The sequence below is a fragment of the Aquimarina latercula DSM 2041 genome, assembly GCF_000430645.1.
Classification (GTDB): domain Bacteria; phylum Bacteroidota; class Bacteroidia; order Flavobacteriales; family Flavobacteriaceae; genus Aquimarina; species Aquimarina latercula.
The window spans coordinates 1-57,671 of sequence record NZ_AUMK01000020.1 but is presented as its reverse complement, the minus strand read 5'-3'; the positions used below and the strand labels follow the sequence as shown (position 1 = coordinate 57,671).

Below are 57,671 nucleotides of genomic sequence, written 5' to 3'. Positions count from 1 at the left end.
TTTCTTCTGAATATTTTTAAAATCGAACGTTAAAATTACATTTGGCCTGTCTTCAAAAGTTAACTTGTTTTCTCCCAGAGGAACTAATTTACTGGTAGGACCATTATTACGGACATAAAAAAGTTGATTCTGATTTCTTTTTATCGTTCTATGTTCATTAGTTTCTATAAAACGGTAATCTCCAACGAATTTATCCAATGCTACAGATGTTAATTTTATAGGTTTCAATTTTTGATTTTCTGCTGACTTCTTAGGTTTATCCTTAGGAGGAAAAAAAGAATTTGCTATCTGCATAGCATATGACCTTATATCATACCAGTTTTGATTAGCAAGAATTATTATAGATAAGTTATGATCAGGAAATCTAATTAAATCAGAACTGAAACCCGGATTTTGACCACTATGAGATATCATTTTCTGTCCATTTTGTTCTCCTTTTATCAACCCAGAAGCATAGGATATTTCCTTTCCGTTTTCTAGCATACCATTAGTTAGCATCATTGACCAAAATTTCTTGGAAAACAAATTCTGATTATGAAATTCATTTTCCCATAATACTAAATCATCAATACTAGAAACAACCCCTCCATCTCCCACAGTAGCTGCTTGAAAACGATATTCCTCTCTTGGGCAATCAGGACATTCACTCACATAACCTGCAGCTCTATTAGGAACCAATTGACCTGTTCTTTCTACATATGAAGTGTTTGTCATTTTTAAAGGCATAAAGATGTTAGCCTTAGCATAATCACCTAATGATTTTCCTGTAATTTTTCCCACTATTTCACCCAGAATCCAATAATTAGTATTAGAATAACTATGCTCTACTCCACTATCAAAAGAAAGTCCCTTCTGATTCGAAACTACATCCATAATATCACGATCCTCCCCAATAAAACTATTAAAGAAATCCATTTGTCTAGATCCTTTAAGCATTAAAAGAGACATATAATCTCTAATACCCGAAGTATGATTTAACAGTTGTCTGACTGTAACATTTCCAATATTTTCGGAAAATTCTGGAAAAAATTTTGACAATTCATCTTCTAATTTAAGCCTGTTCTGTTCTGCCAAAAGAATAATACAAGCAGCCGTAAATTGCTTGGAGGAGGAAGATAATCTAAAATTAGTTGAATTCGATATTGGTAGGTTATAGTCCAAATTTGCCATTCCTTTAGCTACTGAAAAGCTAAGTTTATCCTCTTGGACTATACCTATTGCAACTCCAGGACCTTTTGGATCAATTTCGGATATAATTGAATCTACCAACCTCGAAGAATCAAAAGATTGTGCAAATGTAAATAAGGGAAAGGCTATTAAAATTATTATAAGATGTCTCATGATAGTTATTATTAAGTATTGATTAAATAATTAAATAGTTTCTATGATTGCGCAAATAGAACTAAACAAACTAATTCTCTTAAGTATTAATTTTCTGTTTGTTAATCTGATACTTCAATATTCATAAAGGTTACAAATAATTGAATTTTATTTTTTCAACTTTTTGTAACCTTTAGCTAATTATGGGTATCCTATGGATATATATTAATATTAAAAATGAAAATAAAATGAATGATCCTGTAGCAATAGTTGTAATAGCATTGATAGCCGCCGCTGTATTTTCAATTTTCTATATCATAAAAAGTAAACACTTGGAGCGTATGGCAAAAATTGAAAGTGGAATGATTGACCAAGAGTTTAAGGATTCTGGTAATATTTTTTTAAACATTGGAATACTTTTATGTTCGCTAGCAACAGCTGTATTTACATCCTACTTATTCAGTATATACACTAAAATTCCAGAATATGTAATCATCCCGGGTTTTCTATTACTATTTGGAGGAATCGGTTTTCTGATTTCTTTTTATATCAGTAAAAAGAAAAGTAATTGAATTCTATACCAGACAAAGCGCATATAGATAAAGTACTCTCTGGAGATAAAAATGCCTTTGTGTATTTTATAAAGACATATCAGGAAATGGCATATTCAATTGCAATTTCTATGGTAAAAAACGAGTTTAACGCGAATGATGTTGTTCAAAATTCATTTATAAGAGCATTTAAAGCCTTAAGATCATATCGTTCTGACGCAAAATTTTCGACTTGGTTGTATAAAATTGTAGTAAATGAATCCTTAAAATTTATAAAGAAAAATAAACGGACACAGGAGTTCATTACGTTTATGGATGACCCTTTTGATTATTCAGTATCTTTTAATGAAGCAATTGAAAACTTTGAAAAAAAGGATCAAAAATTAGAAATTAAAAAGACTTTAAATCTTATGAAACCCAAAGAAGCTTTACTATTGAAATTGTTTTACTTACACGAAGAGTCTATTCCAGAAATAGAAAAAATTACAGGTTTCACCAAATCAAATATAAAAGTATTACTACATAGAGCACGAAAGAGTTTTCTTGCACTTTCTATTCAACATAATAATCTAAATAATGGATAAAACAGATCAAAACATACATAATACACTTACTGAATACAATCCAATTTATGCTACTCACCCTGAATTAGAAGATAATATTATGGATATAGTAAAAAAGGAAAAAAACTATCAAGAAGTATTGATAAAAACAAGACATAAAGTAAAAGCTGGACTTATTGTAAGTGTAATCCTTTTGTCAATTTATATCATTTTAACTTATACGGATTTATTAAACTCAATAGATCAGAATGAAGATAGTATAAAACTATTTTATCCTTCTATTCTTGCAACTATAGTTGTTATACTTGTCTACTTTCAGGGGATATTTGGGATTTCTATTTTAAAAAAGGAAAATTAAATCTAAACATTTTGATTTTTTAAAGCTTAGAATTGATCCCGTATCTGTAAAAATTCAATAAACATATATAACTAAGAAACTAATGTAAATAACAAAATTCACCTCTCTAAATTTTTAACACATAAGAGAGGTGAATTTTACAAAAAAATTAGGGAGAAATGCTACTGTTTAATCAGTTTCATTGTTTTTACTTCTTTACCTATTCTAAGTTTTAAGAAGTAAATTCCACTAGGAATACCATCTGTATCCCACTTCATATTTTGATTTCCAGAAGAAAGCCTTTCATTATCTTTCAATACGGCGATTTTAACCCCAATCTGATTATATATAACGGCATTGACTAATTTGTCTTTACCTAATTTGAAAGTAATAGTAACCTCTGAACTAAAAGGATTAGGATACATTTTTAAACTTTCTTTTTCAAGTAATTCTTGCTCTGGAGATCTTTGATCTAAGGCGTCTAAATAAGTTCGATGAGGATCTGAGAATCCAAAACCTGCAACAATATCCCAGTTAATAGACCAAGTCATTAGACCTCTAAAGTTAGCATATCCAGAAGGATTTCGCAACGTGTATTGTCCGCCAAAAGATTGTCCTTTGATAATATAATCTAATGCTTTATGCACTTCTGCGGCTGGTGTATATCCACTTCCCGCCGCCGATGGACTAGCTGGTAATCCTATGGCAACTTGATCAGGTCGTAATGCAGGAAACTGTTCTCCTGTACTTAATGTAAAGCCTTGCAATAATACTTCGGCCATCGCCACATGAAAATCTGCATTTCCAGCAGAATAAGCTCTGCCATCTAATCCTAACATGCTACCCGTATTATAATGCTGAACGTGAATGTAATCCATTTCAGTACGTAGTGCATAGATTAATGGAAGATATGCTCCCCAAATACCACCATACTGGCCAATCGCACCTTGTACATAGGCAGTTTCAGGAGCCATTGACAGAATAAATTTCGACATATCATATTGAGAAAGAATTGATCTAAAAGCAGTTATAAGATTTACAACTTTTGGAGAAGTCGGGTTTGATAAACTAGTATCTCCCGGTGCCAGAGAAATTGAAGTACCTTCAAAATCAATATCCATACCATCAAAACCATACTCATTAATAATACTGGTCATAGAGCTACTAAAAGCTTGCGCATCTGCTGGGCTATCTACATCTACCGCACCGGTAGCCCCACCCATAGAGATCAATACTTTTTTACCTCTACTTTGTAATAAAGCCACATCATTTTTAAATTCTTGAGCGTTTGAATAGATCTCTGGATCTGGAGTAAAAGTCATGGTAGCTCCATTTTGCACAGTTGGAATTGCAAAAGAGATATTAATCACATCCCATTTATCAGATATATCTCTTAGCTTTGGAATTGAAGATCCATTATTAAAATTATGCCAATATCCTACCAAGATTCTTTTTGGCAAATCTCCACCTGGTGGAGGTGGTGGTACAGATCCTACAGAAATATTTACTGTAGCCTCTCCCGTGGCATTATCATCATCAGTTGCTCTTGTAGTAAGTATATAATTTCCTGTAGAAGCATTGTTCCAAGTAAAACTATAAGGGCTTGTTGTATCTTCTCCTATTATAGTCCCATTTCTTAAAAACTCCACTTTTGTTACATTCCCATCACTATCTGAAGCTGAGGCATTAATTGTAATTGTGCTTCCTGCAGTAAATGACTGTCCGTTTGCAGGTTGCGTAATGGATACAGTTGGAGCTTCATTTCCTCCAGTATCTCCATCACCACACTCACCAATGAGAGTCCATGCATCTTGCCAATAGGTTCCTTCTCCAGGTGCATATGCCCACGCGGCTCCATTACACCATCCCGAGAATGGATAAGGTTTACACTCATATAAATTTCCAGCATTCTCAACTTGACTACCTGCAACATATCCACCATTTTCTACATATTGTGGTTCTGTACAATCTCCTCCTACTGCATTTCTTGTAACTGAAATAGAATTTGAAAAGTCAAAAGATCCTTGTAATCCTGAAACATTATTATCTGCGGATAATCCTATCAGACCATTTTCATAACTCAAATGCCATATTAAACAAATACCTACTCCTGCTCCGTCAAAATTCACTTGCTCTGGTGATGCCGGTAATCCCAGTATTTTTCCTTGTTCATCGGTAATAACCCATTGCGAATTCATACCACTATTACCACTCAGCATAATACCAGAAACATTATCTGCAATACCATCTCCTACTGTAAATACAAAGGGTCCTCCAGCTATAACTCCTCCTTCTGGATTATTATCTCCTACTGAATTTCTTGTAACTGTAATAGAATTTGAAAAATCAAAAGCCCCCTGTAATCCTGAAGTATTATTATCTGCGGATAACCCAGTTAAACCGTCCTCATAACTTAGATGCCATATTAAACAAATACCAGGTCCTGATCCGTCAAAATTTACTTGCTCTGGTGATACTGGTAATCCAAGTATTTTTCCTTGTTCATCAGTAATAACCCATTGCGAATTCATACCACTATTACCACTCAGTGTAATCCCAGAAACATTGTCCGCGATACCATCTCCTACCGTAAATACAAAAGGTCCTCCAGCTATAACTCCTCCATCCGGGTTATTCTCATCAGTACATGGTCCTAATAATTCCCAAACATTCTCTCGGTTCGTAACGGGATCATTATTTTGTGTCCACCACTTAGCACGATATTCATTTCCTTGATATGAGACTGTATCTCCTCCAACATATACTTGTCCATTTACGTATGGAGGAGCAGTACAACCTCCAGTATCACCAGAAGTAACTGTTACACTAACTTGGTTAGTCGTTGATGCATTATCATTATCCGTAGCGGTGACTACAATAGTATATGGCCCTTCAGAATCTGGAATCCAACTAGCTGAATATATATTATCAGAAGCAGTTGCTGAGATATCTTTACCTGCAATAGTAAATACGACACTACTTATTGTTCCGTCTTGATCAGAAGCCGTAGCGGTAAGGTTTATAGTTCCTAATTCGATATTTGCATTATTAGTCGGTGATGTAATGCTAACTACCGGCTTTATATTACCTGGGTCGCAAGGATCTCCTACAACCTGGTTAATCGCTGCTAAAAGAGATGTTTGTTGATCCGTTGTATCATGAGACAACTCCCATATCATAATACCTCCAGCTCGATTCAGCGCCATTTCGGTTTTAGCTTTTATAGTAGGAATACCATTATAATTATTTCCTTGGAAAGAATCGCTATTAGGGCTTGCTCCTTGAGCTAACAATGAAGCATAACTTTGTGCTTGCGGTCTGCTATAAAAAGGTACTCCTAATACTGCTTTTTCTTTTGGTAATCCACGACCAAGCCAATAATCTAATCCACCTTGAGCTTGAGTCATAGCTCCGTGATCAGGACCATCATATGCCATAATATTTAAGAAATCTACATCATCAAAAACTCCACTAAGAATCCCATCTGCATTCCAACCTGAAACGACTACGGCCGAGGTTAATAATTTCCCTCTACTATGCATTGCTTGACCAAGTTCTTGCATTAAAAGTTCAAAATTTTGAGGTTCATTACCTTCACGGGGATATTCCCAATCCATATCTACACCATCTAAATTATATTGATTTACATAATTCACCAGGTTGTCTATAAAAGTAGTTCTCGTCGTTGGATTTGCGGCTAATGTGCTAAACGGGGAATCATTACCATCCATCCATCCTCCTACAGCAATCAACACTTTAACTCCTTGTGCATGTCCAAGACTAACGATTTGTTGCATTTTTGCAACATTATCAAGAGGTTGTAGACTACCATCACTATTAGGGAGTAAGAACGAATAATTAATATGTGTTAATTTGTCGTACTGTATTGTATTTGCACTTCCTTGCCAGCTTGGCATATATCCAACTACTTTAAAATTATTTTGGCTATCGGAGCAATCTCCACCGGACACAAAAATAGAAATCGAAGAAGAAGTTGTATTCGCATTATCATTATCGTAAGCTTTAGCTGTCAAAGAGTAACTACCTTCATTAGCTCCATTCCAAACTACTTGATAAGGACTTGATATATCTTCACCTATTTTCTGAGTTCCAACATAAAATTCTACTTTAGTTACTGTTCCATCAATATCATTAGCATTGGCTTCAATTGTAATAGCATTCCCTTCTTCAAAATTCGCATTATCTAAGGGAGAACTAATAGCTACCGATGGTGCTGTATTTGGATCTGGATCTCCTCCATTAGCAAATACTTCATTCACTTTATTTATTAATGGTGACTTCACGTTAGACCATCTCTTCAACTTAGTTCCAAATGATTGAAAAGAGCCACTTATCTCCAAGTCTCCGAACACCGTCCATACAATTGTTCCAGCAAGATTATTGTCATTAATGTACTGTGCTTTAATCCCAATAGACTCTTCATCATCGTAACTAAGAAAAAAATTACCTTTAGTCAAATAAGGGACTTTTGCTTGGTCATCCCATTTTTTTGTCCAGCCATTTCCGCCTTCTGTTTTTTGTTTGATAAAAAAATGATTTGGCGTACCATCATATACATCCTGTGGCCAATTGGTATAATCTGCAGCTGTACTAACAGGACCATCTGGTTGTATTGTCACATTTCTCTTAACTGTTGGCGCATTTAACGTAGCATTACCATCAGTTACAACTCCTCTTCCATAAAATGGTATCCCGAAGTTGATTTTATTTGAAGGCACCCCCATGGATTGCATTGCAGTTAACGTAGACTGCCAATTAAAATCTGGTACTTCTGCACCATCATATGGATATACTGGAGCATTATGACCTGCTATATTAGACCACCCTCCATTAAAATCATAGGTCATCATATTAAAGTAATCCATAGAGTTATCTAGTCGGTTCCAATCAAATCCTTCTAGCTTTTTTGGATCTGCAGACATCGCAGCGGTAATCAATTTATCAGGACCTATTGCTGCCCTAATCTCTTCTACCAAGGATGCAAAATTTGGGTAATCTGCATTTGTTCCCGTAAAATTCATTCCAGGATAAGGACCTGGATATTCCCAATCCAAATCTATTCCATCAAACCCCATATTAATTAGTCTTTTACAATCTTCAATAAATCGAGCTTTTTTAACAGGGTCCGCCGCCATTTCAGGAAAATGCTTACACATACTCCATCCCCCTATAGAAGCCATTACTTTTACTCCATTTTCTTTTGCCAATTCTAACAATCCTTTTGCTCCACCTTCTTTAGGAAGCGGTAATGGTAATTGGCCACTCAATCCCCATCCAGGATGATTCCACGTAGCTCCACCCACCTCAACTTCAAATCCATAAGCCTCTGCTCTTTCTTTTACATCTGGGCTTATGTATTGTATTACTTCTAATTCTCCAAACAACAAATACATATCCCAGCTACTATATATATCCGTAAATAGAATGTCTCCGGGTTCCTGAATTGCTCCAGGTTGATATATGTTTTTGTTTCTTAAATCTCCACTGTGTAAAGATCCATCAACTGCTACACCAAAAAAGGAATAGTTAAGGATCGTATATTTCGAATAATCGATATTAAGCTGTGTTAATGCACCTGCAGAGGGAACTCCTGCACTAGCGGCTTTCCAGGCATCCCAATTTGTGATATATCCAATCACCTGCTTTTGATGATTTGATGTTGTTGCGGTTCCTCCTGTATTTACTTGTCCCCAGGTTAAGCCTACGAAAAAGGAACATAAGATTAGTAATGGCACTTTCCAAGAGCCAAAATGAAAAGGGTTTTTCTTTAGTAAAGGTTTTAATAGTTTCATGATGATTTGTGTTTTAAGTTTTCAACAGTTTATGTTAAACTGATCTTAAAGTATAAAGAACTATATAGGCCAAAAAACTAATTGGATCAATGACATCATTTTGTAGATATTATGAAGCAAAAATCCTATAACCGTAATTTTGATATATTTAGAAAAAATCAATAGGGTTTGTATAAAAAAGAGGAATAGCATTTAGATATCTAAATGCTATTCCTCTCTTAAAATTAAGTTCAATGTTTATTAGAATTAGACAATAAGGTCTTTACCTATTTTCCTCCAAACTCTTACCAATAAAACACCTGCAATTATGGTTCCTGATCCAAGAATTAATGATTCTTGTAAATTCCCATAAATTATGTGTCCTGTCGTAAACAATACTCCATAAACTAAGAAGCATCCTAATAATAATGCCAGAATTCCAGACGGCACACTCCATCCTTCTAAACTATTTACGATATCTATATTATTTTCTTTTGCCTTTGTAATAACATTCTTCCAACCAGGTCCTCCTGGTTGTATTTTTTTATAAAAATTTTGTAAAACACTATCGCTTTCTGGTTTTGTTAAAAATGTTACACTTATCCAAACAACTGTAGTTATAAACACTATACTCGGAAGTTTTGCCCAGCTTGACATAATTGCATCATCACCAAAAAAATAATCTCCAACAGGAGAAGCGAATATTAAAGATACCACTCCCGAAATAATCATCGCTGAAATCTCACTCCAAGAATTGATGCGCCACCAGAACCATCTAAGAATAAAAATAAGTCCAGTACCAGCTCCAAACATTATTATAATATCAAATAATTGTTTTGCATTTTTAAGATACAATGCAAATAATGCGCTTAATATCATAAGCACAACAGTCGAAATTCTTCCTACCATTACCAATTCTTTTTCTGATGCATCTTTCTTTATTTGTTGCTTATAAAAATCATTTACAATATAAGACGACCCCCAATTAAGATGTGTAGATATAGTACTCATATATGCTGCAATCAAAGAAGCAAATACCAATCCCAAAAGACCACTTGGCAATTTTGCTAGCATTGCTGAATACGCTAAATCATGTCCTAATTTATCCTCAGTTACATTTGGAAAAGCCTCTTGAATACTTGCTATGTCAGGAAAAACTATAAGCGAAGCTAATGCTACTAATATCCACGGCCAAGGGCGTAAAGCATAATGCATAATATTAAAGAAAAATGTTGCTCCTATTGCATGGTTCTCATTTTTAGCAGCTAGCATACGTTGTGCAATATAACCTCCTCCTCCAGGCTCTGCTCCTGGAAACCAAGAACTCCACCACTGAACTGCTAAGGGAATAATTAATAGTGTAATAAGTGCTTCCTTATCATTAAAATCTGGTAATAACGATAGTTTATCCGCCACATTGGGATGTGTTATTAAATTTTGAAGTCCACCAACTTCAGGAATATTTACTAAATAATATGCTGCTCCTATTGCACCTCCAATTGCTATGAAAAATAATAAAAAATCAGTATAAACTACTCCTTTAAAACCTCCTAACGCGCTAAATACTACAGTAATTATTCCTGCATAAACTATAGTTTCCCATGGTTCTAAACCAAGCATAATACTACCAATCTTAATCGCAGCAAGAGTGACACCAGCCATTGCGAAAACATTAAATACAAGACCTAAATATAAAGCTCTAAAAGACCTTAGGAAAATGGCAGGAGCTCCTCCATACCTTAATTCATAAAACTCAATATCCGTACTTACGTTAGACCTTCTCCATAATTTAGCATATATGAAAACAGTTAAAAGACCTGTAATTAAAAACGCCCACCACATCCAATTTGAAGAAACTCCATCTTTTCTAACAATATCTGTTACAAAATTAGGAGTATCGGTAGAAAAGGTAGTTGCTACCATAGAGAACCCTAGTAACCACCAAGGCATATTTCTTCCTGATAAAAAATATTCTGAGGTACTCTTTCCTGCTTTTTTCGATACTATTACTCCTATAAAAAGTGTAGTCAGTAGAATAACTATTATAATTGAGTAATCAAGTGTGCTTAGTTTCATGTGAATATATTTGCTGTATTATTGGTTATGTCAGTTGTATTAAAATTACAGATGTATTTTTATTATTAAAAGGTCTCTTTTTGTGCAATATAGATACTTATCCATTGAGTAGGTTCCCTTTGTTTTTTAATATTTGTTTTTTAGCGTGAATTGAGTAGTTACGACCGATTGGAATTCTCTTATCGCCAATCTCCACAAGATTACCTTCTACAGATTTTACTTTATCAATTGCTATGGCATATGATTTATGTATTCTAATAAAATTTTCGGAGGGTAGTTCCTCACTTATACTTGCTAAAGATTTATGAGAAATATAGGTTCCTTCTACACTACGCAACTTTATATAATCTTTTAAACTCTCTATATAAAGAATATCGCGAAGAAAAATCTTAATTAGTTTTTTATCTACTTTCAAAAAAACATGAGGGGCTTGTTCAAATTCAGCAAAAGGCTTGCCTTTGTCCAGTGTTATTAATCTAGCCATTAACTTATTTATTGATTTTAAAAACCTGCTAAAAGGTATAGGTTTCACTAAATAGTCAAGAACCTCTAATTCATAACTTTCGATTGCATACTCTTTATATGCAGTTGTAATGATGATTTGTGGATATTCTTTAAGTGTTTTTAAGAATTCTAAACCATTCATTCTTGGCATGTTTATATCTAAAAAGACTACATCAACACCACCATTCTCAAGCAAGGGCAGCGCTTCCAAAGGGTTTTTAAACACACCTATAACTTCGATGTTTTTGAACTCTTTAAGGTATGATTCAATAATACTTATTGCCAAATGTTCATCATCAATTATGATACTTTTTATGGTCATGTGGTTGGGATTTTAAGGGTAATCTTATAAAGGTTATTATCATTAGATACTATTAGCTCATAATTTTCATTATATAAAAGTTGTAATCTTCTTTCGACATTTTTTATTCCGATTCCATTCTTAGAATTTGAAGAAGCCTCTTTACCATAGCTATTCTCAGACACAAAAATCAATGTATCGTTATTTACTTCAAATGAAACTAATAGGCTCATCTCTCCTGTATCCTTAAAACCATGCTTAAAAGCATTCTCTACAAATGGCAGGAATAATAGCGGAGTTACTAATACATCATCTATACACCCAACGATGTTAATTTCCGTCTTAATCTCGTTTCCATATCTTATATTTTCTAACTCAATATAATTATCAATATACTGTATCTCTTGTATTAAAGAAACTTTCTTTTTACTAGCATCATATATAATATACTGCATAAATTCTGATAGTTTAACAACTACGTCTGATGCTTTCGAAGACTTTTGTATTGTTAACGCATATAAGTTGTTTAACGTATTAAAAAAGAAATGTGGTTGAATTTGTGCCTTAAGATATTGTAACTCGGTTTTATATTGTAATGCTATTAATTGCTGAGTCTTGTTTCTTTCCAGAATAAAGTCAACACTGATTTTTATAGAAAAAGTTAATGCAAGAACATATAATTCTCCTAATACTACCGCTATGATGTGATTAAGACCGAAGGGTGCATTCTCTCCTTGGGCTTCAGGCCAAATATTTTCTGTAATTAGCCAATAATTCAACCCTGACCTTACCACATAATGAACCCCTAAACTTAAAAGCAAAAAAGTAACATACATCGTATATTTTTTCTTCAATAAATAATTTGGGATAAGGTAATTTATATTGAAATAAACAATTACAAGGTGTAATGGAAATTCTACTAAATTGGATTTAAAAGAATACCAGTAATCATTAAAATAACTACCCCATCTTATCACATTAAAAAGAAAGTATGTCATCCAAAAATAGATATGATACTTCGTTTTAATTGTTTTTTCTTCCACATCTTCGTGGATTACATTTTTATCAGTTTTTAGCACAGAACAGTGTTAATTTTATTAAAAAACTGTGAAAAAGTATCATTAAATATCATAAAAAACAAAAAAATGTTTGGTTCCAAAAACCTGTAGCAACGGTTATCTATGGTTATATGTCGTTCATTATCAAAATGCTGTTGTTGGGATAAAAAAAAAAAAAGAAAACCTTCAAACTATTAATTTAGAACAACGCAAATAATCAATAAAAGGAAAACATGAGGCAAAAAAAATTAACTTTAATTTCATTTTTATTTTTAGTAATCGGAGTTCTCGCTCAGGAAAAAAAAATATCTGGAATAATAACTGATGCGGTAAATAACACACCCTTACCTGGAGTAAATGTTATTGTGAAAGGAACTTCTACCGGAGCACAAACCGATTTTGATGGTGCATATACAATTAATGCTTCTACAGGTGATATTCTGGTATTTTCTTATATCGGATTTAAAACCGTAGAAAAATCTATTGGCTCATCAAACACCATAAATATTGGTCTAGAAGAAGATGCAGAACAACTAGAGGATGTAGTAATAACAGCTTTTGGTATACGACAAGAATCAAAAAAACTAGGGTATTCAGTACAACAACTTAAATCTGAAACAATTACACAAACAGCAGATCCTAATATTGGATCAGCGATTCGTGGGAAATTAGCGGGTGTAAATATCAATTCTAACTCAGGTGGAATTGGTTCATCTGTATCAATTAATATTAGAGGAATCAGTTCTTTAGGAGCTAACAATCAACCTCTAATTGTATTGGATGGTGTTATTATAGATGATAATCAAGGTGGTCAGGGAGATTTTGCTTCTGGACTTGATTATGGTAACACACTATCTAATCTAAACCCTAATGATATCGAAAACATATCCTTACTAAAAGGTGGAAATGCTACAGCACTCTATGGATTTAGAGGAATAAATGGTGTTTTAGTAATTACCACTAAAAAAGGACGTTCTGACAAGCCCACTGTAGAAATAAACTCTTCGATTACTGCAAGTTCTATATTGGTTTCCCCTAAATTTCAAAATGAATATGGTCAAGGTTTGTTTGACACCTCAACAAATCAACTAGTATACGATATCACCAATGGTAGTAGTTTTGGACCGAGGTTAGATGGAACACAACGAGAGCGTTTTGATGGAGTTGGAACTGCCAGTTATTCTGCGAATGACAATGATTTTAAAGATTTTTTCAGGAGTGGGTTTTCTTTTTTAAATTCAGTTGCAGTTTCACAAGGAACAGAAAAATTTGATTATAGGTTTAGTTATTCCAGATTAGATGATGAGTCCATAGTCTCTGGAAGTAATTTAAAACGTCAAAACTTTAGTATCAAAGCTGGTGCTTCTATCACAAGTTGGTTAAAGATCCTCGGAAAGGTTGATTATATCCATCAAGATGCACGAAATCGACCTGAACTAACAGGAGGTCAAACCAATATTACTCGCGCTCTTTCTCTAAGGCCCAGAAATATTTCTAATACATTGTTAAGAGATAACTTTTTAGAATCGGATGGCACTCCCAATAACTGGGCAGGAGCTTTCATTACAAATCCATATTACACTTCTAATACACTGCTCAATGAAGATGAAGTTGATCGATATATCAGTCTATTAGAACTAAATATTGATATCGCACCAGGCCTAAAGGGATTAATGAGACTTTCTCAAGACCACATCACAAGTAGTCAGCAGATATTCAATCCTTTCGGTGCTTTTGACATTGCTGGTAACGGAAGATTTTCTGATACCAACTCTACTGCTAGAACCAATAATTATGATTTAATTTTTACCTACAATACAGACATAGGTAATAATTTTAACTTGGGAGCTACACTTGGGTTTAGTCACTCTGATGTCTCTTTTAGATCATTACAAGCTATTGGAGAAACTTTTTTACTTCCTAACTTTTTCTCTCTTAACAATTTTGAGAGTATTAGCGTAGTTCCTGGTAATGCCAAAAATTCTTCTAATTCTATATTCGGATCTATGACTATAGGATTTAACAATTATTTATTTGCAGAATTTACCGCGAGAAATGACTGGAGTTCTACATTACCAATAAACGATGCTTCATTTTTCTATCCATCTGTTGGATTAAGTTTTGTAGCAACAGATGCTTTCCCATCATTACAGGACAACGAAATACTTTCTAATCTAAAATTGAGAGGTAGTTTTGCGCAGACTGGTAATGCCACAGGTGCTTTTTCTCTTGTAAATACTTATAATGTATCATCTAATCTTTTTAACGGCCAGCGTTTTTTCTTTTTCGGAAATGCAGAAGAAGGGGCAGGAACTGGGCCAGAACTTAACAACCCCGACTTAGTTCCTGAAATATCAAATGCTCTTGAATTTGGTTTAGATGCCCGTTTTATAAACAACAGAATAGGGCTTTCTGCGACATATTACACTATAAGAACCGAAGATCAAATATTACGATTAACGCTTCCTCCATCAAGTGGAGCAGCAAATCAAATAATCAACGCTGGTTTAGTAACAAATAAAGGGCTTGAACTTTCTTTAGACGCTGATATTATAAAGACCGATAACTTTAAATGGTCTACAACCGTAAATTTCACAACTAACGAAAATAAAGTTGAAGAATTAGCTCAAGGAGTGGATAGAAACATATTAATACGTCAATTTAATGATGTGGTTCAAGTAGCGGCCGAAGTAGGCTCTAGCGCTCAAGGTTTATTTGGTACTACATTCTCGAAAGATGATAATGGAAATGTAATCTACGATACTAACGGATTACCAGTAATTAATACTGAAATATCTCAAATCGGTGATGTTGCTCCAGATGCTTTTTTAAACTGGGGAAACTCTTTTTCTTATAAACAATTCTCTTTAAGTTTCTTATTCGACGCAAGGTTTGGTGGGGATGTATTTTCCTTATCAGAAATACAAAGACATACACAAGGTACGGCGATCGAAACATTAGAAGGAAGAGAATTCTTTTCTGGCGGACAAGGTATCTCCTTACCTCAAAATGCAGTGATTGATGGAACATTAGATCCTAATGTACAGCAAAGAGGTGTAAACCCTCAAACATATTGGGGTAGAGTCGGTCAAATTTCAGAAAACTGGGTCTACGATGGAAGCTTCATTAAATTTAGAGAACTAACGTTTGGGTATACTTTTCCTGAGAGAACAATTAAAGGACTACATCTATCTAATCTATCTATAAGCTATGTAGGAAGAAACTTAGCCATACTTCATAGTAATACTGACAATTTTGATCCTGAAACAGGTTTCAATACAAGTTTTGGTGGAGTTGAATTTTTTGGAATTCCTTCTGCCAGTAGCCACGGACTTAGAGTAAATCTTACTTTTTAAAATAAATAATGTTATTAATAAACAAAGAATTATGAAAACTCAAAAACACATCATAAAACTATTTGTTGGTTTTCTTATACTAATTATTACAACTATTTCTTGTACTGAAGATTTTGAAGAAATAAATACCAACCCTATTGACCCGCAAACTGCAACTGTGGAAGGTATTATGGCTGGAGTACAATATTTTGAATTTGCTGAACCTCGTTTCTTAACCTGGAGAGGAAATTTAATCTATACTAGCCAATTTGCAAATCAATTTAGTTACAATGCAGAAGGATCTTGGTTTGCTGGAGATGCTTATCAAAACAATCAAGGTTGGACTAATGCGATATTTGATGCATCATATCAAAAAGTCTCCCTCAATATTAGAAATTTACTAGGTACTTATAATGATCTTGAAGATACTAATGGTGCAGCAGTTACCAAAATTATGATGTCGTGGTTTTATCAAAAAATGACAGATATTTATGGAGATATCCCTTATAGTGATGTAATTGGTGACGAATTAATTTTGACTAATCCTCAACCTACATATGACGCTCAAAAAGAAATTTATACCAGTATCCTAAATGACCTAAAAGCACAAATGGATGAGATTGGCACTTCATCAGAAATAATTGCTGGAGCAGATGGCGATTTCATTTATAATGGAGACCCTCAAAAATGGAAGGCGTTTGCTAATACCTTGCGATTACGTATCGCAATACGATCCAGAGATGCTTTTATACAAGCAGGTGAGCAATCCTTTATAGATACAGTTATTAATGATTGTCTAAGTAATACCCTCATAGATAGCTCTAATGAAGCACTATTAAAAAAATCCGAATCTGCGTTGATACTATCATTTCTTGATGGAAGTTTCGAAGATGTTTACTGGGGATTTGGAGGACTAGGTTCTAAATGGGTATTCTCAGATCGTTACTTGAATTTATTAAATGATAATAATGATCCTAGACTCCCACAGATAGCAGATCCTTCTCCAAATGACACTTTTGAAGGTACCGCAATTTCAATGAGAGGAATTATCCCAAGAGATAATCTTGCAATTCCATCTCAAAAAATCATCGGGACTTCGACAACTGATGTAGCTAACGTTGTACCAACTCAAATTTTAACTGCTGCAGAATCTTACTTTCTACAAGCAGAAGCAGCACTTTTAGGGTATTCTGGAAATCCACAAGGACTTTACGAAGAAGGAATTAGAGCGAGTATGAAGTTTTGGGATGTAGATGCTGGTGATATCGAAACTTTTATAATTAACGAACCTATCGCCACTTTATCTGGATCAACAGAACAACAATTAGAAGCTGTCTGGAATCAACGATGGTTAGCACTATTAATGAATGGATATGAAGCTTGGTCTCTAGTAAGAAGAACAGAACTTATCCCAACATTAACAGACAACGCTATTTTCTTTGTCTCAGAACCTAATAATGGAACAGTCCCAAAAAGATTACAATATTCAACCACAGAACTAGTCGCAAATGAAACAAAAGTAAAAGAAGCTATAGATAGACAAGGACCAGATACAATGACAACTTCTATCTGGTGGGATATTGAATAAGTATGTAATAAAAACTCTTATTAACCTTCCATAAATCAATATGGTACTATTAAAAAAGAAAAATGATTAAAGAAATTAAATTCAGACAAGTTGGCAAATTTGAAGATACCAAATTCGAAAAAATCCATAATGAAATATTTCAGGATTCTTCTTATGCTTCTAAATTGGCAGCTTTAGAAATTTCAGATTTAATAAAACAAAAACAAAAAGAAGGTAAGTCTTGTGTACTAGGATTGGCTACTGGATCTTCTCCAATAAAAGTATATGAAGAACTAGTTACATTATATAGATTAGGAGAACTCAGTTTCAATAACGTGATCACCTTTAATCTGGATGAATATTATCCTATGGATACAGATAATCAACAAAGTTATTATCACTTTATGCATCAACATCTCTTTGATCACGTTGACATAAATCCAGAAAATATCAATATTCCTTCTGGAAATATTAATCTAGAAGAAATTGATCAATACTGTATCGATTATGAAATGAAAATAAAAAAACTTGGTGGACTAGATTTTCAATTACTTGGTATTGGTAGAACAGGGCATATTGGATTTAACGAACCTGGATCTCATCGTAATTCTGGAACAAGGATTATAACATTGGATCATATAACTAGAAGAGATGCAGCATCAGATTTTAATGGTTTAGAAAATGTTCCCAAAAGAGCCATAACTATGGGAATAAGCACTATTATAAAAGCTAAACGTATTCTTTTACTTGCTTGGGGTCATAAAAAAGCATCTGTCGTAAAAAAAACTATTGAAGGCGAAATGACCCCTCAAATTCCAGCTTCTTTCTTACAGGATCATAAAAACATTACCGTTATTCTGGATAGTGAAGCAGCAGCCGATCTTACTAGAATTAAAACTCCCTGGTTAGTAGATCAGTGTATTTGGACACCGAAACTTAAACTAAAAGCAGTTACATGGTTAAGTGAGGAAGTGCAAAAACCTTTGTTAAAACTAACTGATAAAGATTATAATGATCACGGTATGTCCAGTCTTCTAACTTTAGAAGGATCTGCATATGAACTTAACATTAAAATGTTTAATCATTTACAAAACACCATCACAGGATGGCCTGGTGGAAAACCAAATGCTGATGACGCTAAACGTCCGGAAAGAGCCAATCCTGCTCAAAAAAGAGTACTAATCTTCAGTCCTCATCCTGATGATGATGTAATTTCTATGGGAGGAACATTCTCTAGGCTTATTGATCAGGGTCATGATGTACATGTTGCATATCAAACCTCTGGGAATATTGCTGTAACTGATCAAGAAGCCTTAAAATTTGGAGAAGTAGCACAACGTTTAGCTGATGGTAATAGTATATTTAAAAATATAATAGACGCTATAAAATCAAAAAATACTGGAGATATTGATTCTCCAGAAGTAAGATTAACTAAAGGTCTTATTCGAACAATGGAATCCTACGGTGCTACTAGATATTTGGGGCTTCCTGATCATAAAGTTCACTTTTTAAACCTTCCTTTTTATGAAACCGGCAGAGCGAAAAAAAACCCTATTGACACTCCCGATATTAATATTGTAAAGGATATTATAACTCATATAAAACCACATCAGATCTATGCAGCTGGTGATCTGGCAGATCCACACGGAACACATAAACTTTGTCTTGATGCAATTCTCGAAACAATATCAATAATAAAGCATGAAAAATTCATGAATGATTGTTGGCTTTGGCTATACAGAGGAGCCTGGCATGAGTGGGATATCCATGATATTGAAATGGCAGTACCATTAAGCCCAGATGAAGTAAATCGAAAAACAAATGCAATTCTTTTTCACCAATCTCAAAAAGATAAAGTAATGTTTCAAGGTGAAGACTCGAGAGAATTTTGGCTGAGAGCAGAGGAACGAAATAAAGATACTGCGGAACGATACGATAATTTAGGGCTAGCTGATTATGAAGCTATTGAGGCTTTTAAAAGACATTATTTTTAACACGTAGCATTGACTTTATTAACTCTTAAACTTTAAAAATGTGTGTTAAAAATCATGAACAAGAAGCTCTTAATTATAAAACAAACCATAAAGATTAGAGTCTATGATATTAATAGCAGATAGTGGTTCTACAAAATGTGATTGGATTCTAATGGACTCACAAGGAAAACAAGTATTCTCACAGACAACAATAGGAATCAACCCATTAAACACATCACAAAACAAAATTGAAAGCATATTATTAGAGATTTCCGAAGTTTCGAAAAAAAGAAATTTGATTAATGAAGTACACTTTTACGGAGCTGGATGTAACACAGAAGCATCAAATCAAAAAGTCAAATCATCTTTTCAATCTATCTTTAAAAATCTCACGGTAATAAATATTGAAGAGGATATTATTGCTGCTGTACACGCTACCACAAAGACACCAGCCGTAATTGTTATTTTAGGAACCGGCTCTAATTGCTGCTACTTTGACGGTAAAAAAATAATACAATATGCCCCTTCATTAGGATATTTACTAGCGGATGAAGGTAGTGGTAATTACTTCGGAAAAGAATTGCTTAAAAGTTTTTATTTACAAAAAATGCCTTCAAGCCTTGCGAAAGAATTTGAAACCAAGTTTGGCTCCAATTTAGAGCAACTCTTTTATAATTTATATGATCTTCGGCAACCTAATGCATACCTAGCCTCATATGCATTTTTCATGTTTCAACATCGAAATCATCCCTTTATAGAAAGAATGTTATACTATGGAATCAAAGTTTTTATAGACAACTATTTGACACTTTATTCCAAAGAATTAGAAAACAACCCTATACATTTTGTTGGTTCTATTGCATACTATTCCCAGGACATCATTAATAAAATACTGCTTGACAAAGGTTTTACGGCAAAAAGTTTTATCAAAAAACCTATAAACAATCTTATTAATCACATTATCTCTACTAGGAATACACTACAAAAAACAATATAACAAATGAAGAAATCCATTTTCTATATACTATCAATCATTATCTTTTTTATTTCTTGTCATGAAAAAAACACACCAACAACTGCTGTAAATACAAATCCCAGAATTACTCCAATGCCTTTATCATTGCTGGAAAAGCAAGGGACTTTTACAATTGACAAAAAAACTTCTTTCATTGTAAAGACCAATGAAACCCAGAAAATTGCTTTGTTTTTTATCGATGTTATTTATGAAAAAACAGGATTACATCTTAGTACATCAGATCAAAAAAAAGACAATTCCATTTATCTAGTTATAGATCCTTCTGTCGAATTAACCGAAGAAGGTTACTTATTAAAAACCTATGAAAATCATATTGAAATTATTTCAAAAACAGCGAAAGGTCTATTTTACGGAGCCCAATCTTTAATGCAATTACTACCATTTGTCTCTGATGACGACTCCCACGAAAATTTACAAGTCATAATTCCTTCAATAGATATTAAAGATGAACCGGCTTTTAAATGGAGAGGTGTATTACTTGATGTTTCTAGGCATTTTTTTACAGTAGAGTTTATAAAAAAACAGTTGGATTTTTTGGCAACATTAAAGATCAATAAATTCCATTGGCATTTGACCGATGATCAAGGTTGGCGTATAGAAATAAAGCAATATCCCAAATTAACAGAAATAGGTGCCAAAAGGGGTAATAAAAATAGCACCATTTATCATGGATTTTACACACAAGAGGATATAAAAGAAGTTGTTGCATATGCTAAGGAACGATTTATTGATGTGATTCCCGAATTTGATATGCCAGGACATGCTAAAGCAATTCTTGCATCCTACCCGGAATTAGCTTGTAAAGAAAAGTCTTTTGAAATAAGAGAAATATGGGGTGTGGATTATAACATCCTATGTGCAGGAAAAGAAGAGGTATATGTTTTTATAGAAAATGTAATTACAGAAATGGTAGCTCTATTTCCTTATAAATACTTCCATGTTGGGGGAGATGAAGTTCCTAAACGTAGTTGGATAGAATCTGAATTATGTCAAAAACTGATCAAAAAAGAAGGACTTAAAGATGAAAAAGAATTACAAAGTTACTTTATGGCTCGTGTAGAAAAAATTCTACACAAGTATAATAAAACAATGGTTGGATGGGATGAAATTCTAGAAGGAGGAATTACAAAAACTACCAACATTATGTCTTGGCAAGGAGAAAAAGGAGGTATAAAAGCTGCAAATGAAGGTCATGATGTAATTATGACTCCATTGGACTATGTATATCTTAATTTTTATCAGGGTAATAAACAAGTAGAGCCAATGGCATTTGGGGGACATACTCCATTAAAAAAAACATATTCGTACAATCCAATACCCCAAGCAATAAAAGAACACAGAAGACATCATATTCTTGGATTACAAGGAAATCTATGGGCTGAACAAACCGATAATGATAAAATCGCAGAATATCAATTATACCCCAGATTAATTGCTATTGCAGAAACAGGATGGACTATAGAGAAAAACAAGAATTTTAATAATTTCTTAAATCGCTTAAACAGCTTATATCCAATTCTTGATCATCATGAAATAAATTACCACATTCCATTACCAGAAGGTCCTTCCTCTGATCGGATAGTATTCATTGATAGTATATCCATCCCATTTAACACCACACATCCTGTTAAAATGGTCTATACAACAGATGGGTCTAATCCTACCAACAAAAGTGAAGAATACTCTAAAACACTCATATTTAATGAGACATCTATTCTAAAAATTGCATCCATATTACCACACGGAAAAATTAGTAAAACAAGAACTATTGACATTGTTAAGCAATCCTATCTATCGCCTATATCAGAATCAATGGATTTATCTCCTGGTTTAAAAACAAAAACGATAAAAGGTCACTTTTCAAGTGTAGATGATATCAGGAAAGAAACTCCATCAAAAATATCAATCGTACAAAGTATTAAAGAGGCAAATACGACCTTCGATTGGGGACATGAAGTTAAAAAAGAAAATTTTAAAGCAGTATTTCTAGAAGGATATATCGACATCCCAGAAGATGGAATATATTATTTTTCTAGTACACAAGATCAAATATGGATTGGTAATCAATTAGTGATCGATTACAAAAAAACAATAAAAAAACATCCTGAAGAGAGCTCTATTGCTCTTAAAAAAGGAAAACACAAACTTAAAATTGTATATCTAAATAATATCAAGAAAGGATGGGCATCTGATTGGAATACTGTAGAACTAAAATATCGAAAGGAATTAGATAAAGAATATAAAACTGTTAATGAAAAAATGATTTTTTATGAGAATTCTAATAGAAGTCTCTCCCTTAAATAGTTAAAACACTTTCAAATTAAAACCAATATAAACACAAACTCTTATGACACCATTTAAAAAAATCATTGGATGTATCTTCTTAATTCAGATACTATTCTTGTCTTGCACTAATGAAAGTTTTCTTGATGAGGAAAATCTTAAAGAAATCACTCCGGTAATCGATCGGTCTGCAATCACTGAACCTATTATTTTAGGGTACTTCCCATCCTGGTCAGAAAGTTGGACTACAACTGGACAAGGATCCAAACTTAGAGATATTCCCGAGCATGTCACTCATGTCTTTCTGGCTTTTGCAAGACCAAACTTACGATATCAAAAAGGATCTTTAGATATTACAGGAACCGGAATTCAAACTCCTTATGATGGCCAAACTCTAAAAGAATCTGTATCTATTCTTAAAACTAAAGGAATTAAAGTAATTCTTTCTATAGGTGGAGAAACTTACTGGGGCACAAATGCTGCTTACGACATCAATTATCAACAAATAAAAGATTTAGTAGATGATATTGGTTTTGAAGGTATCGACTGGGATTTCGAGCCTAACGGCGGATTTCAGACTATTGGGGAATCAATTAATGTGCAGCGATTTATTAGTTTTTTTAATGAATCTAGAGCACTGATGCCTAAAGGTCAATATGTAATTGCCTGCGCACCTGCAGGTGCAGGAGCTTTAGGAGGCCTTAACAATGATGATCCCTCTTCTCCTTTTGCTCATAGTAAAAGAAATACAGTAACTAGAGAATCCGATACTAACCTATTTAATGCCACATCACCAAATCAAGCAATAAGTTTATTTGGCTTTGCTTCTACAGGTCACATGATCCCCGTAATAAAAGCAGTAGGTGATAAAATTGATTTAATTGCTTATCAAGGTTATAATACAGGAGCAGCTAGCAACAGAACAATTATGTACGACTCTTATAAACATTATGCAGATCAATATGGATTCTCAATTGCGGCAGGTACTCATTATCCCAATGAACCCTGGGGCCCCTATTATACCTACAATTATCAAAATATGGCTGACTTATCTGATCATATTTCTTCAAAAAGTACGACAGATGGTATTATGATTTGGCAAATGTTACTTGAAGAAAATTCATCATCTGCCTATGGGTATTTATATGTGTCAAGTCAAGTTCTAAATGGAACTTCTCAAGCACAAGCAATTGCTAATGCTGAAAATTATCCCGAATCGCCATATACCGGAGATGGTGATGGTGGAGATGGAAATGGTTCTGGTTGTTCATCTAGTCAGTGGAATTCATCTGTTGCTTATACAAATGGTAATGAAGTAGTTTATGAAACTTCAGTATATAAAGCAAAATGGTGGACTCAAGGAGATAACCCAATAACTAATAGTGGAAATGGAAAGCCATGGGAATTTATAGAAAACTGCGATGGCGATACTGATGGCGGAGATGGAAATGACAATTGTAATGTAAACCAATGGAACTCATCCACTGCATATGTAACAGATAATGAAGTTTTCTATGACAATGTTATTTATAAAGCAAAATGGTGGACTCAAGGAGATATTCCAGTATCCAACACCGGAAACGGAAAACCATGGGAATTTGTTCAAAACTGTAATTAGCCACAATAAGAATAAAACACTTTTCTCAACTAATTGATTATCATTTTGATAATATTCGAACCGCCTGAAAACAGGCGGTTTTTTTATAACTTACAATATAAAAAAAGTAGTTACTGAATTCAGTAACTACTTTTAAAACAACTAATACTGAAAGTATCACAAATGGATAACCGCAGTGGGCATTTTACGGCTTTCTAACTAATTCAAACTTTTGCATAATTTCATTTTTTCTTTTTCAGATTATGTAATAGATAAGCGTCCTTTTAGTCTTTTATCAATTTTGCGCTTTTTCTCTGTAATCAATTTCATGATATCCATTAAATATGGATCTTTACTTTTCTTATAAATTTCGTTAATACTTAATACTAATAATTTCGCTTCTCTGGATGCAGAAACTCGATCACTTGTACTCATATTACTCATACTTCTTTTCTGAAAATCTCGTGCTTTTTTTAATAAATCCATAGAAATACATTTTAAATTAAACTTTCAAAATCAGCTAAAAATGAAAATTAATTAATCACTAAAAAATGATATTGAATTACTAAAAATCAATACCATTATAGTTTTTATTCATTTATTATAACTCCAATTTACTATAGATTTTTCATATATTTTTATTTATATTTGTTATCTTAGTCATTAATATTTTTTATGAATTATACATTGCATCAGCTTCAGATTTTTCTAAAAATTTCAGAAAAAGAAAGCATCACGAAGGCTTCAGAAGAACTTCATTTAACACAGCCTGCAGTATCTATTCAACTCAAAAATTTTCAAGATCAATTTCCTATTCCTCTTACTGAAGTTATCGGAAGAAAACTTTATATCACCGATTTTGGAAAAGAAATTGCAATTGCAGCTCAAAAAATAGTAGATGAAGTCAATCAAATTAGCTACAAAACAAAAGCGTATCAAGGCCATCTATCCGGTGTTTTGAAAATTTCTGTTGTATCGACCGGAAAATATATTATACCCTATTTTTTATCAGATTTCATGAAACAACACGAAGGTGTAGACCTCATCCTTGATGTAACCAATAAGCAACAGGTTGTTAATAGTTTAGAAAAAAATAATGTTGATTTTTCTCTTGTTTCTGTATTACCGAAACATCTACAAATTGAAAAAACAAAACTTATGGAAAATCAATTGTATCTAGTAGGTAACACCTCAGAAAAATTTACAAAGAAAAAATATCAAAAATCCATATTTTCCGAACTTCCTTTAATTTATAGAGAGTCTGGTTCCGGAACCAGACATACTATGGAAACCTATATAGAAAAAAATGATCTTCCTGTTAGAAAAAAAATGGAATTAACTTCTAACGAAGCAGTTAAACAAGCAGTAATTGCAGGATTAGGATATTCAATAATGCCTCTTATTGGCATCAGAAACGATCTAGAAGCGGGACGTTTACAAATCATTCCTGTACAAGGTTTCCCTATAAAATCAATCTGGAATCTAATTTGGTTAAAAAACAAAAAGTTTTCTTTAGTCGCAGAAGCTTTCCTAAAATATGTTGAGGAACAAAAAGATGAAATAATTAAAGATAAGTTTCATTTTTTTAATCAATAAGGTATTTATAGAAGATTATTACACATACCTTATAACATAATAAATAGTTATGTTTTTTATCATAAATATAAATAAAAATATATGCTAAATAATACTGATTTTTGTATATCAAAGGGTTAACTAAAATCCTTTATAAAATCACAAAAATGACCAAAGTATTTATTTCTAGAATATCCGAATATTTTCAAATCTCTATTGGTGTAATATTTGCTAGTATTGGATTAAAAGCATTTTTATTACCTAATGGTTTTTTAGACGGAGGAGTTACGGGTATCGCTATCTTACTTAATTCTACATTACATATCAATACTTCTGTTATCCTAGTTTTATTGAGTATCCCATTTTTGATTATAGCATATTTTTCAATTTCAAGAGCCATGGTAATCAAATCTATATTAGCCATCATTGGCCTCGCTATTTCTATACAGTTAGAAACTTTTGATGTTGTAACAAATGATAAGCTTCTTACCTCCATATTTGGTGGATTATTTCTTGGGTTAGGAATAGGAATTACTATAAAAAATGGAGCCGTTTTAGACGGTTCTGAAATACTTGGTATTTATGTCAATAATACTTTTGGTGTAAGTATTGGAAAGGTAATTTTATTATTCAATTTTATATTATTTTCAATAACTGCGATTATAGTCTCAAAGGAAACTGCTATGTATTCTATTTTAACTTTTTTAATAACTGCAAAAATAACAGACCTTACTATTGAAGGTTTTGAAGATTTTATTGGTGTAATGATTGTATCCAAAAAATCAAAAGAAATGAAAAACGCAATCAAAGAAAAATTAGGAGCCGGAATGACTGTTTTTCAAGGAGTAAATGGTTATGGAAATAATGGCCCAACAGAAAACTTCGAAGTAATCCAGACTGTCATAAATAGGTTTGAAATTAGAAAAATAAATAGAATTATAGACAATATAGATCCCGATGCCTTCATTATTGAATACGATGTAAATAAAATTAAAGGAGGTATTTTAAGAAGGTATCTTCATAAAAACAACTAATATCCTTAAGAATAAAAAAGGTTCAAGCTATTTAATCTTGAACCTTTTTAAAATGTATCCATTATTACTAGTTAAATATTTGTACCAAATACAGATATAATGGTAAGCCTATTGTAATATTAAATGGAAAAGTTACTGCTAATGCCATTGGAACATAAAGACCTGGATTTGCTTTTGGCGCAACTAATCTCATAGCCGCTGGCACTGCTATGTAAGAAGCACTAGCTGCTAAGATTGCCAATAGGAACCTATTTCCAATACTTTCGATAAAAGTAGTACTAATTAAGGCCACTAGAATACCATTAAACAATGGGATCACTATAGAAAACAATACTGCGAACCAACCTTTCTTTAAGAAAGAAGAAATCTTTTTTCCACTGGTAATTCCCATATCTAATAGAAATACAGCCAAAAACCCTTTAAAAATATCTGTTGTAAATGGTTTTATACCTGCAGCTTGCTCTTGACTTGCCAAAAACCCTACGACCAAACTTCCCATAATGAGTAAAACACTTCCATTAGTTAATGCGTGCTTTAAAACTTTTCCTAACGGAATAGCATCCTTAGTATTTTTATTCATTATCGACATTAAAAGAACACCTATCATAATAGAAGGCGCTTCCATAATAGCCATAACGGCTACCATATGTCCTCCAAAAGAGATTTGCTCCATTTCTAAAAAAGAAAGTGCGGTTACAAAAGTTACCGCACTTACTGAACCGTAGGACGCAGCTATTGCACCCGAATTTTCTATACTATACTTTCGCCTTAGAATAAAAAATGTGTATATCGGCACAACGAGTGCCAATACTACTCCAAAAATAAGAGACCATATTATCTCTAATGTTAATTCACTATGAGAAAGTTCTTGACCACCTTTAAATCCTATCGATAATAATAGGTATAGAGAAATAAATTTTGATGAGTTTTCTGGAATTTCTAAATCACTCTTCAGTCGTACTGCTATAATTCCTAAGAAAAAAAATAATAAGGCAGGATTAGTTAAATTATCAATTAATAAATGTAAATCCATAATAAAGACAATACTATCTATTTTTTAAGTTTGAATATGTTTAAAAATTATTGAATTATTTTTTTATTAAAGTAATTTGGATATCGCTCTCAATCTGCAACTCCAAACCTTCTCTTCGAGCTTCCATTATAGTCTCTCGTATTGATTCTTTTGCTTTCATTAATTCATCTATCCTACTATATAATTGAGGCGTATCATCATTACAATCTTGCTCAGTAATACATAATCTCTGTAGCTTATGAAAATTAATTTTCTTATCTATAAAAATGTTAAGAATATCTGATGCTTCTGATGGGCTAAAGACTCCATCCATTAGTTTAACTTTTTGATCTGTAAGTACCATAATTTCAATTTTTATTAATTACTATTAGTTTTAATTTCTAAATACTTTTTAGGTTTTGATTCTTCTTATGATTTATATTTTGAAAAATAAAAGCAAAGACTAGATATGCCTAGTTATTTCATAAATAATCCTGTAAACCTGTAAAGAGGATAAAAGGAGAATTATAAAGAATAAACCTGCAAGAAAAATTTTATTAATTATTTTTATATCAAATGATGTTTAGTTTACAATTACATTTCTGTTTTCAACCGAATAAAAATTCACTTTCATCAATATTTTAAGCAACGCTACTGGTAAAATTTTGCTTAACTAAAAACAAAAGTGAGAACATTTTTTCATATATTTTTATTTATATTTTCAATACAAAACATAAGATAAATTTATGTTTTAAAATATTTATTAATTCATAAAAATATACTCTCTCCTAACGCCTCTAGGAAAATAAGTGTAAAAAAAAGCCACATAGATATGTGGCTTTTTTTAAGTTATGAGGATTTAATTTCTAAAATCATAAATAATAAACTGTCTAGTATTTATAAATAAAAGTTTTTTTAGAAAAAAAATAAATATGTAGCTTTAAATAAAAATTTAACAAACATTAATACATAAAGACGTTATTTCAAAAAATTATTGTGAAATCAAAAATATATAAGAAACAAACACCTTGGAATACGGAAAATAGAATAATAACAGGTAAAGTAAATTTTTAAATAATATAAATCAATTATCTATGTCTAAAAAGAGAAGATATAACTAAAATACCTATTCTTGAATGTATTTATTAATTGTAAATACTTAAAATGAAGCATACCACAGATTAATTTATAATTTGGAAGGGTTTTTTATTTACTAATCGAACCATTTTACTTTCTCTTCGACTGGATTTCTTTTAGAAGATAACTCATCTTCTTTATCGTAATTACCTATATAAAGAAAACCTAGGCACCTTTCTCCTTCTTCAAGTTCAAAAAACTGGTCTGCATATTTTATTGATACGGGACTACTCCAATAGCATCCAACGTTATTAGCTGCGCATGTAAGCCACATATTCTGGACAGCCATAGCAGTTGCAGCTATTTCTTCCCATTCTGGAACTCGTTCTTTAGCATCTCTTTGCATACATATAGCTATAATAGTATCAGACGCATCACATTTATCTTTAATCTTTTTGACTTTAAATGGCGAAAACTTATCATCTGGTGTGATATCCGTATAGGTATCCGATAAAAAACTTCCTAATCTATCTTTTGTTCCTCCACGTACGACCTTAAAACGCCATGGTTCCGTTAAACGATGTGTAGGAGCCCAATTTGCATTCTCCAATAAGTTTTTAATAAATTCTTTAGAAACTGGCTTATTATTATATTGAGAAGGAAAAATTGCCCTTCGTTCTCGAATAACCTGATTTAAATATTCATTATTCATGAATTTTATGTTTTTAATGTAAAGTTATTATTAATATTGAGACCAATAAAAAATAAATCCTAATTTAGATCTTGAATTTGCGAATTCGTCTTCATACAAAAGAACAACTTGATAATTTATCGCTATCTGGAAAGAAATTATCAAAAGTATTAATAAGCTTAAAATTAATCAATAAACTGTTCGGAAATCACAAGCAGCTAGCTAAAAGCACTCTTGACTATTGTATTAAAAATCCTCAGAAAAAACCAATTCGTATTGTTGATATAGGTTGCGGAGGTGGTGATAGTATTTATAACGTTTTTAGCAAGCTTAATAATAATGGTATTCAAGTTAATTTTCTTGGAATTGATGGAAACCCACAAAGTATTAACCACGCTAATTCTTTATATGCTAAAGAGGATCAAATACAATTCGAGATTGGTGATATTCTAGATCCTGCATTTATAATTCCTGATTGTGATATTATCATAAGTAGTCATTTTATATATCACTTTGAAGATGAAGAATTAATTCAATTTATAAAAAGAATACAAGAAAAAGGAATTAAGCATATTATATTTAGCGAATTAAAAAGAAGTAAAACTGCTTATTTTTTATTTAAGTATTCAAGTATTTTTTTACCCATTTCTAAATTAGCCAAACAAGATGGATTAATTGCAATACAAAGGGCTTTTACCATTAATGAATTAGAAAATATTATTAATAAAAGTGACGTAAAAAAATATACTGTACACAAAAAAACATGGTTTAGAACCTTAACCAAAATAGATCTTTAATTATGAAAGAAATCCTTATTCAAAATCTAAAAGAAATAAAGGAAACTCCTAAAACAATGATCTTCACATATATTATAATATATTTTTTATGGGGATTAGGAATGAATCAGTTTGGTGCAGAAATGGAAATTGCAAGATTTAGTTATTGGTGGCAGGTAATCACTTGTTATATCTTGTATATGGTTCCGATTTCAATTTTATTAAAAAAATACAACTTCTTTAATCAATATGCATACGGATTAGTGGCTATGGGTATTCTCGAGTTTCTGGGGTATTGGTTACAAACTTCTTATGTATATCCAAATAACATACTAGACCTATTATTTAATCCTCAGAATTTTAGTTTGGGAATGGCTTTATTTTTTGCTTTATACTTTCCTGCTGGAAACTGGCTAGTTAACAAAGTTCATAGCCTAATTTTCAAAAATTGATATAAACTTTGTTTTTTACTTTTTAACCAGGATAAATTGCTGCTTGCCTTGTTTTTTAACTCGATATTTATCTTGAATATCTTCTGCACCTTTTAGATCCAAAGAATCCTTAACAAAAGTTATCCAATCTTGTCGATGCACAATCACATTATCTAAAACCACATCTGATAAATCAGCATCATCTAACTTAGTTCCCCATAAAGTAGCTTCTGTTAAATCTGCTTCTGTCAAATCTGCTCCATATAATTTCGCATTTGTTAAATCACAACTTAATAATTCTGAATTGGTTAGATCGGCATTAGTAAGATTAGCTCTTTTTAATATCGCATCGGATAGATTTATTCTTTTTAAATTAGCGTACACCAATTCCGCTCGCTCCAAATTAGCCGCAGGAAGATTAACTTCTGATAAATTAGAATGGTTTAAATTGATATACTTTAAATTAACTCCTCTACCCAAGAATATATCTTTAAAATATGTGTAACTAAAATCAGAAGCATCCAAAATCTCTCTATAAGATTGATCTGCTAGGTCACTTCTTATCAAACTAAATAACAATTGACCTTTTTCTGGACTGATTTTTTTATCAATAAGCTCCCCATCTTCTTCATATCTATAGGGTTTCATCGCTCTAGACAAGCTCGCTATTCTTGCTTCTAAAACGGGACTAATATTACGCTCACTAGAACCCTTATATTTTAGTTCCTCACTTAGATCAGAAAGCAAATTATCCATAATAAAAACTAAAGAGGATCTTCTCTCGGCTTCTATTAATTCATTTTGATTATCTACTAACTTATTCTGGTTAATTACCAGTTTTGTTTGGTATAACAATATAACAGAAGGTATAAGTGTCACAAACAACCCAAAAAGACCAATTCTAGTAATACGCCAGATAATATTAGAAGAAACATCAGAAACGGTATCGACAGAAACAGTTTTCGTTTCCTTGTACTCACTGATAGCATTAGTAATACTTTTCTTAAGTTTTATTCCTAAGAGCGGAACACTAGATTTTTTAAGTAACCAAAAACCAACACTTTTTTTCTTTTCTTTTCTTTTTTTAATCTGATCTAATCGATCCTGAAGTTGTTGTTTTTCCTTCTCTAGCTGCTTTATTTGTTCTTGCTCGGTCACTTTACTCTAGGGTTTGGGATTTTGAATCTCCAATATATTAAAGTTAAATGATTAATACCAATTAAAAAAAAGAAAGCCTTTTTATAAAAAAAAGGCTTTCCAAATCTAACATAATAAAATATAGTCCAAAAAAACCATACCCTTACTTTATATAATTAGAAATATCTTCTGTAATACTTTCTACCAACGAAGTTCGTTCTCCATCATCTACTTGATTAATAATCTTTGCTAAAAGCAGTAAGTAACTCGCAACATAATCACTTTTCTTATTCTCATTCACATACTCTTTACCCTCAACCGCTATGAAGGTAATTAGATTACGTATAACCTCTCTTAAATCCGAAATACTTAACTCCTCTTTCATTTTTCAAGTAGATTTGTTTCTAAATTTTATAATGAAAGTAAGGTTCTAACTTTCTAAAAATGAATATAAAACTTTAGAAAAATAGTAATTCTCGATAAAAGGCAACTTTTATCGATTTAGAGAATTTTGTAGAAATTTAAAGGAAAAATGTACAGTTAACGAAGGCTCATAAAAGCGCTATCATTAAAATAGTATAATTGATTAAAAGTTTAATCAAGTTGTTCTAACAACTCTTTAGCTTCTAGTTTTTTAAAATTCAAACCGTTATAAATCAATAATTTAAACTCATTCTTCGCTTTCTCCAACTCATTAATCTTTAAAAAACATAACCCTAAATACCAATGAGCTTTAGAAGAATCAAGACTATCATTGTTCAGTAATTTTGTAAAAGATTCAATTGCATCTTCATTCATATTTAGTTCTAATTGATTGGCTCCTAAATACAAAAGAATTTGTGAATTCAACTCTTGATTATTTTTTAACGTAAGTTTTTCTATCAAGATTAATGATTCATCGTATTTTTTACTTTTGAACAGTTTTTCTATATTGACTAACTCAGTAGCGCTATCTCTTTGAGTTAAAGAAGGCAGTACATTCCAATCTTTATACTCCGCATATAATTGACTATTATCAACATCTTTATTAAACTGCCCTAAAAGAAACAGTCCTGCGATAAAAATAGCTGCTATTCCACCAGCATAAACAAAAATGCGTTTCATTTTAGATGTTTGTGGCTCTTCGAAATATGATTGTTCTGCTTTACCAATTGCGTCTTTAACAGACCCTCCTTTATCTCCCTTAAAAAATTCTTCATACTCTCTTACTTTTTTATAAGAAGGCTTTTTATCCGTTAAGTTCCAATTTTCACTATCGTAAATGGTATTCATTTCTTGATAAAGAGTTAGAGCTTCTTTTGCATCTGGATTTCTATCTATTTTTTTTAGAAAAACGATCGTTTCCTCCTTGGTCATTTCACCATTGAGGTATTTCTCTATTTCCTGCTCCATAGTATTCAAAACTCTTTTAATTCGTTATAACGCATATCGGCATGTATAGCTTCTTTTAATTTCGATTTACACTTAAAAATCCGTTGTCTTACCGTATTTTCTGATCCATACCCTAGCTTTTCTGCTATTTGTACATAAGGTACTTTATTAAAAAAAAATGCTAGTACTTCTCTACAATTCTGCGATATTTCTAATAATTTTTCTTGAAATAACTCCCACTTCTCCTGTTCATATGTCGCCAAAGCTATTTCTCTTTCTTCATGAACAAGATCCATAACTCCTTCATTTGTTACCCTCATTTTTGATAATTTTGAAGCTCGTCTCCATAAATTCTTGCAAATAGTTATAAAGTACCCTTCAAAACTATAAGTAATCTTGAAATTTTCATCTTGTGCTCTGGCAGATAATTGTAACAATGCTTTTTGCATTACATCCTTTGCATCATCTTCTGATCCATCGTGACTAACTATGTAAGACTTTACTTTAGGATACAACCTATTATATATTTCCTTAATACCCTTATCATTACCTGATTTAAGGCTCTGTAATAGGTAATCATCAAGCTTTTTATTTGCCATGGAATCTCTAAGTAATTATAGAATAATTTCTATACGAAGAACACAAACATAACTATAATTCGTGAAACTTTGTTAGGGGAATAAGACTGTTTTTTTATGGGTTAACTGCTCTTATTAATTGACTTTTTAAGAAAGAAAAAGGGAAATATAATTATCTATAAAACGCACAAAAAATACTACTTAAACACGCTTAAAATCAAATAATTAACGTCAAAAAATAATTTCAAAGCCAAATCAAATTATACTATTTAAACAAATTATCTTAAATATTTGGGTAACATTTCTACTATTTTCGAATCCGGTCTATGAATATCAACTAAAAATGTGGTTTAGGAATATATCATATGACTTTACACATTTTAAAAAACAAACTAATTATCATGAAAAAAAGTATCATAATAGTAACATGGATATACATTGCATTAATCGGAGTATGGGGATGCTCCGTTGATGAAGATATTATAACTCAAAACACTGGTTTCGGAGAAGTTTTAGAAAAAAATATTCCTAACAATCCTATAGTACCGGAAATTATTAGAAATCAAGTTGTGGTAAAATTTACGGATTCCACTTTAAACGAGACCCAAAAAAAGAACCTGCGATCTGATCTTGAGCAAACTTATGATTTTAAAATATTACAGAAGGAAGTTTGTGACTGCGATCCCCAAGGGCCAGAATTATGGACAATAGATACCCTATATACAGATTTTATGGGAGTACAACACTTAGTAGAAAATCTAGTAACTAATTACGAAGATAACTCTGGTGAAGAAGAAGTTGAAGAAGGCAGAGCTATATTTGATTATCAATTCTACATAACTATTGCCAATAAGACTTTATCTGGTCACTACAGTAGTCGTTTAGGGGATAAAATAATATCATCAACCAATCCTGATTATGTAAATATTGCAATAGTGGACACAGGAATTGACTATGATTATTTTAATAACCCTATCTTATACAGTACAAGGGGTGAATCGAATGGAAGCTTTGGAGATTCTGGATGGGATTATGTGAATCACGATAAAGATATGAGAGATGATAATGGACATGGTTCTAAAGTAGCAAAAATCATTAATTCCGAATTAACAGCTAATCAAATTCCGCATCAACTATTATCTATAAAAGCCTTTGATGAGAATGGACGTGGTAGTTATTATGATATCGTTTGTAGTTTAAACTATATTTCGAAATTGAACAATATCGATATTGTAAATATGAGTTTTGGATGGTATGGTTTAAAAAAACAAAAAATTCTAAAAAACAGCATTGAATCTATGGAAAATAATGTACTATTTATTGCTTCTGCTGGTAATCGAGGATTAAATGTTGATGAAGAAATCGCTCATTTTCCATCTGGATATGCAATAAAGAATCTTTTGGGAGTTGGCGGTTATGAAATTGAGGTCAGTGAGCAAATGGAGATGCCAGATTTACTAGATTTCATATCTATAGTAGAATCAAATTATGGCCCATCGACTATAGACATAGCTGCACCAATAAACGGATATTTCTATACTATGGATACCGAATCAAACCTTACAATTAATCCTACAGGAACCTCTTTTTCCGCAGCCTATATAGCAGCTATAGCCGGAAAACTATATGACAAAGAACTCACTTCATTACAGCTCAATAACGCGATATTAAATAGCGCATATAGGGTACAAGGATTACAAAATTTTATTCAACAAGGTAGAGTGATCGTTAGAAGATAATATAAATGCATATGTCCCTACATTCAAAAATTTAAAAGCAATAAATCGTAGGTATAATTTCATTGCTTTTGTAAAGTGTAATTTTCATATTTTTAATGTATGAAAATTACACTTTTTTTCTTGCTACTAAGTATTATTCCTTTCACCATATATTCGCAACAAGACAAAGATGAGTTTAACAAACTATTGAGTTTATCTATAGATCTGGAACTGAAAGAGCGCAAAATAGATTCTTTCTTTGAACACACAAACGAGCAATATGATATAGTCCTTGCCGACAATTATCATGACTATGGAGTCTTTCTATTTAAAAAACGGAAAAAAACTAATGAAAGAAAAAACCTTCGTAAAGCAATTTTGTTTACAAAAAAATCCTTGTCAATTAAAGATAGCCTACAAATTAAATCATCCAAATCATTAGATAAAACATTATATAATTTAGGGTTTTTCAATTCTAGAATTCAAGAATATTTTAAAGCTATTACTTACCTCATACGGTTATCTGAAACAGGGCAACTTGATAAAAAAATAGTTGCTAACTCAGAACTTTCTATAGCATATAAAAATATAGGGGACTACCACAAAGCATTAAGCACTATAGAAAAAGCTATTGGGTTGTGTCCAAATAATTCTAAATATGATAAAAAAAGAGTTAATTTCTATTTGCTCAAGGCCGACATATACTCTTCTATGGGGTATAAAAGACATTCAAATAAAATTAAGTCAAGTCTTCAAAAAGCGGATTCTATACTACAATCCGTTTCTTACAACCCTGCAAAACAAAAAAACAGTATATTCCAAATAGAAGGAAACCTACTTCTTAAAACAGAAAACTATCGTGAAGCCATTACCAATTTCTCTAACGCCATTAGTAGATTACACCCTCTGGATTCAAACTATAGAGCCATAACGCACAATAGTTTAGGGCTTGCATTTTTAAAAATAAAACAATTAGATAGTAGCAAACTGCATTTGGAAGAAGCAATTAAATATAATCCCAGTTATACGCCTGCCTACGAAAATCTTGGTGATTTTTATATCACCAAAAAAGAATTCAAAAAAGGATTACTGTTCTATCAAAAAGCTATACAATATACTTTTGATCCAACTAAGACCTATGATTACAACAACATTATTAAAGAAGAAAATTTAGAACTAATACCTAATAAATACTATACTCTAAATCACTTAATCCAAAAAGCCAATGGTTGGATGCAGTATTATAACCACGACAAAAACCAAGATCATCTCATACAGGCTTTAAAAACTTTTAAAATTGCAGATAAATTAGTTGATATTATTCGTTTCGAGAGCTCTGAATATAAATCTAAGTTATATTGGAGAGAACAAGCTTCATCTTTGTACATGAAAGCTGTAGAAGTATCTTTTCTATTAAAAAAATATGAAGACGCCTATTATTTTATGGAAAAAAATAAGGCGATACTCTTATTAGAAGATATTACTAATGAACAAGCAAAAGAGAATGCTCAACTACCTTCGGAACTAGCTAGCAGAGAATATCAGCTAAAACAAAGTATCTATCTATCAGAAAACAAATTAAATATACTAGACAACACATCAAAAGATAGTATTCTCGCAGTGAAAAAAGAAATCTATCAACATAAGCGCAGCTATCTGATCTTTGTAGATTCTCTTAATATCAAATATCCCGAGTACGCAATTAACAAGCAAAAAGTTAAGGTTCTACCCTACTCGAATTTTACAAAGAAGTTTATTTCAGACAAAGAAGTTGTATTACAATACATTCTAAATGATGATCAAGGATATGGAATTCTTCATGCGAAAGGCAAATCCATAATTTTCGAGATTCCTAATCCAAAAGAATTAATTCGGGATATCAGTATCGCAAACCATCAAGTTACTAACTGGTTTAAAGATCAAGACCAATTAAGAACCTACCACAAAATAGCACATCATATTTTTAACCAACTTATTCCAGAGAATGTTTATTCCCTAATTAAAGGAAAAAATGTAATAATCATTCCTGATTATGCATTGCAACAACTTTCTTTTGAAACATTGATTACATCAAAACAAGAACATAGTTATTTAATTAAAGATACCGAAATTAGGTATGCCTATTCTATGAGTTATTTAGATCAAAATAAAAACAAAAACAGAAACCCTGAACTCAATTTTTTAGGTGTTGCGCCAATAGATTTTAATATAGATAATTTAGGTTCTTTAATTCATAGTAAAAAGGAAGTGACCAGCATATCTGACATTTTATCTGGAGATATTTTATTAAAAGAAAAAAGTCTTAAAGATAGTGTTATTAGCAATTTTGATAAATACAATATCTTACATCTATCTACACATGCTGATGTTGGAGCTATAACAAATCCTTGGATTGCTTTTAGAGATCAAAAAATGACATTACAAGAAATATACGCCACCAAAAATCAATCAGAAATGGTAGTGCTTAGTGCTTGTAAAACCTCTTTAGGAAAAATCAACAAAGGCGAGGGTGTAATGAGCCTAGCCAGAGGGTTTTTCTATGCAGGTACCAATAGCGTAGTCTCTTCTTTATGGTCTGTAAATGACAAAGCAAATCAGGAATTGATGATTGACTTTTATAAAAATATTAATCAAGGATCTACAAAATCCTCTGCTCTTCGAAATGCTAAACTACACTACCTAAACACTCATGATGGTAGCGAATTATCTCCTTTTTATTGGGGTTCGTTAATACTTATTGGTAATAACACTCCTATTTCCCTGGATCAAAATTCGTTTAAGCCTTATATCGTTTTCATTCTTTTGATGCTAGTAATTGGCGCTATAAGTCTTTATTTTTTTAAAAAGAAAAATAGAAAGGCTAAATAAATAGTATCATTTTAGCCTTTCTATTAAAAAATATAATTTCTTACTTACTACGACCCGAATATACTTTCGCCAACGGGAACCTTTTCAATCGTAATAGAATTATTTAAAACCTCATCATAATTATCAATATCATCACCTTCAAAGTAATCTTCAAATACCGTTAAAAAGTTAGTTGACAAATCCGGACAAGCACTACATAAAGTATTAAAGTTCCTTAACGTAATAGTGCAGCTGCAATAACTTCCTGCACCATCTAACCCTATTGAGGCCCAAAGATACGGTGGCAAATAAACAGCCTGAAAATCATCAATCAACACTCCATGTTGAAACACATAATCTTTTGGCACATTTACTTCTGTTGGATAAGGAATATATAATACATTCACTTTTGCTTGATTCTTTCTATCATCTACCTCTTGAATTAAAATAGCTCGACTATCTTCTTTATACAGAATCTCTTTAATAAAAGATATTTCCTCTCTTTCAATCGGTAATTCATTTAGATCAATAAATGATACTACATCTTTTCCTGTTATAAATTTAGGCGTTTTCGAAGTGCCAGGTACAAATCTAAAATCTGGATCAATAGCTTTAGCATATTGTAAAGCATATAAACTTGCAATTCGTGCATCCATACTAAACATAGATGTTACCTCTTCTGCTTCTTTACTAGTATTAAATTGTAAAGCGCTAGATTCTATTTCTTCTTTGTTACAAGAAAGAATGAAGCTTGCAAAAAGCACGCATAGAATTCCTTTTAAAATATTATGATTCATTTCCATTGGTTTTATTTTTAATGTTTATTTCTTGTTATCAATAAGCTAATACTAGTAGTAAATCCAAGTACCTACCGTATTAGGAGTAGCAGGATACCAATGCGACCAATGTTTTGTAACCCCTGATCTGGGAGTAAATTCTGCAGGTATAAAACCAGCACTCCAATCATATACATCTATGGCTTCATAACAGTTACAATAATTATGACTAGACTTTGATTTTATTCGAGGAGATACTTCAAAAAAATCTTGCGCGTACCAAGACGCTTCAAACTCTAATCTATTATCAGTTTTTACATCTTTCCAATCATTCCACCATAACACTTTTGACCATTCTTGCGTTTTTGTAACGGACCCTATCGAGCTATAAAAAGCCCAATGTCCATTCCATTGCTTAGCAATCATTCTCGCCTTTCTTCCATTAAATTCACGAATCACTTTTGTTGTAGAAGCTGATTTTTCAGTGATTTCTTCTATTTTATTTTCATGTTTAAATACTGTAAGATTTTCTCCAAAAGAGATCGTCTCACCGTCTTGGATTTGCACATCACCTTTGGCATTTGCAGCAATAAACTCATTAATTACTTTTCCAAATCCTCGTGTATATGTGTAGACAAAATCTCCATCTATTCTAAAGATTTTATCTTCTATTCCTATTTCTCCATTCTCATTTAGTAAAAAAAGCAACATACTATCCGGAGAATCCACCTTTGCTATATTTTCCCTTTTTAGACCAAGTTGTTCAGCCTCCTCTTTTTCTAAACTATTATACACTAACAATAATGATAGTCTTCCTCGTTCTTCGAAAGCAATTCTTGCTTCATCTAAAAGATTTTCTTTCGACTCCATTTTTTGAGCAATAAACTCTTTAAATTCATCTTGCGAATCAAAACTAAGCATAGAAGACTCTTTAGTTTCTTCTTTAGTATTAATACTAGTTTCTTCTTGCTGTAGAACAGTATCATCCTGCGTACAAGCAATCAACAACGTACTTAAAACTATTATTCTTAAAATATTTTTCATTTTTATTCTTTTATAAATATTAGTTACTTTTTAAAGTTTTTAAAACAATCCGGATATAATAAAAAACATATATCCCATCATTCAATTAAACCATTTGACAAACCATATACTTAATTCATCAAATGGTTGTTTTTAGTTTCTTATATTTCTATTGTATTGCTAACTGTTGGGTTATTACTTCACCAGAATTTCTTATAATTCTAACAAAATACATTCCTTTAGAAATCCTAGAATCAATCTCCAAAATGATATTCTCTTTCTGAACTGAAAAAGATAACGAGGTACTTTTTCCAGAAAGCTCCACCAGTTCTATACTTTTAATTGGATCATTAAAAGATCCCGAAATGGTAAGTGTATTTCCTGACTGTACCGGATTAGGATACATCTCTAACTTAGATAGATTAGTATCTTTATCATCTGAAGAATTCTCTCTTTCATATTCTTCATATAATTCATAAATAGTACCCGAATTAACTAACTCATTAATTTCTTTGGTATAAGCACTATCTGGCTCAAAAGGATACTCTTTAGTTTCTAAAATAAAACCTCCAATATTATTTTCACTTTCTTGTATCTGAACTCTAAAATATTTTCTGGTTTCTTGCCATTCTTTGCAATCATTCCAGATTCCGTGTTTCACATAATACCAAGTATTTATTAAAAGCCCTTGAAAAGAAGCTATATCAGAATTACAACAAAATCCACTGATTACATTATGGTTTACATCATACACTTGCCATCCATGATATACAGAAACTGGATTACTATCTGCCTGTACATTTACACTTACCTGACCATTAAAATTAGAACTTACACTTAATGCAAAATCAGTAGTGTATCCAGCCCAACTAACTGAACTAGGAATAATTTTTCTAGTTTCTTGCCACGGATAACAATTTTCATCAGCATCTTTCCAAACTCCATGTTTGATATAATAATTTTTAGTCCTACTTAGTCCACTAAATGTTACCGTTGTTCCACCTTGGATAGGTCCTATTTGTGTACCTCCATTAGCAACAGAAGTTGGTGTTTCGAATAATCCCCACCATTGATACGCATTTGGATTTGTTGCTGTTACCTGTACTGTAATAGTTCCATTACCAGCACAGCTAGTATTCATGATAAAATTAGAATCTAATCCTACATTAGGCAATACTGTAAATCGCTTGGTTAAAGGCAACCATCCGATACAATCATTACCCAATGCTACTTTGATTTCATATTCATATCCAACTTCAAAATTCACATTATTGCCTGCAAATAGTGTCGTTAAATTAACTGTTTGCAATTGTCCTGTAGTCCAACCTAATCCAGATACATACTGAAAACTACCTGTACTTCCTGTAGGTCTTCTCCACGCATCTATAAAATAACGAACCTCTCCCTGAGAAGCGCTTCCGTTTAAGAGAATTGTCTCTCCATCACAAAAAGCATCTTTAGTATTGGAATCTGAATCTTCAAAATGAAAATCAACAGATAAAGATTGACTTTCTTCTATAACGATATCATCAATTGCCATTTCTGCCTGCTTTACTCCTCCTGTATATAGCGGATTTATTAAAAGTCTAGCATAGTTTGCATTAGGTGTAAATGTAGTTGTAACCAAATGCCAGTTATTTCCTAAATATGTGCCTATGGTATTAGAAAAAATAGTTTGTTCATTAAGAATATTTCCATTCTGGAAATTAACTGCTCTTACATTTATAGTGCCGTGATCACTTATGTCCTGATTACCTCTATCATTAGTCCTTACTTTAAAAGAAACTGCATAACATTTTCCGGTCTCAAATGCGATAGGAGTTTGTATACTTTCATAATGATTAGTGGACCCTCCTGACCACATCCAAGCATGCGGATTAGACGATACGCCGTGCAATGAAGGACTCCCAGAAAAGGAGTTCCAATTAGGAACGCAATTATTACTGGTGGTAGTAAACGCAAAACTATAATCATTACAATTTGTATTGTAATTAGAAAAATCTCCGTTAGTAACTAAATTTTGTGCTACCCCCAAGTTAACTGATACTATTGTAAAAAATAGCATTAAAATAATTTTAAAATTCATTGTATTAGTTTTAAAAGAAATGCCTACTCATACGCTTTTCGGCTGCCGCGTTTTGCTTCACAAAAAATTATACAGGTTGATCAGACCTAGAAACAATTGCTTATTTGGTAGGAGGAGTATGTTTATCTCTAAATGTTACCCTGGGTTTTTATTTTTTTTTGAAATAGATGGTTTCCACTAATGAATCATCAGTGAGATACATCAAAAAATAAGTGAATCAATAAGGAGAAAAGAAGAGCAGAAATGAGATGAGTACGAAACCAGAATGTGGAATCATTATATTCGAGCTAAGTAATTATTTTGAATAAAATTTTATTTAGCTTACTAAATGTGTTCTTTTAAAATGGCAAAATACTTTACTGAAACGAAAAATACTTCAACCGAAAATTCGAAATGGAACAATATTGGTAACTATAAATAATACTGTTGTTATTAAGTATATTTATTACGAGAGGTTAAATTAGGTTATTAATGCCTAATAATATTTTATAAGTTTAACAAATATCTAAAGGAAATTGCTCTGCGGGCAGAAATTGACAAAAAGGTAACTACACATATTGCCAAACACTTATTTGATAATATTGCGGGTGATAAAATATCTCCGGAGATGTTACAAAAGCTTTAACGACATTCACACCTGACTACCACGATTGGATATCAAGGGAATTTTATTTATAAAGATACTGATGAAGCCTTAGATAGTGTTATTAATTTTTAGCTTTATAAATTTCCTCTGCCATAATCAAGGCATTATAGGCATTTACTATTTTACCGGATTTTGAAAGTTCCGAGAAAGGAATTAGTTTTTTAGTTCCGTCTTCTTGATCAATTTCCACATCAATATTATACTTTACACCTGAGTTCATAATGATTTCTTTGATCTTTAACATTTTAAGTGATGGATAATATCCTTTAATTAAAGCGGCAACTCCACTAACAACAGGTGCGGCAACCGAAGTACCTGATTGAAAATCGTATTTATTATTAGGTTCCAATGTATATATATCTTCTCCCGGAGCAAATATATCAACATTATTTTTACCATAATTAGAAAAAGAAGATTTAAGATTTTCTTTCAAAATATAAGAAGTTGAACCCACAACTATAAAATTATCCACTATTTCCTGAGCTTCATCATCAAAATCGTTAGGATGGATAACGCTTTTATCAATGTCAATATTTTCATTACTAGCTACACCAACAATTAAGACATCTTTTTTATTTGCATAGATAATAGCTTCTTTCACCCAATCCTCCCTAATAGAAAATTCTTTTGCAAAACTCATATTAATAATATTCGCACCATTATCAACAGCATATCTTATAGCAAGGGAAATATCTTTATCATATTCGTCTCCACTACAGGAAATACTTAATGGCATTATCTTAACATGGTCATAAAAACCATCAATTCCGATATTATTATTTCTTTTTGCTGCAATAATGCCCGCTACAAGTGTTCCATGACTATAACCATTCTTATTAATAGTCAAATCTCCCGTTCCATAATTAATATCATTAATATTATTGTAGTCATCTCCAATTTTTTGACGAGGATTATAGCCTATATTTAAAGACTTATTGATTTTATCATCAGCATTATTTTTATAATCTTCAATCCATTTTACTGAAAGATCATATTTTAAAAAATCAGACATAAAATAAACAAGTTGTGCTTTTTTATCATCAATATCTTTATATACATTATAAAGGCTATCAAGTTCTTTAATAGTATAATCTTCTTTAGGGAATAATTTTTTTAACAAATCCTTGGATTTTGGATAGTTATAGTAAAGAAAATCACCATATTCTTGATCCTTTTTCGCAGCAACTAGAGCTTCTTCATACTTTTTTGTTGCAATTTTGTATAATTCATAATTTTTCGGTTGACTTTTTTTAGAAATTTCCCCATCAACTTCGTCAAAAACAGGTTTAAATTTTCTTACTATTCGTACGAATTCAAAATCGGATCTAGCTAAACTTTCTCCTTTACTATTTACCAAATAATCCCAGCCATTAATATCATCTATATAACCATTCTTGTCATCATCGATTCTGTTTTTGTTTACTTCTCTTTTATTTCTCCATATTTTTCCATTAAGATCCTCATGATTTATGTCAATTTGTGTATCAATAATAGCAACTACAACTTCTTGTTCTGTTTTCACCGATAAAAAGTCTAAATTATATGCCTTGATTAAGCTGACTCCAGGTATTGAATCTTCAGAAAGATCTAAATGGCTCCAATTCTTAAGTTTATTTTTACTAACATTCTGTTGGTTAGGAATTACCGCAATAGATTGTGACGTATATAAAAATAATTTATCAGAACAACTAGTTATGAAAATCAATAATAATACTAATACTGTGTTTTTAGTAATCATATAAATTTAATTGACAATAAAGTCGAAGTGTAAAAACACTTCGACTTTAAGATATAATTCTATTATTGTTCAGGTTTTGTAGGACTAGTTGGTATAGTTGGACATTTTTCAGTCAACTTTGTTTTGGTAATAGTTTTAGTCACATCATCAGTATCATTTCCACCTAAAATAGTTCTAGGGTTATTTAATTTAGCAATTTGAAATTTACTCAAACTTAATTTGCCTTTCATTTTTTTTTTCATCTTAAAATATTTAAATAATTAATTTCCAACGCAAATTTAGATATTAGAATCGGGTTTTAAATCATTTTCAATTACACAATGGTCTGTTTTCATGAAACTAGACGTAATTATAAGTAAAAAAGACATATCCTAAAGACTTTCTTTTATTTCTATTTCTTTAATAAAATATGAAGGATAGATTCCCGTTTTTTTAAAGAAAGCTTTTGAAAACGATTCTCTGTTGTTAAATCCAATTTCTTTGGCTAAAGCATCAATTGTGTAGTTTCTTAGCTTAACATTATTTTTAAGTTCATTGACTACATAATTTATTCGAAGTTCATTTATATAGTTGCTAAAACTCATTTTTTTATTAGTATTAATCACTTTTGAAAGATATCTAGAATTTGTATTGAATCTTTTTGCTAAAAGAGCAGTTTGAATTTTTGAATTTAAAAACTCTTTATTTGCTTCAAACTGATCTAACTGTATTAAAATATCGTCAATTACCGTTTGAGAAATCCCTATTGAAACAGAATTTGCATTTTTAGTTTTAGTTTTAGTTTTAGTTTTTGAAGAAACATATAAGCTTTCGAACCTTCGCTTATACACCTTCTTTTTATGATGATCTAACACCCATAATAATAATAAAATTATACTTATAATTATAAGTACTATTATCACAGATGAAAAATGGTTCTTATCTTTTTCTAAAGCACTAATAATCTTCTGTTTCTCTTGAATTAATTGAGGAGTATCATATTTCTTAACTACATTTTTAATTAAATATCTATAATTACTATATAGAAGACTATCTACTTCAATTAATCTTTCTATATATTTCAACTGATTATCTTTATCATTTATGTGTTTAAAATGATTTATTAATATTTCATAACTTTCTCGAGTTTCAGGTAGGATTTCCTTAATGTCCTGAAAAATATCATCTACTTTTTTAAATTCATTTATTGATTCTAGATTCTTATTTAATAAGATATTTGTTTTGCCTAGATAAAAATGAGCGATTGCCTCATTAGCTCTATCGTTATCACTAAGAAAATTAATAGATTTGATTAGGCTGTCTTTTGCCGCAATAAAATTTCCTTTCTCATAATTATTAATACCTTCTAAAAACGTAAAATACGTTTTAAACTCATCATTTTTCAAGTCAATCGATTCATTGTACCCAACCTTGTTTATATTATAAGAAGAATCTAACTTTTTATTTCTTCTATATGAATCAGAAAGCGCAAATAATGTAGTCAAATAATCATAAGGAAACTCATTCTTATTTTGAGAATAATAACTCAAACACTCATTAAAGATTAAAAGAGCAGATTCATTTTCTCCTATTCTACTTTTTAAAATTCCTATACTTTTCTTACTATCATATATTAAATAGGTGTTTTGTGATTGTACTGCCTCTTTATTTGCTTGCAAAAAATTATCGAAAGATTCCTTGAATAATCCCTTTTCATAATAAATATTAGCTTTATTTAAATAAGCATAAGTTGGATAATTTTTTGTTTTGTTATTTTTTGTAATTATAATTATACTATCATTATACTCTATATTTGTAGGATCCGTACTTACTAATGACAAAAAAAAGTAACCATCAGCGATTTTAATAGGGTCACCGATTTTCTTTCCTTTATTTAAATATGCAAAAGCATATTTAGAAGAAACTACTGAATCAGATTTATTTTTATAGTATTCCCTTGACAGAAAATCAAAACTTTTATCTTCTAAATTTTCGTTAGCATTTTGAAAAGAAAACATAGTTAAAGAAAATAAAAACGGTATAAAAACAAGAATGTTTTTTTCTTTCATATTATAAAAAAGTATGAATAAAATAATTTTTAATATTATTATTTTATAATGGAGACAATTCATGAAATTCTACTTCATTATTCATGAATATAGACCACCTCTCCTTGCACTAACGTAATTCTCCAACATATATTTGCCTCAATCAAAATTTGATCTTGATATCAAATCAGTTACAAAACTAAAATAAAAAACTAAAGGGATAGTACAGATTTCTATAATTGATTACAACAACAAAACTAATAGCATACTAAAAATAGCTAACCTAAGGGTCTCACCAATTCAGCAGATCTAAATAATTCAAAAAAACATTCTACTGCAACTACAAGTTTGCAGACTATATAAACGGTGTTTACAAACACCGACAAGGTATCTTATGTCTAATTTAAAAGGGAAACACAACAATATGAACACAACAAAAAATCAACAAATCATAGAAGGAATCATTGCTGGAGATAGCACAGTTCTAAAATCATTTTATAAAAAAAACCTACCTCCTGTCAGAAAGCTAATTAGACAATATCAAGGCACTGCAGAAGATGTAGAAGATATATTTCAGGAAGCCTTGGTATTACTTTATCATAAGCTACGTTCTGGAAACATAGAACTACCTATATCTTCTATAGAAACCTACTTTATTGGGATTTGTAAAAATCTGTGGAGAAACAAATTACGCAAACAACGTTGGATAGAACATCAAGAAATTAACGAAAAGAATCTGGTAGATACATCAGATTCAATTTTAACCGGAATTACAAAAGAACATCAACTAGATCTCTTTCATAAACACCTTAATAACCTAAGCAATAGCAGTAAAAATGTATTAAACCTATTTTTTGAAGGGAAAAGCATGAAAGATATTGCTAGTAGTACTGGATATACTGAGGGATACACGCGTAAAAAGAAATGCATAATTAAAGAACGTCTATACAAAATGGTTCAAAACGATCCTGTGTACAAGGAATTGGTGGCTTAATAAAGAATTCAGCATATAAGAGTTGACATTATCCATGTCCTAAAACGTAACAAAATGCAATCACAATAAAAAAAACAACAATTCGAGGTAACATTTCGATTTGTAATGACACTATCCATATAGAAACCTCAAAGTACGAGGATTCGAAAAACACATTTTAAGGAAACAAAAACTAAATAGAATTATAACCATCAAATATCATTGTATGAGAAAAATTGTTTTGATACTACTATGCAGTATCAGTTTGGGGATCTACAGTCAGCAAATCCCTGGGGGAGGGAATCTCAGTGTAGATTATAGTGCAGAAATCACTAGGATTGCCGATGCAGCAAAAGCTCCAGAAGCAGCCACTTTAACCAAGTTCGGGAATACTCCAGTAAGTTTATATACAGGCACTCCTGAAATTAGTATACCATTGTATCAATATCCGGGACAAGAAGTAGGGTTGCCAATACAGTTAAGTTATGACGCACAAGGAGTTAAAGTAGAACAGCAAGCTTCTTGGGTAGGACTCAGTTGGAACCTAACTATTGGAGGTCGTGTATCTAGAATTGTAAATGGGATGCCTGATGATTTTATCAGTTCGGATTATCAATCCATTTTTGACAACTCGGTTAGATCCAAAGTATTAGAATATACTGCGAACAACTTCTCCTTTGATACCAGACAAAAAGCAGAAGATTACTTTTATTTCCTAGAGAGTGTAAATAAAGGATTTAAGGATATCGAGCAAGACTTTTTTAGTGTTAATGCGCCAGGTCTAAATGAAATGGTAGTTATCGATATGCAAACTTTAGAAGCCAGAGGACTAAAAAATCCAAGAACTAAAGTGGAGTATTATAGATCTGGATATATCCGTCATTGGACGATTACTAGTGAAAATGGAACAAAATATTATTTTGAAGAGCAAGAAGAAACGCATACTCAAGGAAACGATGCTTCTGCTACTGGTGGAGTTATTAAAGAATATGTTTCTTCTTGGTTATTGACTAAAATAGAATCACCTACCTTAAAAGATACATATGAGTTTAGTTATACCAGTACTGGATATTGGAATCAGCCATTTTCATCGTCACCTGTAAGTCACGCCTCTAATCCAATGCCTAATAACCCTGGTGGAAATACCTTTAGTAATCCTGGCGGATCTACTTTTCAACCAATTACCAAACTAAATCAATCTTTTTTAAGTCAAATACAACATAATGGGAAATTAATTGTATCCACGGTACTTAAAAACAGATACGATATGAATCTTAATGTTCCTAGTGGCTTAGATGAATTACATATCTATTCCCCACAAAGCACTTCGCCTTTAGCAAGTGTATTAAAAAAGATCAAATTCGGACATTCGTACTTTGGGATTTCTTCTACAGCAAATCCAGCTAATAGTAATTCGGATGATATTCGCTTAAAATTGGATACAGTAGAGATTACCGATGCAAACAACAATACTTATCAACAATATGCTTTAGCTTATGACAATGCGCCTGGAGTACCTTCTAGAAAATCACTTTCTCAGGATTATATGGGATATTATAATGGTAAGAATAATTCAGTACTATATCCTCAATATGTACGAAATGGAGACACCTATACTGGAGCAAATCGATTACCTGATTTCACAAAAGCCAAAAGAGGAATGTTAACTAAGATCACCTATCCAACAGGTGGTTATACTACTTTTACTTATGAACAGCATAGAGCTTCTGATGGATCATCCACAGGGATTGTAACCAGAGAAGTTGTATATGGTGGTGCTAGTTTAACAGGAGGGCTTGACCCTTCTAATAATAATGTTTGTGGTAATTATTGTGAGGATAAATTTGGAAGTGCTCCTAAAATTAATAGTACTTTGTTTACAATTACAGAACCTTATTATTATGAATTAGATTATACAACAAGTGGTTTAGGAAATAGGGAGGTTTTTATTTTTAGAGCACAAGGAAATCTTGACTTAGGAGATGATCGAGATGACAATCCTATTATTGATCCAGATTATGAATTTACTCCAATTCCGTACAATCAAATTATTAATCAAACTACAGGAAACTCGAGTGTTAATCTTTTATGGAGTAATTATGGTACCGCAGATAGAAGACAGATTCTTTTAGAGGCAGGTACATATCAAATTACACTTGTGAATTCTAGACCGGGAACGTCTAATGTGCGTGTTTTTAGAGAAGAACAAATTGATGAATCACAATCAGGGAGTGAATTTTTAAAAGCAGGATTACGTATCCAAAAGATAACTGATTATGATAGTAATGGTACAAAAGCATCTGCTAAAAAATATGTGTATGCTCCCGGTAAAGTAATTTTTAATCCAACCCTAGTATATACAACTGCCAAAGTAATCACTACAGAACCTGATAAACCAACGGCTTATACACTGCACCGATTGGCTGGAGCGTCTAGTAATCAACCACACGTAGTATATCCCAAAATTACGGTGTATGATGAAAGCAAGCAAAACACTAGTGCCGATAATGGATATACTATTTATGAATTCAATACAGGATCCGATGGTATAGTAACAGATGCTATTCGACCTTTTACTAATAGTTTTATTCCAAGATATAAAGTAGGAAAAGAACAACGTAATTTAGTGTTTACCGCTGCAAATGACACCATAGCATCTACACAAAATAGTTATGATAACCCTCTATATTTTTCTACAGCAGGAATTTCTCTTACACATAACGAGAATAATAGTATCAAATACATTCAAATCTATTATGATGCTTCGATTAATAAATATCGATATCGTCATTTAGAACCTGAATGGTTTGCAGGATTCATAGGTAGTGCTGGTGTTGGAGGCGTTGTTCAGGCAGGCAATAGAGCGTATACTCCACAACGTCCCGCAGGATGTGATGCTCCAGGAGCTACTTGTATTACACGTTTTGATCTGTCTACACTAGCATTAAAACGAAATCTAATGCAAGCGACTGCAGGAAATACTATCGAGGTAAAATCCACTCAGTATTTTGGTGATACACAAACTACTGTGGTAAATACGATGAGTTACGATTCTTCGGTGGATTATTTAATGCGTAATAGTATTACAACAGGAATTGATGGAGCTCAAGAAAAAAGTACGTTTTACTACCCAAAGGATTTTACAGATTCAGGAAGTCAGTTATTAGTAACAAATAATCGCCTTACAGAGGTGATACAGTCAGAAAGTAGTACGATTAAGGAAAATGGTACTACTAGTAAACTGGCAACCCGAAAAACCTTCTACAAAGATTGGGGAGATGGTATTGCATTACCAGAAAAAGTTCAGTTCGCTAAAGGAGATACAACCTTAGAAGATCGTTTGTATTATAAAAAATATGATACCAATGGAAATCCTTTAGAAGTAGAACAGCCAGACGGTAGTTCGATGATTTATGTTTGGGGGTATCATGATAAATATCCAATAGCAAAAATAGCAAATGCAACCTATACAGGAATGCCAGCAGATGTTATTAGTAGTATCAATCAAATACGAACGACATCTAATTCAGAGAATAGTACAGCTGCAGAATCTACTATGCGATCACAGCTAAATACGTTGCAATCACATTCATTTTTTGTGAATTCTCAAATGAGTTATTATACCTATGATCCATTGATAGGAGTTACAAGTATGACAGATCAAAAAGGGTATACAATGTATTACGAGTATGATCAATTTAACAGGTTAGAAAAAGTAAAAGATCAAGATGGAAATATTCTATCGGAAAACGAGTACAATTATAAAAATAACTAATACAGTCATAGAGATGAAAAAAATATTTTTAGCGATTGCTGTATTGGTAAGTACAGTAATTAGTGCACAGACACAAACAGAAAATTATATAAAATCTACCACCTACCAAACCGAAGTACAAGATGGGCAACAATCTCAGGTGCTAGAAAGTGATAAAATTGTATCGGTCAATTATTTCGATGGATTAGGAAGACCTAAACAATCCGTAGCGGTAAGAGCCGGCGGACAGCAACAAAATACTAATATCCTGGACTGGACAGATGATTGGACTGCGGGAGGAGGACACACATCGTTATTTAATATGAACGGTCAATCTTCTGATAACGAAAGAATTTTCGATACCAATCCCTTTGGAGAACAATCCTTATTATGGAAATGTGGTAATGATGCTGCCAGTGACGCAGATGGTGGTTGGAACACAGACTATATATCAGTGGATAAAAATGTAGGATATCGTTATGCTGTTTGGGTAAAACGAACAGGTTCACAGAATGGAAGTACCTATCATGGTACACAGAACGTAAATAATCTTAGCGGCACAGCTAACGGCAATCCTTATTTTGTTGTTGGAGACACACCAAATCTTAACCAATGGTATTTATTGGTAGGAATAGTGCATCCACATACTTATACAGGAAGCAATAGTGGAATTAGTGGGATGTATGATATAAACGGTAATAAAGTTAAAAACGGTACTGATTATAAATGGAGGAACAACACGACAACTGCTCGATTTAGAAACTATCTTTATTACAGTACAGATACTAATACCAAACAGTATTTCTGGAATCCAGTATTGACAAAAATAGATGGAAACGGAACGCCTATTAATCAGTTGATTCAGCAATCTAAACCAAAAGATATCATTACACATTTTGAGTATGATAACTATGGTAGACAAGCGAAGGAATATTTACCTTATGCTTCTGAAGAGACTCAAAATGGAACAATCTATACCAATCCATTGGCAGAACTCAATGCGTTTTACAATACTTCAAAATATCAGAATACACCCAATCCGTATTCGGAAACTATTTTTGAGTCATCTCCATTAAGCAGGCCTTTAAAACAAGCTGCTCCAGGATTAGACTGGCAGGCAACAGAAGAAGGAGATGATCATACTATTAAACTCGATAGAGCCTTAAACAGCGATGCCGATGATGTTGTGTATTTTAGAGTAAAATTTACAAATGGGAATACAGCAGTACCTACCTTAGAAAAAGTAGGTGATTATCCAGCACAAGAACTCTTGGTAAACATCACCAAAGATGAAAACTGGAAGAGCAGTGATGGTAATGATCATACTACAAAAGAATTTACAGATAAGCTAGGGCGTATGATTCTTAAAAGAACATACAATAATAACACTGCCCACGACACCTATTATGTCTATGATGATTTTGGAAATCTTACCTACGTATTATCCCCAAAAGTTACAGTTACCAATGGAGTATCATCAACCGAACTTTCTGAACTCTGTTATCAATACAAATACGATTACAGAAATCGATTGGTAGAAAAGAAAATACCAGGAAAAGGTTGGGAATACATAGTGTACAACAAACTGGATCAACCAGTAATGACCCAGGATGCTAATCAACGTTCTAAAAATCCAAAAGAATGGTTGTTTACCAAATACGATGCTCTTGGGAGAGTAGCGTATACAGGATCATTAAAAAATAATGAATCCAGAGCTTCTTTGCAAACATCTGCGGATACTAATGCTGTTTATTCACAGTTTGAGACTAAAGAAACTAGTAGTCGAACCTTAGCAGGAACAGCAATCTATTATACTAATAATGCGATCCCAAGATATTTTGATACGATTCTAACCATCAATTACTATGATGATTATACTTTCGATAGAGATGGAATGAATAAACCATCTACTTCGTATGGAATAACTACTACCAACGATACCAAAGGATTACCAACGGGATCAAAAGTTCGTGTATTAGGAACCAATAACTGGATCACCACAGTAAACGCCTATGATAGTAAAGGACAGAATATATGGACAGGTAGTAGAAATAGATATTTAAATACTATTGATAAGGTAGAAAGCAAATTAGATTTTACAGGAAAACCATTAGCGACACGAACTACACATAACAAAGATAGTAATGCCGCTATCGTAACTACTGATACCTATACGTATGATCATATGGGTAGACTGCTAACTCAAAAACAACAAATAGGTAGTTACCCACAAGAACTGATTGTACAGAATAATTACGATGATTTAGGACAGTTAGAAAGTAAAAAGGTCGGAAACGCAGAACAAGCTCCGCTACAAACTGTGGATTACACATACAATGTACGTGGATGGTTAACTGGTATCAATGATGTAGATACTATAGGTGATGATCTTTTTAGTTTTAAGATTAATTACAATACCGTTCAAGGATTTTATGATGTACCAGAACTTTATAATGGTAATATCTCTCAAACGATCTGGAAAACAGCCAATGATAACACTAAAAGATCGTATTCTTATCAGTATGATGATTTAAATAGAATCACTCGAGCAAATAGCTTACGAGGCTCAACCTTGATGACTGGAGATTCTTTTAGTATGTGGGGTATTGCATATGATAAAAATGGAAATATAGGACGAATCTCAAGAAACGGCAGACCGAATGGATCCACAACAAGAATAGATGAACTCTACTATACTTATAGTAACAATAAGTTAGAAAAGGTTAGAGAAGCCGTAACCTCGGTTCATAAAAACGAAGGATTCATAGATGGTACCAATACCAATAATGATTACGTATATGATGTAAACGGTAATATGACCATCGATCGTAATAAGGGAATTACTGGTATCACCTACAATCATTTAAACCTACCAACTACGGTAGCAATAAATGATCAAACACGATCTAATACAGGAAATATTAGTTATATTTACACCGCAACTGGAACAAAACTAAAAAAGATTGTTTCTGGTGGAAGTTCTTTAACAACAGAGTACGCTGGCAACTACATCTATGAAAATGGCAAATTACAATTCTTTAATACTTCTGAAGGATATGTAGAACCATGGTATAAAGGTATTGGTGAATACCAAACGATTATAGGTTATAATTATGTATACCAACTTAAAGATCATTTAGGAAATATTAGAATCTCGTATTCTGATAAAGATAAGGATGGTAAAATAGACGTTCTTAGAAATAATGCAGATGTAGATGGTGATGGAGATTATGCTCAGGAGATTATGCAGGAGAAAAACTATTATCCCTTTGGACTACAACATAAAGGGTATAACAACACCATTACTGGAAGGAAACACAACTATGGGTTTGGTGGGAAAGAAGAACAAGACGAACTAGGTCTTGGTTGGGTAGATATTACTGCACGTAACTATGATCCTGCAATTGGTAGGTGGATGAATCTTGATCCGCTAGCAGAAAAAATGCGCAGGCATTCTCCTTACAATTATGCGTTTAACAATCCTATATTTTTTATGGATCCTGATGGGATGATGCCTTGTCCTACAGGAGATTGTCCTGATTCGGGAAGTGGTAACCCTAATGACCATAGACCCATACCTATCGGTGATGGCACAGGAAACCACGGTAGTGCACCACCAGAATATGCATTGTATAATCCTAGCTCTGGTAGAGAGCCTATGCGAGGGTTTATTAATCCTGCCCCCGAAGGTGCATATTCAGACAACCCAGGTGCTGCATTAGTTACTGATATTACATTTATAGGTTTATCTTTAATTGGTTTAGATGCTCTTGATGAAGCTATAGTTTCTCAAGTGGATCCCGAAGCTTCTACAGGAGATAAAGTACAAGCAGCATTAAATGTTATACCTGCATTAGTTAGAGGTGGTAAAGGAAAAGGGACAACAAGAAGAGTTCAAAATGCAGGAGATAAAACATTTAAAACAGAAAGGGCAGCGAGAAGAGAAGCTTTTAGAAAAAATAATGTCCCTACTTCTCAAGCAAATAATTTTAAAAGAGAAAATGTACACGGAAAAAATAAAAATCTTTTAGGTCCGAATGGAGAACCATCTCAAGTTATAAAAACGAAAGATGTGAATGGAAATCCAGTTAATATAGATCACCACAGTAATGGTCATCGATTTAAAGATAATAATACTTTTGAACAACCTCATTATCATGGTAAAAATGGAGAAGGTCATTTTTCTTATCCCCAAAAAAAGAAGCAATAATATTAAAGCATGTTAGATAAAATAAGTTATATAATTAATCAGAAAAAATGTCCAATTAGGTTTAATTGGTTTTATGATCCAAGTTTTGAAGTATCCGAATGGGGCAGTTATTTGAATTTCCCTGTAGATGGTTATTTTGAGCCTGAACATATTGGTCCTATAAAAATAAATCAATGGAAATGGTTAGAAATTGATCCTGTTGAATTAATAATTATTGGAAGGCTAGTTTCTCCTAAGAATATTGATCATTCCTTGGAAATAATTAATTATTTAAATGAAAATGATATAGTCTTCTCAGAAAACGAAAGATACATAAGAATAGAAAACACCTCGTTTATTGCTGAGATTTAATACTGTTATGCGATAGTTTTTAACTTCGTAGGGGTAAGAGTAAGAATATAAATATTGATAAATCCACAGCAGCAATGTTGTGGATTTTTTTATGTACAAATATTAAGAAGAAATAAGGTTCGTAAGATTATCTTTTAGTTTTTTCTTAGAGATCGCCATATCAATCATTTTAAGCAATGCATTACGCTCTTCATCTTCAAGGGTATCAATTACTTTAATCTTTTCTAATAAAGGTAAATTAACCGCTTCTTCCGCATCATCACTTTTAAAAAACCCCCGCTCCCGCTAGTCTGCGACTAGTGGTGTCAAAGATTGGCAGGCAAGAATACTAAATAAATACTAAGAACCAGTTACATTGATGTAGCTGGTTCAACAAACAATTATATTAAAAGTTAGCCAAAACTTTCTAACCAACCCAAAACATCCTACTAATTTTGCGATATAAGTTATAAAATCATTTTAATAAGTAAAACTTCTTTTCTCCTTTTGATTAATATCAAAGGAGAAGATATTGGCCTATGCTTTAATTAAAACAAAATGAAACAAGAACAACAATTATTATATAAAATCATGCGTAATTTTGAAGGCATGCAAAGAATAGAAGTCTTTGATTTATTGCATAGGATAGAAATTTTATTGTACTATGCCAAAAGTCCTTTAAAATTAGACCATTTAAAAAGAATCATTACTTCTGATATGGATCAGGAAAGTGCGGTGGATCCTTTTGGGTTTACCATCCTGCCTAATGGGAACTTTTGTGAGTTGGAAGGTTCTAATGATTGGATTCATATTTATAAAGAAGTAAAACAAGGCTTCAGTAAGTGTAATCCTTTTACAACCTACTATTTCAAAACAAAATATGCCCCTTTAGAGCTTTTAAAATTAACAAAGAAAAACCTATTAGAAAACGTTCATAATACACCTCACGAAATAGAGATAGCGACTTTTTTATCAGTTCATACTATTTCAAAAAAGGATTCACAAGGAGATTTGCTGCTATTGGGATTATAAGAAGCAAATTAATACTAAACAAAACAACTTAAAAAAAGCACTATGAATACATAAATACAATTAAAAAAGGGAAAATAACCAATATCAGTTCTGATATAAAATGATCACCCAATTAAATTAAGTTATTTTGGTTTCCCCTGTCTTGTCCTGAAATAGGTTTACACAAAAAGTGTGAAAATATGGAAAGATATTCAAAAACATCAACAACAAAATGGCAAAATAGGTATAGTGAAGAGTTTAAAGATTTCGTTTGCAACGAATTTTTAACAGGAACTTTAAAGCGAAAAACAATTAAAGATAAATATAATCTGGGTCACGGAACATTAACAAGCTGGTTAAAAGACAAAGGATATGATTATACAAACCCAAGTATAGTATCTTTACCAGTAATGGCAAATCAATCAAATAAAACTTCAGACAACAAAAACGAATCTGTATCTCAATTAAAGAGGGAACTACAAGAAGCTCGATTATTGGCCGAAACTTACAGAAAAATGATTGAGGTTGCAGAACAAGAATTTAAAATAAGAATTGTA

At 32.0% G+C, this 57,671-nt stretch carries 40 protein-coding genes and 1 pseudogene (1 of these 41 running past the window's edge); 22 read left to right on the top strand and 19 right to left on the bottom strand.

Translation table 11 applies throughout. The annotated features are described in order from the left end of the window. Positions 1 to 1,341, bottom strand: the 5' portion of a protein-coding gene (locus H526_RS0117095; RefSeq protein ID WP_027394128.1) for a serine hydrolase domain-containing protein. 324 nt of this gene lie to the left of the window's left edge; the window shows 1,341 of its 1,665 coding nt (coding positions 1-1,341); the start codon lies at positions 1,339 to 1,341; its stop codon lies beyond the left edge, outside the window. A gap of 227 nt (positions 1,342 to 1,568) precedes the next feature. Here H526_RS0117095 and H526_RS0117090 point away from each other — a divergent pair, with 227 nt between their 5' ends. The 3 genes from H526_RS0117090 to H526_RS0117080 are packed head-to-tail and all read left to right on the top strand — an operon-like array spanning position 1,569 to position 2,792. Then, positions 1,569 to 1,892, top strand: coding sequence for a DUF6249 domain-containing protein (locus tag H526_RS0117090; protein WP_139195609.1), 324 nt, complete (start codon positions 1,569 to 1,571; stop codon positions 1,890 to 1,892). Beyond that, positions 1,889 to 2,455 (top strand): RNA polymerase sigma factor, encoded by a 567-nt coding sequence (locus H526_RS0117085; protein ID WP_051336207.1) that lies wholly within the window; start codon positions 1,889 to 1,891, stop codon positions 2,453 to 2,455. Before H526_RS0117090 ends, H526_RS0117085 begins: the two co-directional genes overlap by 4 nt. Beyond that, the gene (locus tag H526_RS0117080) at positions 2,448 to 2,792 is read left to right on the top strand and encodes a DUF2208 domain-containing protein (RefSeq protein WP_027394125.1); all 345 of its coding nucleotides are present in this window, start codon (positions 2,448 to 2,450) and stop codon (positions 2,790 to 2,792) included. The genes H526_RS0117085 and H526_RS0117080 overlap by 8 nt, the downstream gene beginning before the upstream one ends. Before the next feature lie 161 nt (positions 2,793 to 2,953). Here the strand turns inward: H526_RS0117080 and H526_RS32240 are convergent, their stop codons facing one another. The 4 genes from H526_RS32240 to H526_RS0117060 all read right to left on the bottom strand — a co-directional run bounded on the left by H526_RS32240 (position 2,954) and on the right by H526_RS0117060 (position 12,523). Beyond that, on the bottom strand, positions 2,954 to 8,584 hold the full coding sequence (locus H526_RS32240) for a glycosyl hydrolase family 18 protein (protein WP_051336206.1): 5,631 nt from the start codon (positions 8,582 to 8,584) through the stop codon (positions 2,954 to 2,956). Positions 8,585 to 8,830: 246 nt separating this feature from the next. Next, positions 8,831 to 10,639 carry a sodium:solute symporter family protein gene (locus tag H526_RS0117070; protein ID WP_027394124.1) on the bottom strand — a complete coding sequence of 603 codons (1,809 nt, stop codon included), beginning with the start codon at positions 10,637 to 10,639 and terminating at the stop codon, positions 8,831 to 8,833. A 97-nt stretch (positions 10,640 to 10,736) separates the two neighbouring features. Beyond that, a complete protein-coding gene (locus tag H526_RS0117065) occupies positions 10,737 to 11,465 on the bottom strand; it encodes a LytR/AlgR family response regulator transcription factor (RefSeq protein ID WP_027394123.1) in 729 nt (242 codons plus the stop codon). Then, positions 11,462 to 12,523 carry a sensor histidine kinase gene (locus H526_RS0117060; protein ID WP_233557513.1) on the bottom strand — a complete coding sequence of 354 codons (1,062 nt, stop codon included), beginning with the start codon at positions 12,521 to 12,523 and terminating at the stop codon, positions 11,462 to 11,464. Before H526_RS0117060 ends, H526_RS0117065 begins: the two co-directional genes overlap by 4 nt. A gap of 212 nt (positions 12,524 to 12,735) precedes the next feature. On the opposite strand from H526_RS0117060, the gene H526_RS0117055 reads away from it, so the two are divergent. From H526_RS0117055 to H526_RS31020, 6 genes are all read left to right on the top strand, one after another. Beyond that, positions 12,736 to 15,858, top strand: a complete 3,123-nt coding sequence (locus H526_RS0117055; RefSeq protein WP_027394121.1) for a SusC/RagA family TonB-linked outer membrane protein — start codon at positions 12,736 to 12,738, stop codon at positions 15,856 to 15,858. Between the two features lie 31 nt (positions 15,859 to 15,889). Further along, positions 15,890 to 17,425, top strand: a complete 1,536-nt coding sequence (locus H526_RS0117050; protein ID WP_027394120.1) for a SusD/RagB family nutrient-binding outer membrane lipoprotein — start codon at positions 15,890 to 15,892, stop codon at positions 17,423 to 17,425. A 62-nt stretch (positions 17,426 to 17,487) separates the two neighbouring features. Further along, the gene (gene nagB, locus H526_RS0117045) at positions 17,488 to 19,398 is read left to right on the top strand and encodes a glucosamine-6-phosphate deaminase (RefSeq protein ID WP_027394119.1); all 1,911 of its coding nucleotides are present in this window, start codon (positions 17,488 to 17,490) and stop codon (positions 19,396 to 19,398) included. 103 nt (positions 19,399 to 19,501) lie between these two features. Continuing rightward, complete coding sequence (locus tag H526_RS0117040; protein ID WP_027394118.1) at positions 19,502 to 20,374, top strand: N-acetylglucosamine kinase; 873 nt, start codon at positions 19,502 to 19,504, stop codon at positions 20,372 to 20,374. Positions 20,375 to 20,377: 3 nt separating this feature from the next. Beyond that, positions 20,378 to 22,717, top strand: coding sequence for a family 20 glycosylhydrolase (locus tag H526_RS0117035; RefSeq protein WP_027394117.1), 2,340 nt, complete (start codon positions 20,378 to 20,380; stop codon positions 22,715 to 22,717). A gap of 43 nt (positions 22,718 to 22,760) precedes the next feature. After that, entirely contained in the window at positions 22,761 to 24,314 is a 1,554-nt protein-coding gene (locus tag H526_RS31020; protein ID WP_027394116.1) for a carbohydrate-binding protein, read from the top strand. 240 nt (positions 24,315 to 24,554) lie between these two features. On the opposite strand, the gene H526_RS0117025 is transcribed toward H526_RS31020, so the two are convergent. Next, the gene (locus tag H526_RS0117025; RefSeq protein WP_035085883.1) at positions 24,555 to 24,779 is read right to left on the bottom strand and encodes a hypothetical protein; all 225 of its coding nucleotides are present in this window, start codon (positions 24,777 to 24,779) and stop codon (positions 24,555 to 24,557) included. Positions 24,780 to 24,968: 189 nt separating this feature from the next. On the opposite strand from H526_RS0117025, the gene H526_RS0117020 reads away from it, so the two are divergent. Both H526_RS0117020 and H526_RS0117015 read left to right on the top strand, forming a co-directional pair. After that, complete coding sequence (locus tag H526_RS0117020; RefSeq protein WP_027394114.1) at positions 24,969 to 25,889, top strand: LysR family transcriptional regulator; 921 nt, start codon at positions 24,969 to 24,971, stop codon at positions 25,887 to 25,889. Positions 25,890 to 26,035: 146 nt separating this feature from the next. Further along, positions 26,036 to 26,902, top strand: a complete 867-nt coding sequence (locus tag H526_RS0117015) for a YitT family protein (RefSeq protein ID WP_027394113.1) — start codon at positions 26,036 to 26,038, stop codon at positions 26,900 to 26,902. A 67-nt stretch (positions 26,903 to 26,969) separates the two neighbouring features. On the opposite strand, the gene H526_RS0117010 is transcribed toward H526_RS0117015, so the two are convergent. From H526_RS0117010 to H526_RS0117000, 3 genes are all read right to left on the bottom strand, one after another. Next, entirely contained in the window at positions 26,970 to 27,935 is a 966-nt protein-coding gene (locus H526_RS0117010) for a sodium-dependent bicarbonate transport family permease (RefSeq protein WP_027394112.1), read from the bottom strand. Positions 27,936 to 27,990: 55 nt separating this feature from the next. Beyond that, positions 27,991 to 28,278 carry a hypothetical protein gene (locus H526_RS0117005; protein WP_027394111.1) on the bottom strand — a complete coding sequence of 96 codons (288 nt, stop codon included), beginning with the start codon at positions 28,276 to 28,278 and terminating at the stop codon, positions 27,991 to 27,993. Between the two features lie 849 nt (positions 28,279 to 29,127). Continuing rightward, entirely contained in the window at positions 29,128 to 29,703 is a 576-nt protein-coding gene (locus H526_RS0117000) for a nitroreductase family protein (protein WP_027394110.1), read from the bottom strand. A gap of 71 nt (positions 29,704 to 29,774) precedes the next feature. Here H526_RS0117000 and H526_RS0116995 point away from each other — a divergent pair, with 71 nt between their 5' ends. Then, positions 29,775 to 30,479 carry a methyltransferase domain-containing protein gene (locus tag H526_RS0116995; RefSeq protein WP_027394109.1) on the top strand — a complete coding sequence of 235 codons (705 nt, stop codon included), beginning with the start codon at positions 29,775 to 29,777 and terminating at the stop codon, positions 30,477 to 30,479. A gap of 2 nt (positions 30,480 to 30,481) precedes the next feature. Then, positions 30,482 to 30,910 (top strand): hypothetical protein, encoded by a 429-nt coding sequence (locus H526_RS0116990; protein ID WP_027394108.1) that lies wholly within the window; start codon positions 30,482 to 30,484, stop codon positions 30,908 to 30,910. Positions 30,911 to 30,925: 15 nt separating this feature from the next. Here H526_RS0116990 and H526_RS31015 read toward each other — a convergent pair whose 3' ends face one another. From H526_RS31015 to H526_RS0116970, 4 genes are all read right to left on the bottom strand, one after another. Beyond that, positions 30,926 to 32,047 (bottom strand): pentapeptide repeat-containing protein, encoded by a 1,122-nt coding sequence (locus H526_RS31015; protein ID WP_051336205.1) that lies wholly within the window; start codon positions 32,045 to 32,047, stop codon positions 30,926 to 30,928. 142 nt (positions 32,048 to 32,189) lie between these two features. Beyond that, positions 32,190 to 32,411 carry a hypothetical protein gene (locus H526_RS0116980; protein WP_027394107.1) on the bottom strand — a complete coding sequence of 74 codons (222 nt, stop codon included), beginning with the start codon at positions 32,409 to 32,411 and terminating at the stop codon, positions 32,190 to 32,192. A gap of 209 nt (positions 32,412 to 32,620) precedes the next feature. Further along, entirely contained in the window at positions 32,621 to 33,418 is a 798-nt protein-coding gene (locus H526_RS0116975; protein ID WP_027394106.1) for a tetratricopeptide repeat protein, read from the bottom strand. Between the two features lie 5 nt (positions 33,419 to 33,423). Further along, positions 33,424 to 33,996 (bottom strand): RNA polymerase sigma factor, encoded by a 573-nt coding sequence (locus tag H526_RS0116970; protein WP_027394105.1) that lies wholly within the window; start codon positions 33,994 to 33,996, stop codon positions 33,424 to 33,426. Positions 33,997 to 34,376: 380 nt separating this feature from the next. Here H526_RS0116970 and H526_RS0116965 point away from each other — a divergent pair, with 380 nt between their 5' ends. Together H526_RS0116965 and H526_RS0116960 are read left to right on the top strand one after the other, a co-directional pair. After that, positions 34,377 to 35,714, top strand: coding sequence for a S8 family peptidase (locus H526_RS0116965; RefSeq protein WP_027394104.1), 1,338 nt, complete (start codon positions 34,377 to 34,379; stop codon positions 35,712 to 35,714). 99 nt (positions 35,715 to 35,813) lie between these two features. Beyond that, on the top strand, positions 35,814 to 38,561 hold the full coding sequence (locus H526_RS0116960) for a CHAT domain-containing protein (RefSeq protein WP_027394103.1): 2,748 nt from the start codon (positions 35,814 to 35,816) through the stop codon (positions 38,559 to 38,561). Between the two features lie 47 nt (positions 38,562 to 38,608). On the opposite strand, the gene H526_RS0116955 is transcribed toward H526_RS0116960, so the two are convergent. The 3 genes from H526_RS0116955 to H526_RS0116945 all read right to left on the bottom strand — a co-directional run bounded on the left by H526_RS0116955 (position 38,609) and on the right by H526_RS0116945 (position 42,425). Next, positions 38,609 to 39,337: a hypothetical protein gene (locus tag H526_RS0116955; protein ID WP_155839713.1), complete on the bottom strand. Its 729-nt coding sequence runs from the start codon at positions 39,335 to 39,337 to the stop codon at positions 38,609 to 38,611. A gap of 51 nt (positions 39,338 to 39,388) precedes the next feature. Continuing rightward, complete coding sequence (locus H526_RS0116950; RefSeq protein WP_027394101.1) at positions 39,389 to 40,360, bottom strand: hypothetical protein; 972 nt, start codon at positions 40,358 to 40,360, stop codon at positions 39,389 to 39,391. A gap of 148 nt (positions 40,361 to 40,508) precedes the next feature. Further along, positions 40,509 to 42,425, bottom strand: a complete 1,917-nt coding sequence (locus H526_RS0116945) for a T9SS type A sorting domain-containing protein (RefSeq protein WP_027394100.1) — start codon at positions 42,423 to 42,425, stop codon at positions 40,509 to 40,511. A gap of 490 nt (positions 42,426 to 42,915) precedes the next feature. On the opposite strand from H526_RS0116945, the pseudogene H526_RS32370 reads away from it, so the two are divergent. Further along, a pseudogene (locus H526_RS32370) lies at positions 42,916 to 43,143 on the top strand (recombinase); the annotation flags it as partial. On the opposite strand, the gene H526_RS0116940 reads toward H526_RS32370, so the two are convergent. From H526_RS0116940 to H526_RS0116930, 3 genes are all read right to left on the bottom strand, one after another. After that, on the bottom strand, positions 43,133 to 44,809 hold the full coding sequence (locus H526_RS0116940) for a S8 family serine peptidase (protein WP_027394099.1): 1,677 nt from the start codon (positions 44,807 to 44,809) through the stop codon (positions 43,133 to 43,135). The pseudogene H526_RS32370 and the gene H526_RS0116940 overlap by 11 nt on opposite strands. A 62-nt stretch (positions 44,810 to 44,871) precedes the next feature. Then, on the bottom strand, positions 44,872 to 45,051 hold the full coding sequence (locus tag H526_RS0116935; protein WP_027394098.1) for a hypothetical protein: 180 nt from the start codon (positions 45,049 to 45,051) through the stop codon (positions 44,872 to 44,874). A gap of 129 nt (positions 45,052 to 45,180) precedes the next feature. Beyond that, the gene (locus tag H526_RS0116930; RefSeq protein ID WP_027394097.1) at positions 45,181 to 46,857 is read right to left on the bottom strand and encodes a helix-turn-helix domain-containing protein; all 1,677 of its coding nucleotides are present in this window, start codon (positions 46,855 to 46,857) and stop codon (positions 45,181 to 45,183) included. Positions 46,858 to 47,260: 403 nt separating this feature from the next. On the opposite strand from H526_RS0116930, the gene H526_RS0116925 reads away from it, so the two are divergent. The 6 genes from H526_RS0116925 to H526_RS0116900 all read left to right on the top strand — a co-directional run. Further along, on the top strand, positions 47,261 to 47,830 hold the full coding sequence (locus H526_RS0116925) for an RNA polymerase sigma factor (RefSeq protein WP_035085881.1): 570 nt from the start codon (positions 47,261 to 47,263) through the stop codon (positions 47,828 to 47,830). Between the two features lie 205 nt (positions 47,831 to 48,035). Beyond that, positions 48,036 to 51,584 (top strand): RHS repeat domain-containing protein, encoded by a 3,549-nt coding sequence (locus H526_RS0116920; protein WP_155839712.1) that lies wholly within the window; start codon positions 48,036 to 48,038, stop codon positions 51,582 to 51,584. A gap of 13 nt (positions 51,585 to 51,597) precedes the next feature. Continuing rightward, positions 51,598 to 55,773, top strand: coding sequence for a DUF6443 domain-containing protein (locus H526_RS0116915; protein WP_162144501.1), 4,176 nt, complete (start codon positions 51,598 to 51,600; stop codon positions 55,771 to 55,773). Positions 55,774 to 55,782: 9 nt separating this feature from the next. Beyond that, the gene (locus H526_RS0116910) at positions 55,783 to 56,124 is read left to right on the top strand and encodes a DUF6678 family protein (RefSeq protein WP_027394093.1); all 342 of its coding nucleotides are present in this window, start codon (positions 55,783 to 55,785) and stop codon (positions 56,122 to 56,124) included. Positions 56,125 to 56,661: 537 nt separating this feature from the next. Then, complete coding sequence (locus tag H526_RS0116905) at positions 56,662 to 57,135, top strand: hypothetical protein (protein WP_027394092.1); 474 nt, start codon at positions 56,662 to 56,664, stop codon at positions 57,133 to 57,135. Between the two features lie 179 nt (positions 57,136 to 57,314). Beyond that, positions 57,315 to 57,671 (top strand): hypothetical protein (locus H526_RS0116900; protein WP_027394091.1); only part of this gene is annotated, 357 nt, incomplete at its 3' end.

Excerpts from the sequence above, each read along its gene's own strand:
- H526_RS0117080 (WP_027394125.1), top strand. The coding sequence starts at position 2,448 with ATGGATAAAACAGATCAAAACATACATAATACACTTACTGAATACAAT.
- H526_RS31020 (WP_027394116.1), top strand. The coding sequence starts at position 22,761 with ATGACACCATTTAAAAAAATCATTGGATGTATCTTCTTAATTCAGATA.
- H526_RS0117035 (WP_027394117.1), top strand. The coding sequence starts at position 20,378 with ATGAAGAAATCCATTTTCTATATACTATCAATCATTATCTTTTTTATT.
- H526_RS0117015 (WP_027394113.1), top strand. The coding sequence starts at position 26,036 with ATGACCAAAGTATTTATTTCTAGAATATCCGAATATTTTCAAATCTCT.
- H526_RS0116910 (WP_027394093.1), top strand. The coding sequence starts at position 55,783 with ATGTTAGATAAAATAAGTTATATAATTAATCAGAAAAAATGTCCAATT.
- H526_RS0117000 (WP_027394110.1), bottom strand. The coding sequence starts at position 29,703 with ATGAATAATGAATATTTAAATCAGGTTATTCGAGAACGAAGGGCAATT.
- H526_RS32240 (WP_051336206.1), bottom strand. The coding sequence starts at position 8,584 with ATGAAACTATTAAAACCTTTACTAAAGAAAAACCCTTTTCATTTTGGC.
- H526_RS0116915 (WP_162144501.1), top strand. The coding sequence starts at position 51,598 with ATGAAAAAAATATTTTTAGCGATTGCTGTATTGGTAAGTACAGTAATT.
- H526_RS0117020 (WP_027394114.1), top strand. The coding sequence starts at position 24,969 with ATGAATTATACATTGCATCAGCTTCAGATTTTTCTAAAAATTTCAGAA.
- H526_RS0116965 (WP_027394104.1), top strand. The coding sequence starts at position 34,377 with ATGAAAAAAAGTATCATAATAGTAACATGGATATACATTGCATTAATC.
- H526_RS0117065 (WP_027394123.1), bottom strand. The coding sequence starts at position 11,465 with ATGACCATAAAAAGTATCATAATTGATGATGAACATTTGGCAATAAGT.
- H526_RS0117025 (WP_035085883.1), bottom strand. The coding sequence starts at position 24,779 with ATGGATTTATTAAAAAAAGCACGAGATTTTCAGAAAAGAAGTATGAGT.
- H526_RS0116945 (WP_027394100.1), bottom strand. The coding sequence starts at position 42,425 with ATGAATTTTAAAATTATTTTAATGCTATTTTTTACAATAGTATCAGTT.
- H526_RS0116970 (WP_027394105.1), bottom strand. The coding sequence starts at position 33,996 with ATGGCAAATAAAAAGCTTGATGATTACCTATTACAGAGCCTTAAATCA.
- H526_RS0117055 (WP_027394121.1), top strand. The coding sequence starts at position 12,736 with ATGAGGCAAAAAAAATTAACTTTAATTTCATTTTTATTTTTAGTAATC.
- H526_RS0117090 (WP_139195609.1), top strand. The coding sequence starts at position 1,569 with ATGAATGATCCTGTAGCAATAGTTGTAATAGCATTGATAGCCGCCGCT.
- H526_RS0116935 (WP_027394098.1), bottom strand. The coding sequence starts at position 45,051 with ATGAAAAAAAAAATGAAAGGCAAATTAAGTTTGAGTAAATTTCAAATT.
- H526_RS0116940 (WP_027394099.1), bottom strand. The coding sequence starts at position 44,809 with ATGATTACTAAAAACACAGTATTAGTATTATTATTGATTTTCATAACT.
- H526_RS0116990 (WP_027394108.1), top strand. The coding sequence starts at position 30,482 with ATGAAAGAAATCCTTATTCAAAATCTAAAAGAAATAAAGGAAACTCCT.
- H526_RS0117050 (WP_027394120.1), top strand. The coding sequence starts at position 15,890 with ATGAAAACTCAAAAACACATCATAAAACTATTTGTTGGTTTTCTTATA.
- H526_RS0116920 (WP_155839712.1), top strand. The coding sequence starts at position 48,036 with ATGAGAAAAATTGTTTTGATACTACTATGCAGTATCAGTTTGGGGATC.
- H526_RS0116980 (WP_027394107.1), bottom strand. The coding sequence starts at position 32,411 with ATGAAAGAGGAGTTAAGTATTTCGGATTTAAGAGAGGTTATACGTAAT.
- H526_RS0117005 (WP_027394111.1), bottom strand. The coding sequence starts at position 28,278 with ATGGTACTTACAGATCAAAAAGTTAAACTAATGGATGGAGTCTTTAGC.
- H526_RS0117070 (WP_027394124.1), bottom strand. The coding sequence starts at position 10,639 with ATGAAACTAAGCACACTTGATTACTCAATTATAATAGTTATTCTACTG.
- H526_RS0116950 (WP_027394101.1), bottom strand. The coding sequence starts at position 40,360 with ATGAAAAATATTTTAAGAATAATAGTTTTAAGTACGTTGTTGATTGCT.
- nagB (WP_027394119.1), top strand. The coding sequence starts at position 17,488 with ATGATTAAAGAAATTAAATTCAGACAAGTTGGCAAATTTGAAGATACC.
- H526_RS0116905 (WP_027394092.1), top strand. The coding sequence starts at position 56,662 with ATGAAACAAGAACAACAATTATTATATAAAATCATGCGTAATTTTGAA.
- H526_RS0116975 (WP_027394106.1), bottom strand. The coding sequence starts at position 33,418 with ATGGAGCAGGAAATAGAGAAATACCTCAATGGTGAAATGACCAAGGAG.
- H526_RS0116930 (WP_027394097.1), bottom strand. The coding sequence starts at position 46,857 with ATGAAAGAAAAAAACATTCTTGTTTTTATACCGTTTTTATTTTCTTTA.
- H526_RS0117040 (WP_027394118.1), top strand. The coding sequence starts at position 19,502 with ATGATATTAATAGCAGATAGTGGTTCTACAAAATGTGATTGGATTCTA.
- H526_RS0116960 (WP_027394103.1), top strand. The coding sequence starts at position 35,814 with ATGAAAATTACACTTTTTTTCTTGCTACTAAGTATTATTCCTTTCACC.
- H526_RS0116955 (WP_155839713.1), bottom strand. The coding sequence starts at position 39,337 with ATGAATCATAATATTTTAAAAGGAATTCTATGCGTGCTTTTTGCAAGC.
- H526_RS0116925 (WP_035085881.1), top strand. The coding sequence starts at position 47,261 with ATGAACACAACAAAAAATCAACAAATCATAGAAGGAATCATTGCTGGA.
- H526_RS0117010 (WP_027394112.1), bottom strand. The coding sequence starts at position 27,935 with ATGGATTTACATTTATTAATTGATAATTTAACTAATCCTGCCTTATTA.